We start from the raw sequence: 43,595 nt of genomic DNA, 5'->3' as shown, positions 1-43,595 counted from the left end.
TCGCAGGTGCTGGCGCAGCGGTGCAGGATCGTGCTGGCGTGTGCGGATGGTGTGCCGGGCACGCGGATCGCCGAGGATCTGCGGGTGCATCCGGCGACGGTGACGAAGTGGCGCAGGCGGTTTCTGCGGGATCGGCTGGACGGCCTGGTCGATGAACAACGGCCGGGCCGGCCGCCGTCGATCACGGTCGATCAGGTCGAAGAGGTGATCGTGGCGACGCTGGAGGAGGTCCCGCGGGGCGCCACGCACTGGTCTCGGACGTCGATGGCGGAGCGCACCGGGTTGAGTAAGTCGACCGTCGGGCGGATCTGGCGCGATTTCGGTCTCAAGCCTCATCGTGCCGAGACGTTCAAGTTCTCCACTGATCCGTTGTTCGTGGAGAAGGTCGTGGATGTTGTTGGCCTGTATCACAATCCGCCCGAGCGGGCGGTGGTGCTGTGCGTGGACGAGAAGTCTCAGATGCAGGCGCTGGACCGCTCGCAGCCGGTGCTGCCGATGATGCCGGGTATGCCCGAGCGGCGCACGCACGACTACGTCCGCAACGGCATCACCAGCCTGTTCGCCGCGTTCAATGTCGCTGACGGCACGGTGATCGGCGAGTTGCACCGCCAGCACCGTGCCGCGGAGTTCCGCAAGTTCCTGATCACGATCGACAAGACCGTGCCCGCCGGGCTGGACGTGCATCTGGTCTGCGACAACTACGGCACGCACAAGACCGCGGCGATCAAGGCCTGGCTGGCGAAGCATCCGCGGTTCCACATGCACTTCACCCCGACCGGATCCTCGTGGATCAACCAGGTCGAACGCTGGTTCGGGTTCCTGGCCGAGCAGAAGATCAAACGCGGCGCCCACAAGAGCGTGCAAGCACTCGAGAAGGACGTCCGGGCTGGATCGCGGACTGGAACACCCATTCCCGGCCGTTCCTCTGGACCAAGACCGCCGAAGAGATCCTCGAGTCACTCGCACGCTTTTGCAGGCGAATTTCCGGCGCAGCACACTAGTCGCGTGGCGCAGAACGTTGCCGAGCGAATTCGCGACCGGACAACTTCAGTTCCATCAGGTAGGCGTCCTCAGCGCAGTGCTGTGCCCGGTACAGCTCAGCTGCCTCCTGCCACGCCGCGCGTGCCTCGTCGGACCTGCCGAGTGCCATGAGCGGGTCGCCGAGCTTGGCGAGGCTGTTGGCTGTCTCGAGGATGCCGCTCGTCGACCGCAGCAGGGTGGCGGCCCGGCGCAGTTTGTCGGCGGCTCCCAGGTGGTCACCTGACCGGTGCGCGATCCAGCCGAGGCTGTCCAACGTGTTGGCCTCGCCGTAGAGGTCCCCCAACTCCTCGAACATGGTGATCGCGGCCTCGCAGTGCTCACGAGCGGTGTCGAGGTCGCCGGTCAGTGCGGCGAACCAGCCGACGTTGTTTGCAGCGCCTGCTGTCCACGCCGGCACGCCCACCAGCCGGAACAGCTCGAGCGACTTGACCGAGTGCGCCAGCGCCCGCTCATCGTCTCCGCGCAGCGCGGCGGCCCGTGCGGAGACACGATGGACGTGCGCCTGCTGCAACGAATCCTGCAGCTCTTCGGCCAGTTCGAGCGCGTGGCTCAGGTACCGGTCGGTGTCCTCGCGCAGACCTAGGTCCGCGCACACGTTGCCGAGCGTCCAGACGAACACCACCGGGAGCGCGGGATCGGCCAGTTGCTCGACGGACTCCGTCGCGGCCAGCAGCACGGCGTGGCGGTCCCAGATCGGTGACCGCCGGGCCAGGAGGGTCTGCAGTGACCACGTCAGGCCCCACCCGAGGAGGTGCCAGCCCCGCGTGGTCGCGATGTGGTGCGCGGCCAGCAGGTTCGCGTGTTCGGTGCGGAACCACGTGATCGCCTCCTCCACACTGGACAGTCGTGACGACTCTGCCGGGAAGAGGTCCAACGCGTGCGACGGATCGATGAGGCGATCGGCCTCGATCGCGGTCCGCGTGTAGTGGTCGACGACTCGGCGCAACGCCTCCAGGCGTGTTTCCTCGTCAATCTCGTGCACAGCTGCGTGGCCACGGATGAGGTCGTGCATGCGGTAGCGGCCCCGCGCGTCCTGAGTGAGCAGCGACAGTGTTTCCAGACGGTTCAGCACGGCACGTGCCGCCGCCGCGGTGAGCCCGAACAGGTCCGCCGCCGCAGCCAGTCCGATGTCCGATCCCGGCGCGACGCCGAGCAACACGAAGGCTTGCACCTGTTCGGGCGTCAGACAGCGCAGTGACCACGACAGCACAGCGGTCAGGCACGCCTCGGACTCGTCGCCGTCCAGCGCGACCGGACCGAGCTCACACAGGTCCTCGGTGAAGCGGGCCAACGGCATCTCGGGATGAGCCAGCGCATCCCCGGCGACGATGCTGAGCGCCAGTGGAAAGCCGTCGCACCGAACGATGAGCTCGTCGACCGCCGCCGGATCGGCCGCGATCCGAGCCGAGCCGAGCCGGTCGGTGAGCAACGCGCGGGATTCTCGAGGCGGCAGCCTGTCCAGTGCGATGTGCCGGGCGCCGTGCCCGGCGATCAGGCCAGGTAGCCGTCTGCGGCTGGTCACGACGACCGTGCAACTCTCACCGCCCGGCAGCAACGGCACGACCTGAGCGGTGTCGGCGGCGTTGTCCAGCACCAGCAGCATCTGCCGGTCCACCACCAGGCTGCGGAACAGCGCGGTCTGTGCGTGCAGGTCCGCCGGGCACCGGTCCACGCCCAGCGCGTGGAGGAACCCGCGCAATGCGATCTTGGGTGGCATGGGCGCCGCCTCAGGGGCGAACCCGCGCAGGTCGACGAACAACTGCCCGTCCGGGAAGCATGCCGCGTTGCGATGCGCCCAATGCAACGCCAGCCACGTCTTGCCGATGCCACCAGGCCCTGCGATCGCGAAGATCCGGGGCTGATCGCCGAGCCGCTCCAGGGCATCGTGCCTGCCGACGAACGACGCCGGTACCCCTGGCAGTTGCCGAGGCACCACAACGGGCTCAGGAACCACCTGCCCCGCCCCGGCGAGCACCTCCCTGTGCACCTCCTGCAACACCGCACCCGGTTCGGTGCCGTGCTCCTCGACCAGCCGATCCCGGATCACGAGGTAGTACGCCAACGCGTCCGCCGCCCGCCCGGCCGCGGCCAGCGCGCGCATGTACTGGCCCGCAATGCGTTCGTCCAGCGGGTGCGCCTCGGCGCGGTCGGACAACACGGCGAGCAGCCCGTCCGTTTGCCCGGTGCGCAGCCGTGCGTCGACCAGGTCTTGTTCCGCGGCAAGGCGTTCCAGGTGCAGCCGATCGCGTTCCGCCTGCGCCCACTCCCCCGGCAGCCCGGTCAGCGCATCGCCACGCCACAACGCGAGCGCCTCGGTCAGCAGCTCCGTTCGTTCGGCATCCGTGCTTTGCCTGGCACGGACACACAGTTCGCGGAACCGGCGCAGGTCCGTGTCCGCCTCTGCCAGCACATACCCGCCCGGCCTGCGCACGATCTGCTCGGCCGCGAGCATCTTCCTGAGCCGGGAAACGTAGCTGTACAACGTTTTCTGTGCCCGCGCCGGTACCTCCGACGCCCAGATCCGGTTCATCAGCCGGTCGTCCGGCACCACCCGGCCCGCGTCCACCGCCAGCGCCGCGAGCACGCATCGCTGCCGCCCGTGCCCCAGTTCCGCCTGCCGCCCATCGATCTGAACGGTCACCTCGCCGAGCAGGTTGACCACCGTCATGCGTCCCTCCCCCAGGAGCCAAGGATCTTACTGACCTGGGGATTGCAGAACCGCTCAACATCCGCACATCCCGGTGACGCCACTCTGACGGAGCAATCAACCGCTTGGGGAGGCAGTTTTGATGGCTAGCAAAGCAGTCAGAGCACTGCTCGTCGCGTTCGCGGCGCTGGTGCTGACGGCGGGGGCGGTCATGCCCGCGATGGCTCAGGAGTCACCTGAGCTCATCATCAAGAACACGGGCGAGGTTTCGGCACAAGCCCGCCACTTCAACGAGGTCGAGACCCCGCAGACGCTTTACCAGTGCCCTGCGCTTTTCTGCAACAAGGGTGAGGTGCTGCCAGGCCAGGCACTCGGCGAGATCTGCATCATGGACGCTGAGGGATATGGTTGGGCGCTCGTGTACAACCGGGCCAACGGGCACACCGGCTTCGTCAACAGGCTCCGGCTGAAGCACCCGGACCCGCAGATCCAGTGCAAGGACGTCGGTCAGTACGGGTACGTCGTACAGGACGCAACCCTGTACCAGTGCCCTGCGACCCACTGCAACAAGGGCGTCGCGGAAGCCTACGACCATCTCCGCGTGGAGTGCTACATCGATGTCAACGACGGTTGGTACTGGATCTGGGTGTACAACGCCTCCAACCACCACGAGGGACTTCTCCGCGAGCCGACGAACCACGGTCTGGAGAGGTGCTGAACTGACGTTCTAGTCGGTGATCCGGGCGCGGATGTCTTTCCAGCGCCTGGATCACTGCGGCGCGTTCCAGCACACTTCCAACCTCCTTCCAATGATCGTGGACTGCACTGCGGGGAGTCATCGCGTGCTCGGGCAACTCGCCGCCGATCGCGGCATGCCGTTCGTCTGTGCCCAGCCGATGCTGAGTTCCTGGGCGCGACGCGCGGAGGACTTGACGGTGGACAAGACCGACGAGAAGGACGCGGTGCTCATCGCCCGGCTGACCGCGCAGCTGCGCTGCTCCGTGCCCGAACCCGTGGACGAGACCTGGGGACGGCTGCGGCATCTCGGCGCCCGCCGCGAGCAGCTGATCGTGGCAGTGACCGGCCACGTGCAGCAGATCCGGTCGCTGCTGGCTCGAACGGGAGACGGCGCGTCTGACGGCAACCCCGCCGCCAGCGCCGTAACCGTCCCGGGTGCACCTCGGTGAACCCCACTTCCCTCGTCCTCGCTGTGGGTCCGCCGCATCTGGGTGGGTGCGGGGGCCTCGCTTACGTCAGCCAATCCGGACGAACAGGTTGCCTGTCCTGGCCATGACCTCTCCCGAGCTGTACGCGCCCACCGTCACCGTGAACCGGTCCTGGGTGGCCCCGCCGTTCCCCTCGTCAACGATCTTGCCGCGCACGACCGCCGGCTGACCATTCAGCACACCAGCCGCCTGGTAGATCGCCGTGTTGCCGACCACCACGAGCCACTGCGGCTTGTCACTCGTGAACCGGCTCGTCCCCACGTCCATGCGGACGTAGCCGACCGGGGTCGTGTCCCGGTAAACGATCGACGTCGTCAGCCGCACCGTCGCGCCTGCCGTGTCAGTGCCGCGTTCGGTGCCGGACACCGCGCCGTCCGGGTTGAACAGCACTAGCTCGCCGGTCACGCCAGGGCCGGTGAGGTAGTCGCCGCTGACAGCGACCGCCAGAGACCACACATCAACCGGGGCGCCCAGCGGGACGACCGCGTTGCCGCCCGCGTCGAATGTCGTCGAGTAGGTCTGCGGTGCGGCCGTCAGGGTCGGGGTCAGGGTGATGCTCGCGCCCGCCCTGGTGAGGTCGGCGGGGTAGCCGTCCTGCTCATCCAGGGCCTTGAGCACGAGCGTGCCCGAGGCGGGCTGGACCATCGGGCTGGTCACTCTCACCGTGAGGTTCTCCGGCTCGACGGTGACAGACCCGAAGGTGCCAGTCGCCGCGTGCAGGCCGTCCTCGGCGACCGCGACCCGCACCTCGTAGCTTCCGGGCGCGACCGTGGCGAGCCACTGGGCGCTGGCGATGCCGTCAGCCCCGGTGGTCGCGGTGAAGACCTGGTCGGACACCGTGAACGTGACGGTCTTGCCGCTCAGCGGGGCACCGGTCGACCGATCCGTCACCACCGCGGAGAGCGTGGCCGGGTCGGAGTGGTCAACCGAGAAGTCACCCACGTAGGAGACGCTGGCCCGCCGCTTCACGACGTCGACCAGGAAGTCGTAGTCGGTGCGGATGGAGCCGTCCGAGGTGCTCTGCCCCCGCACGAACATGCGGTGGTGGTGCACGCCCGTGTTCTGCGGAACCGTGATCCGCAGGGTGACCGTGGCCCGCTGCCCTGCGGTGAGCGTCATCCGCTGCGTGGTCGCCGTCCAGCCGGTGGGCAACAGCGCGCTGAAGTCGAAGGTGTCGGTGGCCTCGCCGGTGTTCATCACCGCGATGGGCAGGTCGAACGAGTCGCCGAGGGCCACGCTGGGCCGCGGGGCGTTGCCCTGGGCGGTGGCCGGGTCGACCAGGATGCCCGGGCCCACCACGTCGAAGTACACCTGCTGCCACTCCGAGTTCCCCGGGTCGTTGAAGAACGGGCGCCCGATGGCCCGGACCGCGACCTTCGCCGGGCTGTTGTCCGCCCACGGGTAGGCCATCTCCCGCCCAGAGGTCCTCGAGTCAGTCGGGTCCCACGCGTCGGTGTCGGTGCCGCCGGAACAGACCGCGGTGTCGGGGTCGGGGCCGTCCTCGTCGGTGCGGCCATCGCCGTCGCTGTCGCCGCCGCCGGGCGGGTCCTCGTTGGTCTGCCCGTCGTTGTCGTTGTCGAGCTGGCCGTCTGGACCGTCCTCGTCGGTGCGGCCATCGCTGTCGCTGTCGCCGCCGCCCGGCGGATCCTCGTTGGCCATGCCGTCGACGTCCTCGTCGACGCAGCCCGGCGCGCGCGTGCCGTCCGGCCGCATCAGCTCGACGCCGCGGATGTGCTCGAAGCCGCTGCGCACATTGCGCTCATCGATGCGCCAGATGACCACACCGGTGTCCGGCACGCTCTGGTTGTAGGTGTTCGCGCGCGGGGTCCGCGCCTCCACGAGGAAGTAGTCCTCGGTGCCGCGGCCCGGGTCGTAGAGCAGGTAGCTCTGGCGGATCCGGCTGTCGTTGGAGATGACGACGTACCCGTCCCGGGTGACGATCTGCGGCTTCTCGGTCCCGATGTGCATCTTGTGCCACGGGTTCGGCTCGAACCAGACCTCCCCGCTGGTGCAGGTCGGCCCGGCGATGTCCCAGGAGCCGACGCCGTAGCCGTAGTGGTCGAACAGGTCGTAGGTCTGGTGCGCCAGCTCGTGGGCGAAGGTGATCACGTTGGTCGCGGTGCCGCCGTCGCCGGTGCGGAACCCGATCGTCTTGCCGTCGAGCTTGTTGCCCGCCGCCACCTCGCGCGCCTGCCCGCAGTTGTCGGTCCCGGGACGGGAGGTGAAGATGGTGGCCACGGACAGCTCGGTGTCCTCGACGGTGCCGTCCTTGTCCCGGTCATAGCGGGCGAAGTCGATGAACTGGTCGGCGAGGTCCATCATCTTGCGCCGCCGCTGCGCCGGGTCCAGCGCCAGCGCGTCGGCGGACTTGCCGAGGTCGACGGTGATGACGCCGTTGTCGGCGATGCCGGAGGACTCGACGACCGGCACCAGCACAGTGAAACCGTGGGTGAGGTAGTAGTCGGCGACCGTGCCGAACTCGAAGATCGAGAAGAACTTGTCCTCGATCACGGTCTCAGTCACGTTCGTCAGGTCAGTGAACGTGCCGTAGACGACGAGCAACGGGGTCAGCCCCTCCGTCCTCGGCTTGAACAGCGGCGCGTGCGGCGTCGACGTGTGGCTGAAGTCGGGCAGGGGGAACGGATACGGCGAAGGCGCCGCCTGCGCGGGCGCCGCGACGGCCGTCGTCAACCCCGCCGCCAACGCCACCGCCGCCGTCGTCGCCCACAAACGACGTCCGTGCTCACCCATGGGAACCACCCGCTCACCGCCTGGGCACCCGGCAGCGGACCCACCGGATGTGACGCCCATCTCAGTATTCGCGCCCATGACGAGCACCGTTACGCGATCGCGGGAGGTTCAGCGACCTCGACATCACGTGCGAGCAGGTTGTGCAGGCTCTTGTCGTGTTGCATCCGAACGGCGCTCCCGAGGTGAAGCTCAACGAGCAAGCGGAGCTTGTCATCTGTTGGAGAGAATCTCGGGCCTTGTTGTCGAATCCGGCGTCGCGCGATCGACGTGCAGGTGGGAGCGGCGGGTCCAGCGGCCGAGGTACCCCACCGGCGACATCGCCACCGACTGGCCAGAGAGAGGAACTCGAAGATGGGTAGGACACCACTGCGGCTGTACATGTCCATGTCGGTCGACGGGTACATCGCCGGACCGGACGACCGGCCGGGCCAGGAACTCGGCCGCAACGGAGGGCGGCTGTTCAACTGGCTCGACGACCGGATGTCCGAGGGCATCAACGGGCAGGTGTACGCCGAGGCCCTGGCAACCGGTGCCGTGATATCCGGACGTCGCACGTTCGAGCTAGCCGGTCGATGGCAAGGTGACCACCACGACGGAGTGCCGATCCACGTGCTCACACACCACATCGACCCGGACGACAAGCCCCCGGGTAGCGCGAAGTACTACACCGACGTCAACGCGTGTGCCACCGAGGCCCGAGAAGCAGCGGGAGATCGAGCCGTGATGGTCCACGGCGCGAGTGCGGCGCAGGCGTTGCTGGCAGCCGGCCAGCTCGACGAACTCGAACTGCACGTTGTTCCCGTGCTGATGGGCGACGGACGGCGACTGTTCGCGCCGACCGGACACGACCACATCGAACTGGAGCTCGTGCGCCGACTCGAAGGCCGCGACGCCACACATCTGCGTTACCGCGTAGTCCATCGAGACGGGGAACAGCCGTGACCACCGCTTGCTGACCGCAGAGACCAAGCCACTCGGCGATGCCGTCCCAGGCGCACTTGGCCGTGTGGAGCACCCGGTCATCGGCTACTTGTCTACTGGTGGCACGATCGGTGCCCGGCCAGGCCCGGTCGAGGTGTTCGGCGGGTCGCTCTCTCATCGGCTGCCCACCGCGCGGTTCGGTGTGGCTCTCACATGGCATGCCTCTCGCCGAGCACTGCGGCCGAGATGATCTTCGAGGAGGCGCGGGTTCGTCGCCCGCGTTTCAGGACGTGTGCCACTGGCCGCGCGGTTTGAAGATCGGGTCGCGGAGGCCGCCGAAGATCTCCAACCCATCCAGCACGGCGACCATCTCTTCCAGCACGAAGCTGTACTCGTCCTTGCGGAACTCCCAACCACCGGCCCGCCACACGACACGACGTCCACACCGTCACCAGCACAAACACACAGAAACCCAAACGCAGCAACAAGAAGAAGTCCAGCGACCCACGACTCCGCCGAACAGGTTGAAACTCAAGCTAGTCCGGCCACTCCCAGCGAATCCCCGCGCAGCCGGGGCCAAAGTCGAGAACCACCCCGTGTGCGGCGTGGCCGTCGTCCAAGTCGATTGCTCTGCTGCGCGCCACGCCGTCCAGCACGGAGTAGTACGTGCACTGCTTCGGCAGCGCGCGCGGGTCGAACTGGATCTCCATCAGGTTCTCCCGCACCGGGGTGCGGAAGCGCCGCTCGAAGAACGACGACGGCGCCGACGTCGGTGGGACGCGCACCTCGTGCTCGACGAGGATGGTCTCCCGTCGCTTCAGCGGCCTGCGGAAAATGAGTTCGGCGGCGACGAGACCCGCATCCGGGTCGATGGCGGTCGCACCGAGCGTGCAGTTGCGCAACGGGACAATTTCGGCGTGCGCTGGTAGGGGATGTCGACCTCGTGGATCACCACCAACCGGTCCGGGCCGTCCTCTTCGGCGCGCAGCACCTGCCTGCTCCACCGCCCCAGTTGGGCGCGATCGGAGCCCATTTGGATCCGGTCGTGCCCGCTGAGCCTGGTCAGGCGCGCGTCGCAGCTGATGTCCAGCCCGTCGATCAGCTGGTCCACCGTCTCGGCGTTCGCGAAGAACGCGCTGCCTGAGACGGTCAGCCCCGGCAGTGCGCCGCGGCCGCGTGGCCGCGGCGGGTCGAGGAGGCCGGCGAGCGCGTCCAGGGGCATCCCGACGATGTCCTCGAGGTTGCGCAGCGCGGCCAGGGATGCCGCCCGCTCGGGCTGGGTGCGTCCGGACTGCCAGTAGCTGAGCGTCGCGGTGCTCACGGGCGTGCCCATCCGTGCCAGCCGCTCCCGTAACCGCTCCAGGCTGATCCCTCGGCGTTCGATGGCGGCGCGCAACGCCTCGGGGAATGTGGCCTGCCGGTTCCTCACGGCCGCACGGTAACCCTCCTACCCTTGATAGTGGAAGGATCAACTTACGCGCGAGTAGGTGGCGGCCCGCTGGCGCGGACCGCCACCTCGGCGGCTGGGTCAGCCAGTGGTGAGGGCGGTGTCGTCGATGACGAACGAGGTCGCCAGGCTGGCGTCCTCGGTGCCGGTGAACTTGATGGTCACGTTCTTGCCGATGTAGCCCTTCAGGTCGAACGAACGCTGCGTGTAGCCGGTGTTCTCATTGATGTTGGAGTAGGTCGCCAGCGTCGCCAGCACGGATCCGTTCGAGTCGAGCACCTGCACCTTGAGCGTGTCGTAGGCGACGGCCTCGGTCTCCGCCGAGTCGATCCGCAGGTAGAACGACAGCGTCGCGGTCGTCGCGGTCGACGGGATGGAGACCGCCTGCGACAGAGTGTCGGTGTGGGTCTGGCCGTAGCCGTTGAGCCACGCCTTCCACGAGCCGCTGCGCGCGGGGTAGGTGGTGTCCGAGGTGATGACGCCGGAAGTGGCCGACCAGCTGGTGTTACCCGACTCGAAGCCCGGGTTGGCGAACAGCTGACCGCTCGGGGCCGGTGTGGAACCGAGCGCGGAGATGGTCTTCTCCGCGTCGACCAGGCCCGCGCCGCAACCGCCGGTGCAGCTGCCCGGGATCGCCCGCACGTTCTGCTCCAGGGTGGTCTCGACGTCGGCGGGCGACATCGACTTCTCACCGAGCATCAGCGCGGCGAGGCCGGCGACGTGCGGGGTGGCCATGCTGGTGCCCTGGTAGTACTGGTAGGTCTCGCTGCCAGGGGTGGTGGTCCCGGTGTTGAGGGTGGACAGCACGCCGTCCGTGCGCGTGCTGGTCTCCCCGCCAGGGGCGGCCACGTCGACGGCGCTGCCATAGTTGGAGTAGTTGGCGCGGTTGCCCTGCCGGTCCAATGCCGCGACGGTCACCACGTTGCCGCAGTTCGCCGGCTGGACGTTCGAGGCGCTCTGGTTCTCGTTGCCCGCGGCGACGACGACGGTCGCGCCGCGGCCCACCGCGCTGTTGATCGCGTTCTGGTAGGTGCTGCTGCAAGCGCCGCCGCCGCCCAGGCTCATGTTGATCACCTTGGCCGGGTTGGCGTTGGCGGGCACTCCGCTGACCGAACCGCCGGCCGCCCACACCACCGCGTCGGAGATGTCGGACAGCGAGCCGCCGCAGCGGCCGAGAACGCGGGCGTGCACGAGCTTGGCCTTGGGGGCCACACCCGAGACACCCTTGCTGTTGTTGGTGACCGCACCGATCGTGCCCGCCACGTGCGTGCCGTGCCAGCTGGAGTTCCGGTCCGACGGCGGCACCGGGTTGCCGTTCTGGTCGGTGCCGCAGTCGCCGGTCTTCATCCAGTCGCCCTCGTCCTGAGGATTGGAATCGCGGCCGCCGCCGTCCCGGGAGACCCACGAGTCGCTGATGAAGTCGTACCCGGCCAGGGTGTTGCCGTCGAGGTCGGAGTGCGCGGTCCGGCCGGTGTCGACCACCGCGACCGTCACACCGGCGCCGTCAGCGGTGTCCCACGCCTTGGGCAGGCGCATTCCCGCCGTGGCCTCCCAGTAGTGCCACTGATCGTTGTAGCTGGTGTCGTTCCACGACGCGCTGGACATCAGGCGCACATCCGGCTCGGCGTAGTCGACGTCGGTGCGAGCGGCGAGCGAACGCAGGAATCCACGCGCCTCCTCTCCCGACAGCTTCCGGTCCGTGCGTACCACGTGCCCACCGACGGCCAGCTCGCGCACCTCGGCCACCGAGACACCGTGCCGCCCACCGGCGGCACGCAGCTCGCGATCCCGCACGGCGCGCGACTTGCCCGCCTCGGATCTCGGCTTGAAGGCCACGATGTACTGGTCGTACTGCTCGCCGTCGGCGACGTTCTCGGTGAACGCGCGGCCGGACTCACCTCGCGGCGGGTCGGCCTGCGCCGTCCCCGCGCCCGCTGCGGTGAGGCACGCAACGGCGGAGACGAGCACCAGGTATCCGATCTTCTTTCTGCTCACGACCACGTTCTCCTTGCTATGCAGGGAAGGATCAGCAGATGGTGCGCCCCCATTCAGGTGCAGGGAAGAATTAATCATTAAGTGTCAGGTGACATGAATCAAGTTCACGAAATCGGCGTGCGGGTAGCAGGGTCACGGAACTGTCTGAGCCGATCGTGAGGCCGGTTGAGCCTGCGCGCCGGGCGAGGCGTGACCCTGTGACTGCGCGCTCGGCGGACCGGTCGCGAGCTACTGGCGCATCGCCTCGTCGCTGCCGAACGAGCACGGCCATGGGCTCCTGAGCGATCGCCACGGGTGGCGCGAGCAGACCCGCGGTGAGCGCGAGCGCGGTGACGGCCGCGCCCATTCCGAAGGGTGAGCCGAGGGCAAGGCGAAGGCCGATTTCCCGCCCTAGAGGAATCGAATTCGCAGGCCGCACGTCGCCGCCACCTGTTCAACTGAAAAGAGGGCCACCCGTTCCGGGCGACCCTCATTCCGTCAGTGGACATCGGCGGTCACGCTGGTACCACTCGTGCGACGCACTTGGCGGGGAGGAGCCTGCCGCGGGCGGAATTGGTTTCGTCCTTCAGCGCCTGTTTGTCGGACACGAATGTTCCGCCTCCACTACGACGTGGCCACGAGCCGCTTCACAGGGCCTGCCAAGGCCGCGGGCAAGGGCTGGACATGTTCTCCGAGATCACCTCGCCGGTCGCGGACGTCCTGTACGGCCACGGCGCGTACGGCAAGGACCCGTGGGGCGAGGGCACCGTTCCGGTGCTGCGCTGGTACCTGCACCACGACAACGTCGACTTGTGGGCGCCCGGTGCTGCTGACGGCACAAGCAAGTCCGTTGGCAGAATTAGCGCGTTCGGCATGCCGGGGTCTTCAGGGGCAGCAGCGCCTCCGAAGACCCCCGCTGGCAAGGGAGTCCAGCATCGATGGCTGTCTACGAGGTCTCGATACCTGTCTACTTCGCGCGGTTCTACCTCGTGAGCTACCCGCAACAGCTCGAGGAGGACCCCCGGCTGAAGTGGGGGCCAGACGGAGACCTGGCCGTCTCAGCCAGGGATGGTCTCGGGCTCAACAGTGTCACCAGTGAGCACCACGCACACGTCAGGCTCGAACTGTTCGACAGCGCCGCCGACGTTCCGCAGGAGCTACTCAGCCGGCAGCCGCGGTACTCGTTCACCAGCTCCTCGAACACGATCGCTCTCGTCGACACCGAAAACCACCCAGCCCTCGAAGTGCCCGCGCCCGCCGCCGGGACGATCAGCTGCGCGGTGGCGTGCGAAGGGCGCGAGGACACCTACAACGCACGCCACCACGAACAACGCGAGAACATCCGCGACATCGAACGATGGCGCATCGCCCTCTGGCCAGAACAGACGCCGTGACCACATCGACAGGCCGGGGCTAAGCACCTGCGCAGCGTCCGCCCGGCAACTGCCCGACCACGGATCGTTGGCCTCCACCACCCGGCACGTGGGTGACGAAACCAACGACACACCCACCACTGGACAGCGGCACGGCGTAGAACACGCTGTCCGGAGGCGCCGGATCTGCCGCACGAGCGAGACGAGCAACTTCGAGCTCGATCCCTGCCTCGCTCAAGCTCTTCCGAAGCAACGGCACATCAGACTCGGCCACCGGACGGCCCGTGTTCGCACCGGAGCACGGAGCCCCCTCCGGCGTGATACACCTGCCCAGCCTCATCAGGACACGGTCGAGATCGTCCGCGATACGGCTCGCCGCAACGCGATCATCGTCTGTCGCCGGCGTGCTGATAGTGGTCTGCGACGGGCTGACCGGCCTGCCCGACGCGATCACCACCGTCTGGCCGCAGACGATCGCTGAGGTTCCCCCGAAAACTCGGAGGGTTGGTTACCTGGCTCCGGTTGGGGATGCCGGGATGATAGATGGCGTGAGTTGATCGGCGTGCCAGGCGGCCTCGTACTCGTCGGGGCTGAGCCAGCCGAGCTCTTTCTGGATGCGCTGGGTGTTGTACCAGCCGTCGATGTAGCTGAAGATCGCGTTCTCGGCCTCGTCGCGGGTGCGCCACGAGTTCCGGTACACGAGCTCGATCTTCAGCGTGGAGAAGAAGTTCTCCATCAGCGCGTTGTCGTAGGAGTCGCCGACCGAGCCCATCGACGGCAGGATTCCGTTGTCCGCCAGGCGTTGCGCGAAGCGGATCGAGATGTAGGTCGAGCCTCTGTCGCTGTGGTGGATCAGCTGCCCGTCACGGACCTCGCGGGACCAGATGCCGTATTCCAGCGCACCGAGCACGAGGCTGGTGTCGCAGCGGTCGCTGGTCTTCCAGCCCACGATCCGGTTGGAGAACGCGTCACGGACTGCGGCGAGCCAGAACACGCCCTAGCCGGTGGGGATGCAGGTGGCGTCGGCGACCCACAGCCGGTCCGGGGCAGGGGCGGTGAAGTCCCTGTTGACCAGATCCGGTGCCGGCGCCGCTCGTGGGTCACGCCGGGTCGAGAGTGTTCGCCACTTCTTGCGCAGGAACGCGCCCTGCAGTTCGTGGCTGCGCATCAGCCGCTCGACCCGTTTGCGGCGAGGTGTATCGCGTCACTGCCGTGCGGTAACGGATGGCGCGCGACGATGCGGCCACTCGCCAGATCGAGGTCAGCGGCTTGGCCGTAATGCGGGCCAAGCAGCCGGACGATACCGTCATCGACGGGGTCGCGGCGCACGCACCGGCCACCCGGATTCGTGTGCGTACCGAGCCATCCTCTTTAGACACCAACAGCAATGATTTTCCTCGACGCTGGCCGACTCCCAGCAGATTCTGGCCGAGATCGAGGAGTTCGGTCTGGTACTTACCGATTCCCTTGCGGGCAATGCCGGTAACACGCAGCCGTTGGTCGAGTTCTAGCCGGCACAGGCCGAAGGTCGCCAGAGCCCACGGCTGCGCCGGCCCGGACGCCACGGGGAATACCGCTGCACGAAGATCTCCCGGCATCCCGGTACCGAGCTCGGCCACACCACTGACCAGGTCCAGCACACACCACGGCGACCGGGAACCCCCAGACGGCAAACTCAACAGGAGCCGATTAGTCCCCGGAATCGCCACCAGCGATGTGCCATAACCCCACTTCGCTCCCGGCCTGATGGGAAGCGGATACCTCCTGACCGCAAACCGCACCTCGGCACACTATCGCCTGCTCTGCGACCCCAGGCGCGGAGCACGCCTAAACCGCAAGGCGGTCCGCAGCCAGAATCGACACACGACCGCGCTGGTCGCAACGTCCTCTTCTGCCGCATGGAGCGCGGTGGTCGACATGTGCCATCAGGACATGGAAACGCCGCAGCGCCGGACGAACTGACACGCCCGACACGACCCGCGCACCTGAACTCACACCGCTAGTACCAGGCGCGAACGCCCATCCGTCCCGTGCTGCCGAGGTCGATGTGGATGCTCCGCTGCGGCGACACGGCGATCAACGGTTGCTGAACTGCGCCCGGAGCGGTCGCCAATTCGACGTGCTTGGCGACCTGCGACGGCTCCAGCGACGTGTTCGTGTTCCGCCACACGAACGCGCTGCCGGCAGTCTCCCCCGGCTGCACGGTGATCGGCTGCGGCGGGTCGTTGAAACCGTCGAGGATCGTGATGCCGGTGCCTTCGAGGATCGCGACGACATCCAGCCGCCGCCGATCCACGTCGAACAGGCTCACCTGCGGATACGCGTTGAGCTGCAACGCTTCCGCACCGCAGTTGGCGACTTCGACGGACATCACGCGCAACCCCGACGCCGCCTCAGTGGAGTTCGAGGTGAACCTCACTCCCGCGGCGCAGCCGGGGTCCTCCGACGCCTGCACGGCCGGACCGCTCGCGACCAGACCGACCAGAACGGCTGTTGCTGCAAGGACCTTGCCCCATGTCTCATGCATCCGAGGATGCCACCGGCAGGGGTGGCTGGGTGAAACCTTCACAAGACCTCCACGAGGACGACCGAGTCCGTTGTGGAGTGATCAATCAGGTCAGCCGGTGTCCGTGCTGGCAGGAACTGTCCGAGTCGGGGCGCGGCTGGTCACCGTTTGCCACTGGCGTGGAACAGGAACGGATTCGTTCCCTCGGCCCAGCCGAGGAACCGCCTGCCTTTGCCGCGTCGCATCGTTCCCGCCGGTGTGAAACGATCTCCCTCGAGCACTTGCAGGAGCCCCTCTGCCGCGGGCACGAGCCGAATGTCGCGAACCTCAGTGCTGAACCGCACCGCTAGCGACATCTGCACGGTGGGTTCACAGAAGCTGAGCAGGAACAAGGCCTGTCGCCACGCGTACGCGGTGTTCTTCACCTGGATCAGCGCCGCATGCAGGTGGTCCGCGCGCTGGGCCTGCCTGCGCACGATCCAGCTGAGCGTGCGCCCCGCCAGTCCCGGCGCGCGTTCGCGCAGCTCGTCGGTCAGGTCCAGGGCATCGACCAGCACGGCGAGGTTGTGCGTGGTCAGGATCTGGCTCTGTTCCAGGAGCATGCCGTTGGCCGCGACGGAGCCACCGGACGTGCCCGCCCGCTGCCGGCACAACTCCGTGAAGTCCGCGGCGGTCTTCTTGCCCCAGCGCAGGAGCGTGCGCTGCGGCGCGGACCAGTTCGCGGGCAGGTCGTAGTAGTTCGCGTAGAGCGTGCCGGACAGCAGACGGCTGGCCACCGCGGCGGCGGCGCGCCACTTGGTGGTGAACGTGCCCATGAAGATGTCCGCGGCCACCTCCTCCACGAGCGGCAGGTGCAGTTCCGCTTGCTTCGCCAGCGTCCTGATCTCGGTCACCAGCGGGTTCGGCAGCAATGCGTGCGGGAACGCGGTGAGCGCCAGCATCGTGATCTGTCGCAGGGCGCGATGTGCGGCTGCGGCATTGTCCGGCTGGGGTGACCTGCAGGGCGCAAGGGCCTGGACCCATGGGAGCTCGGTGAACTGCACCTGGTGCTCGAGGTTGAGCAGGAGCAGACCGCGGCGGCGCCGGAACGCCGTGTAGATCTGCTCGTGCAGCCCCGCCACGACCGGGTCGTCGATCGCCGCGCTGAGCAGCCGCGAGGTGAGCTGCGGCAGCACGACCGCCAGCGTCTCCCCCGAGGTGATCACACCGAGGCGCACCAACTCGTCCGCAGGGGCCTCGAGCGCCCGCGCCGCCTTGCGCACCAGACTGTCCGGCATCGTTGTGCCACAAGGAATCTCGGCGGTCGTCTCCGCTTCGGACACTGCGGTCGTCGCGACGTCGAGCGACGGCAGGCCGCCGTCGGCCGGGAACCGGTCGAGCCTGGACGCGAGCACATCGGCCAGCGCGGCGTTCGTCGGCGCCGTGACGGCCGCCGTCTGTGCGGCGTGCCATGCGCTGCGTTGTGCCGCCGCCGGGGCGCCCCGGCTGCTCACCGTGTTCGCGATGGCACGGCGGATCCGGCCGACCTCCCGCGCGGTGAGCGCGTCGCTGCCGTGAGAGCAGGACTCCAGCGCGCGACGAAGTACCGCGAAGTTGCTCTTCGGGTTGGTCTGCCTTCCCGAGGGCGCGACGGTGCGGCACATGTCGGCGAAGTCCGCGAGCCACCGCGCCCTGGCCTCCGCCCAGTCCACGGGCCACGTCCGGCACGGCCAGCCGCCGTGCACGGATCCGTCCTCCCCGAGTCGCGGTGGCTCACCGTCGACGGTGCGGCACCACAACGCCACTAGCCGGTCGTACAGCGGATCCCATACCGTCAGCGTGGCGCGCATCTTCGCGATCTGCTCGGGCACCCGCACGGCACGCAGGGACGCGACGGCATCCCGCACCGACGCCACCCGGACGGCGGAGTCCGACGGCCGGGCAATCGGTTCGAAGCGCGGCGTCAACCGCAGCCGGTGCATCAGCGGCCGCAACTCGGCGACCAGGTCGAGAGCCTGCTCCGGGAAGCCCTTGTCCAGAAGCAACGCCACAACGGGCAGCGCCGCGTCCTCTGGCAGCTCGACCCGGAATCGCCCGGCGCGGACAGCGTCCAGGAGCTCGGCCTGACCGTCGTCGCCGAGGTACCACAGGTTGAGCCGTTCCCGCTTGTTGCTGCCCGGCACCTCGTCCGGGAGGGAAGCGACGCGGGCGGTCTCGTCCTCGGACAGCGGCACCTCGGCCAGGTACCTGCCGGTCGCGAAGCCACCATGCGCGACCTCGAGCGTCACCCACGCCGGGGTGTCCGCGACCGGGGTGCGGGAACCGACCGTGAGCACGCCGCCGGCCATCCCGCTGACGATGTCCTCCCAACGGCGCGACTTCCGCAGCGCCCGCTCGCGGTCCGCCTCGGTGCCCGCGGAGACCGCCGCGGCCAACGCCCGCGCCAACTGACCGGTCGCATACTCCGGCGAAGCAATGCGGATCTGATCGGACACAGCGGACTCCACGGCTGATCGGACATGGAGGCGGGAATCGAACCCGCGCCCTCCCCGTCCCGAGCGGGGTGATCTACCACTGATCTACTCCATGAGGCGCACGCATCGTATCGACCAGGCGCACCAGCCGCGTCCGATTTGCCACACGTCCGCTCATGCCGCGAGTCGGGCGATGCGATGCCCGGTCCTCAAGACCGATTGTCGGGTCAGCTTGCGTTCAAGAAGCTCGGGGCGCACAACTGAGACCTCTCACTCCAGCAACACCCGGAGGTCGTCATGGCTTGGTCAGAACAAATCGGTATGCAGTCCTGCCGAGTCCGCTACCGCACCGGCGACGGCCACACCGCCTCGATCTCCCGCTTCACATCGCAGCGCGCAGCCGACAACTACGCCGCCGACATCGATTGCGACCAACGCCGCAACACCTTGCTCGACCCACCCGCGGCCGCACCACCGTCGCCGAATGGGTCACGACCTGGTTCGCCGCGCTCGACCTCGACCCGCGCACGATTGACAACTACCGCAGCGTCCTGCGCTGTCACATCCTGCTCCGCTGGGGCGCCACACCACTGGGCGCCATCACTGCCCTCGGCGTGAACAAATGGATCAGCGACCTACGGCAGCTCGGCTACGCCAACACCACCGTCGCCACCATCGTCAAAGTCCTCTCGATGATCCTCACCGACGCCGCCGACGAACACCTCATCCCCACCAACCCCATCCGCCGCTACCGCCGCCGAGGGCGACGCAGCCACCGCATCGAACGCGAACGCGTCTGGGCAACACCCACCGAAGTACTCCGCATCGCCGAACAAGCCGCCGCACTCGGCGGCGAGACCGCCAGCCTGCTCATCATCACCGCCGCCTGGACCGGCTGCCGCTGGGGCGAACTCACCGGACTGCGACGAGACAACATCGACCTCGACCGCGGCGTCCTGATCATCGACCCACGCACCGGTGCATTGCACGAGAGTGCCCACACGCGCTGGCTCGGCTCACCGAAGACGGCCTCGTCTGCCCGCACGATCACCCTGCCACCGTCTCCGGACCGCTTGCCGCATAACCAAGTCCACTGCCCCTCACACCGTTAGTCAAAGGGGCACCACGAACACCGAGATCCACGAACCCGGACGCGACCAAGCCGGAGAATCCTGCTCCAGAACTGCTCCATAGGGTCACCGCAACACGATCAACAGACGATCACTTAAGATCTATGCAGAACAGCAAGAAACCCGCCTGACCAGCGACAATCGCCAGATCAGACGGGTTCTACCTACAAGTGGAGCTGAGGGGACTCGAACCCCTGACCCTCACACTGCCAGCGTGAGCCGGGGCAAGCCTTCACCTGCGGCGATTAAGAAACCGCACGTCATCACGGTTCCGTTCAGCGTCGTTGAATGCAGCCTAACGCCGTTCGGCGCGCATGGACTCTCCGGATTTCTCCAGACCGATCCAGTGTGAGAGTCACCTTGAACGGCCTTGACTCAACGTCGAATCACCCAATCCTGGAGTCAGCTGATGCCCAAACAACATCCCCTCCGTCCCGCTGAGCCTCGTATCTCACGAAACGCCCTTGATATCGCCCGCGACGCGTTCGCGGCGCTGAGCACCGGGCCTGACGCGATCTGCGTTGACGGCGAGCTGTTCCCAGGGCTTCCTGATCGCCGACTGCGGCTGGAGGAAGTCCGCAACATGCTGCTGGACCGGCAATGCCCGCAAGCCACCAGGGATGCCGTGTGGACGCATCTGGTTCTGCGAGCTCGCTCGGACGAGGTGGCGTGGAGGACCGCCGCGGTCGGCATGGCCCTGCCCGCGTTGATCTCCGCGTCATCCAAGCTGACCTCGACCTTCGGCTGCGGTACCGCGGACGTGCACAGCGAGATCGTGACCGGGTTCCTCGCCGCCCTGGCGACGGTCGACCTACGACGGCCAAGGATCATGCTTCGCCTCAAGTGGGCGGCCTACCGAGTTGGCCATGCGGCTCTCGTGGAGGCCCGAAACCGGCCAACCCCGGCGGGCTTGGAAGCTTCCGCCGTGCCTGTGGCGGCTGTACCTGGCCATCCCGACCTCGTGCTCGCGCGAGCAGCTGCCGATGGAGTGCTGAGTCAGACCGACGCTGATCTGATCGGTGCGACCCGCCTGGAGGACGTGTCTGTCACCGACTGGGCAGAGCAGCACAACATGAGTCAGTGGGCTACTTACAAAGCACGACAGCGAGCGGAGGAACGTCTGCGGCGCTACCTCGCAGGCGCGTGGTCGCCGCAACGCCCATGTACCGCTGCATGCACACCTGGCTGGGGCCGCCGGCAGGCACAACGGCGGCCCCAGAACCCAGCTCGTCGGAGCGTTCACGCCGCCGAATCGGGTATGCGATCGTTCAGGAAGCCGAGCAGCTTCCGTTCTGCCCGCGCCAACGCTTCCTGACACCCGTACCTGCTCAGACCGCACCGACCTGCGACCACGTGCCGGTTCTCGCCGTCGAGGTGTACCGCAGACAGCAATCCCGCCTGTTCCTCGGTCAGCGCGCTGCCGAGCACCGCGTCCGCGAGAATCAGATCTGGATGCCCATTGACCTTCCTTCGGATCCCGATCGCGTCGTCGACAGCGGCGTTCTGCCGGCGAAGCCGGCTCTCCCGGTTGCAGGCCTCGTGGCCCTTGCGGAAGGCGCCGTAGTAGAGCTGTGAGTACACCTTCGACTGGTCGTCCTCAGCCAAATCCAGTGACTGGAGGAATCCTTCCAGGATCTCCGAATCAAGGTCAGCCTTGTCACCGGGGTACCGCGGATTGAGTTTGCCGGCGATGTGCTTCAGACCGGGAACCATCATCCCGGCGGCCGCCATGATCCATGGTTCCGGTTCCTTGTGGGCGCGCTGAACGAGCTCCTTCCACACCGCGTCCTTGGTCAACCAGGTGGTCTGCCGCTTGAGCAACAACACACGGATCTCGTCCAGCGGCTCAAGCCGCGCCGGAAGTCCGCAACCCAGCCGCACACCGTCAAGAGCAAGGGCATTGGGGAAGGTCGTCAGCTCGGCGAAACGCCGCTCGACGACATCGAGGCAGGACAGAGCACGATCTTGCATTTGCGGTGATCCCTTTCCGTACTGGGTTGTTCCCCGACACCCCCTAATCGCCCTGTTCGGAGTCAAAATGATGAGGAATCACCCGATTTGGTGATGCATCGCCAGCGTGTCGCTTCCAGGTTTCAGACCATCGTGTGCCAGGGAGGCACACCAGCGAGGCTCCGTCACCGTGTCGCGTCCTGGAGCGCCGAGAAGGACACACGTTCCTGTTCGAGACGGACGGCGGTACCGAGCACGTCCTCGACAAGATCGGTGTACAGCGCGGCCTCGTTTGGCTGGAGTGACCCGAGGTGTGCGTTGACCGGGGCGCTTTCGCTCACCCACTGGTCTTCGTGGGCCAGCAGTGTCGCCCGGTCCATCAACATCGAGCGAACGTGCCCGAACTTGGCCCGCAGCCGATCCAGGATGGCGAACCCGTGGGTGTCGATGTCACCCCAGTACACCAGTTGCCGCTCGGACAGCCAGGTCAGCGGCTCGAGTTGGGACAGCGCGTACCCGCCTCCGAAGACCACGACGGAGTCCGCCACCGGCGGGAACGCCAGGTAGGTGACTTCGTTCTCCACCACGAACACCGTGGAAACGGGGAGGGGTCTCCTGGCGAGTTCGTCGACGCGGACGCCCAGTTCGCTGAACCCCTCGTGGCTGTCGAGCCAACGGAACCGCACGTAGCCGGGTTTCCGACGGAAGCGATATCGGCTGGCGAACTCCGAGTGTGGATAGGTGGAGTCGATCCGATGTGCAGGAAGCTGGTGGTCCAGGAGGAGGCCGAGAATCTTGCGGTGGCCTTCGATGAATTTGGTATCGACACCAGGAACGTCGACCTGGCGCACGTACATGTCGCGGGTCGCGTGGTTGTCGATCCAGAGCACGGTGGCGATCAGCTTGTCCCAGACACGGTCAAAACTCAGTGCCTCAAGAGGTTTCGCGATCATCCATCCGGCCGGTCCTGGCGCCAGTTCCTGTGTCGCGTGCAGCAGTTCGCTGAAACGCCGCACGTCCGATGTGCGGCGCAGCAGCGACCAGAGCTGGTCGTAGGAGTCGATCCAGACCCGGCCCGGCACTTCGTTCGTGCCAATGAGCCTCCCGCCCACGGTCCTCGTCTCGACTCGCTGCAGGCGCTGATCGACCTGGCGCCACTGGGAGACCCACTCCTGGACTTCGCCGAACCGGGTGGACAGGTCGTTGGCGGTGGGGCTGCGCAACGGGATTTCGAGCGGAACCCATTCCTCTCCGGCAGCGAACATCCTCAGGAAGTCGCCGTTGTCCCAACGGCGTTTCAACCTGTTCACCACATCTGTGGGTGTCGACCAGGTACGCGGCGCCGCCATCATTCGCCTCGCACGGGAGTGTCCTGCATTGCATGCGCGAGTTGGCGCTGCTTGTACTCCTCGATTGTGAGGCTCTGCAGGCGCGAGTAGCTCCCGGACTTGTTGTCCACGAAACCCACTGCGGACACGTGCGGCTCGATCACGTGGATCTTCTGCAGCGGCGTGACGATCAGCAGCTGAAGTCCCAACTGTGCGAACAGGTTGAGCGCGAACCGGGTCGACTCGTCGGAGCCGCGGCCGAACGCCTCGTCGATCACGACGAAGCGGAAGGTCTTCGACTTCCCTCTGCCGTGGTCGAGTTTGAACTGGTACGCGAGCGATGCCGCCAGGATCGTGTAGGCGAGCTTCTCCTTCTGCCCTCCTGACTTCCCGCCCGAGTCAGTGTAGTTCTCGTGCTCGGAGTCGTCGGAGTGCCAGCGTTCGGAGGCCGAGAACATGAACCAGTTGCGGACGTCTGTGACACGTTTTGTCCACGCCCGGTCCGCCTCGGTCTGGCCCTCACGTCCCTTGAACCGCTCAATGATCTTCTTGACCTGCAGGAACTTCTGCTCCGAGTACTGGTCCGACTCGTCGCCGCCGAGCGTGCCGGTTGTGCAGTCCCGCAGTTCGGTGCGGAAGTCGCGGATCTCGACGTTGATCGTGGGCTGCAGGTCCAGCCGGATGTACCGGCCGGGGTTGTAGTCGATGCCGACCAGCGAGGAGTTGATCGTCTCGACGCGTCGCTTGATCAGGTCGACCTGTTTGTTCAGCTGGGAGTTGAACCCGGCGATGTCGCGGATGGTGTTGGTGTTCAAGTAGGTCTTGAAGTCTGTCTCGAACCTGGGCAGGTCGTCATTGACGAGGCGGTCGTGGAACGCCCGGTACTCGCCGGTCGAGTGCATCGAGTCGTCGGCTTCTTCCGTCTCCCGCGGGTACTTCTTGCGGAAGGCGCTCATCTTGGCGATCGCCTTGTTGCCCGCCTTGGTCTGCTCACCTGTCCAGTACTCCACCAGTTTGGTGAGCTTTCTGTTCACCTCGTCCTGACAGCGGTCGCAGTCCGCCGACGACCGAGGTTCCGCAGACTCCAGGTGCCGTGCGATGGCGTCGAAGATCTCCTGAGCCCACGGGTACGCGGGATTTGCGAGCATCTGCTCGACCGCGCGGAGCCCCGTCTCGGCTTCTTCCCGATCTCGGGAGAGACTGCCGATCCTGGTCGTCAGCGACTCCTGGTCCTTCTCCGCGGACTTGATGTCCGACGCGACGTGTTCAAGCTCCGTCGTCACCCGCTGCAGCTCGTCGGATGACTGCTCGAGGCGATGCTTCTCGGCAGTGAGCGCCGTGATGCCGTTGACCACTGTTTGCCAGTCGATCTCGGCGTACGAGCCGAACTCGGTGAGCTTCGCCAGCGTGCCCTGCCGTCCGGTGGTCCTGCGGAAGTCCTCACTCAGGCCTAGTTTCCTACCCAGAAGAGCGTTTCGCTCGTTCTGCACCTTGCCCGCCTGGTCGAGCAGGGCATCGATCTTCTGCTCGTTGCTCCAGCCGAGCACGTAGGTACGCCGGTCGTCGATGCGCCGGGTGTCGTTCTTCTCGTGCCAGCCCCGCGCCCCCTTGATCTGGCCTTCACGCGTGATCGCCTTGGCGGCACGGCGGAACTCGTCCATGGTGTCGACGCACTCGCAGTCGGCCCGATGCCTCAGTTCCCGTTCCAGCCATGCTGTGAAAGGAGATTCCTTGATCTCCAGCTTGGCGGCGAGAGTGCGGTGATCGGCGCCCGTGTCGGTCTCGCGGCCGAGGCGATCGGGCACGCGGTAATAGACCAGCCGCGTGCCCAGGTTGTGGCCGTTGATCCAGTTCGACGCAGCGGTGTAGTGCTCGCTGGACACGAGCAGGGACAGGCCGAAACCGTGCAGCAGCCGCTCCGCGGCCCCCTCCCACTCCGCGCAGTCGGCGCGGACCTGGATGAGCTCACCGGCGAAGGGCAGTTCCTCCTCGTCGACTCCCAGTTCGTCGCAGAGCTGGCCGCGCAGGTCCAGGCTGCGCTTCGGGATGTTGCTGCGCCGGTTCCGCAGACTGACCAGTTCTTCGTTGAGTTCCTTTGCCTCGATCTCCATGGTGTTGAGTCGCACGCCGAGCTCAGTGAGCCCGTTCTGCAGCTCGGCCTGGTCCTGGTCGAGAGCGCTCCCCGCGCCGATGATGTCGTTTTGCCGGCCGGAGAACTGCTCTGCGGTCTCGACCGGCAGGAGGCCCGCATCGGCGAGCAGCTGGTGGAAGCGGCCGGATCGCTCCTGACGGCGATCCCGCTCTGCGGAGTCGGTCCTGAGTTGTTTCTCGATCTCCGCCAGTCTGCCGCCCCCGAACCCCGCCCGCGCCACCTTCAGCTCGATCTCCTTGTCGCGCAACGAGTCGAGCCGGCCCTTGACCGCGGCGAGCTCGCCCTTGCGGCCGCCGAGGTCCGACGTCAGCGTGGCGATCCGGTCGCGAAGCAGGTAGGACTTGCGGTCCGCGAAGTAGAACGGCAGCGCTTCGCGCTGCTCCTTGAGCGACTTGATCTCGGTCGCGAGCTGGTCGTACACGTCGCACTCGGCGAGCAGCGGGCGAAGCTCAGCGAGCTGCTCGCGCGCCTTGCGCACCGCGTCATGTGCCTTCGTCAGGTCCTCGAAGTGATCGACCAGCCGCTTGGTCCAGTCGGCCGCGTCGAAGGGCTCCAACATGTGGCTGCGGACGAAGTCGTTGAGATTGCCCACAGACTTCATCGACACGGTCTGGTGGAACAGCTCCATCGCCTGCTCGGACGGGATGTCCAGTCGTCGCCGAAAGTCCTTGCTGTACTGGGGGAAGTGATCGTGCGTGCTGGCGCCGCCGCGACGCAGCCGCCGCTTGAGCGACGCGATGTCGCCGCCGAAGTCCGTGAAGTCCCCAGCGATCGTCAGATCCCGATCCGCGGTCACGAAGAAGCGATTCGGCTGCCCCTCGCTGGCGCTGGCGAACCAGAACACCTGCGCGAGCGTGACCGTGGAGTCGTAGCCGACGTTGGTGAACACACCCAGGATGACCGAGAACGCGCGGCGGTCACGCAGACCCACCGGCCTGGACGCGCCGGTCGCTTCACTGCGTTCCGACTTGTGGTAACCGAGAACGTACGACCGCAGGCTGCGCTCCCTGGCCTCCGCACCCGCCGCCTTGTTGTACGAGATGCGGTGCGCCGGCAGCAACAGGGTCGTGATCGCGTCCACGACCGTCGACTTCCCCGAACCGATGTCGCCTGTCAGCAAGGCGTTCTCGCCGCGCACACCGAGGGCCCACATGCGCTGGTCGAACGTGCCCCAGTTGTAGACCTCGAGCCGGTCGAGCCGGTAACCGGCTAGCTCCGTGACCTCCTCGCTCACCGGTCCTCCCCTCCGAGCTGGCGCGCGTACTCGGCGAGGCGCTGGTCGAACTCCGAGAGCCACTGCCCGTCGACGAACGCCTTCAAGATCCGCCGTACTTCGAACGTCGCGTCCTGCCCCTTGATCCTGCGCAGGAACCCCAGATCGACAACCTTGTTGAGCTGGGCGTCGATCTGGTCGACCAGCCTCGCCTCGTTGCTGCTCTCCGGCATGAACAGCCGCACCATCTCCACGATCTGATCACGGGTGAGGATCAGCCTCGTGTCGCTGTTGCCCGCATCGAACTCGGCGAGCTTCTTGCGCAACAGGGCCAGCAGCAGGCTGACCGCGAACGACAGCGCTCGCCGTGGGATCAGCCGGGGAACAGCGCCGTCCTCATCGTCCACATCGGGTTTCGACCGCAGAAACGCATACCCCTCAGCCTCGTCGATGACCACCGTGAGCCCCATGACGCCGACGTAGTCGCGCACCTGTGCCTGCAGCGGGAGAAGGTGCTGCCACGCCTTCTCATGCGTATCGCGGTAGACCACCCCCTTGACCAGCTGCGTCACGGCCAGCGACAGATCGAGTTCGTCCTTGGCAGCGGATGTCATGCCCCCTCCATCTCGCCGGTCACCATCTGCGTGAACGTGACGCGAGGAATGGTGGCCATTCGTTCGGCACCGTCGAGATCGCGCCAGTGCACCCGTTCCCGCACCTGCTCGTCGAACACCACTCGGAACGACGGATCGCTCAACGACAGGTACGTCACCAGCTCGGCCAACCCCTGCTCCAGCGGCTGCCTGTCAAGAACCTCGGCGAGACCGATCTGGTCCCGCGTGCGCAACACCCGGCGAACCCCCTCGCTCAGTCGTTCCGGGTCTACGTAGACCTGCTCGAACAGCAGCGAGGAGTCGATGTCCTCGTCCGAGGCGACGATGTCGGCACTGTTCAACGCGACCTTTTCCGGCGGTGTGTACAGCGGGCGTTCCATCGGCAGCGCCACTACCGGAGCAGTCCCCTCGACCTCGATAACGAGATCCACGTTGACTTGTTCCCGCACCTTGAGTGCGTTCGACTCGATGCTGCGCAGAATGTCCATGACCCGGCGGTTCTCCAACCACACCTGATCGTCGAGAAACCGGCGCAGCTGCTCGGACAGCAGCCGGACCGTCGCCTGCGTGCGTTCCGCCGCGTCCATCCAGTCGTAGTGGATGTGCCGCATCCTCGGGTCGGCTTCCCCGATGGCATCGAGTGCCTGCACGCGTTCGAGCAGCTCGCTCAGCTCTGTCTGCTTCTCGTGGGAAAGCAGGAAGTCGTAGAACGCCTGGAAACTCTTGCCTTGATCGGAGTCGGCGATGCTGTTGCGACTCCCCAGCACCTCGTCGAGCAGGGCGCCCTTGGCACCGTCCCAGGACGCGATCCGTTCCCGCAGATCACGATCCAGGGCCCGGAAGTTGGCCTCGACCTCGCGGAAGTCGGCGAGCAGCTCCCGCGCGATCGCCGCGAACTGCTGGTAGCGATCCTTCTGGGCCGGCGAGTCGAGCACCGCGAAGTCCCCGCGCTCGACCTGTGCGATTTCGACATCGATCTCGTGGCGGCGACGACGTAGTTCAGCCAGCCTGACCTCGGGGTCGGTCTCCGCACCGAACACCATTTGCCGGAGCAGCTCGAACACAGTGTTCAGGCGCGATTCGGTGCCGACGAACGACCGGGTGTGGAGGGTTTCGACCCACGCCAAGGCCTTCTCGACAGCTGATGTCGCGTCGTAGTGCGCCTCATCGGCAGCAACTGGGTAGTACTTGCGCAACCATCCCTTGTCCGGGGCAGACCAGTCGTCCAGATACGCGCCAGCCGACTTCGGGAACCGGTGGTCGAGCCGCTCGTTCAGTGCGTGGAGCTCATCCTCCAGCCTGCCGGCCAGCTCTCCGCGCGAGATGGACCGAACGTTGTCCTCGACGAACACCTTGCCCAGAAAGCTGAGGATGAACGGCGCGTTGTCCGCGAGCAGAAGTTTCCAGGCAGGGCTGTTCTTGCGCAGCGATTCGAGATCCTCGAACTCCACGACACCTGCCTTCCGCCTGCAACGGCGTCCGCCTTCTCGAGGGTAGGGGAAAGCACCGACAGAACCGGGACAACCCATCGATGACGCATGTCGACCTCAAGCACAAGATCGTTACGCTCCGTAGTACAACGGTGTGACTAGCCTGACCATTTGACTACGACCGCGAGGGGAGAGTTCGTGAAGAGACCGAGCGGCCGATGGCGGATCGTGAAGATGACGAACTGGGACCAGGACGCCGTCGACCTCACCGAGCCAGGGTTCATCAAATTCGCCAGGAACAGCACCGGCGAGTTCGGCTTCGTCGCCATCCGTGGCTGGATGGACTGCCGGTGGACCGAGCGCGACGGCCGCCCCTTCGTCGAGTTCAGCTGGGAAGGCCACGACGAGGGCGACCAGGTCAGCGGACGCGGCTGGGCCGCACTGGCGGAGAACGGCTCCCTGACCGGACACCTGTTCATTCACCTGGGCGACGACTCGGGCTTCCACGCCGCACCATTCGAGGATCGACGTTGAGCGAATACCAGTACTACGAGTTCATTGCCATCGACCAGCCCCTCGACGCACAAGCGCAGGCCGAGGTGCGCTCGCTTTCCACCCGCGCGCGAATCACCGCGACAAGCTTTGTCAACGAGTACCACTGGGGCGACTTCCGCGGCGATCCAAGCCGACTGATGGAGCGCCACTACGACGCGCATCTCCACCTGGCCAACTGGGGCACCCGGCGGATCATGCTCCGCCTGCCCTGCGGCCTGCTCGACCTGGAAGTCGCCGAGCAGTACTGCGTCAGCGACCAGGTCACGGCCTGGACCGCCGGCCAGCACCTCGTCCTCAGCATGACCAGCGAGGACGAGTCCGGCGACTGGGACTACGACCCCGAGGTGTCCCTGTCGTCCATCGTCGGCATCCGCGACGAGCTCGCTGGCGGCGATCACCGGGCGCTCTACCTGGCCTGGTTGGCCGGCTACGGCACCTGGGAGGACGACGAAGATGCTTTCGACCAGGACGAGAACGAGGAACTCGAACCGCTGGTGCCTCCTGGCCTGCGGACGCTCACCGCGTCACAACACGCGCTGGCTGGTTTCCTCCGCCTCGACGACGACCTGCTCGCGGTGGCAGCCGAGGCAAGCCCATCGCTCCCCGATCGTGCCGAAGATCCCGAGCAGCTCGCGAACTGGCTGGCGGATCTGCCCACCGGCGAGAAGGACCGGCTACTGCTGTACGTCGCCCAAGGACGTGCCGCAACCGCGCGAACCGAAATACTGCGCCGATTCCGCAGCGTCATCGCCCCGGCTGTCGCCGCACCCGGCCGCCGGACCGTGGCCGATCTCCTGGACAGCGCCTGGCGCAGGCGTGCCGACCGGCAGCGCAAGGAAGCCGCACAACACGCCGAGGAGGAAGCCCGCCGAGAACACGCACGGAACCTTGTTCGCCAGAAGCGACTGGACGACCTGTCCCACGACGAAGAAGCCGCCTGGGCAAAGGTCGAGGTGCTGATCGCCACCCGAAAGCCCGCCGAGTACGACGCCGCCGTAGCGTTACTCAGCGATCTCCAGGCCTTGGCCGAACGCGACGACCGGTTCGACACCTTCACCCTGCGCAGCATGGCATTGCGCCACGCCCATGCACGCAAACCCAGCCTCATCGACCGCCTCGACCGGGCCAGGATCTGATCGGTCGTGGATGACGATCTCTGGTCAGCAGAGGCAGCGGGCCTCGCAGAGGAACTCGAGAGCCTGCGCGCTCTCACCGCACAACTGCAGTCGGAGAACGCGCGCTTGTTGCGGTTGCTGGAGCTGACGCAGAAACAGGCGGCGCCACCCGGCCCCGCTCAGACCGGTTTCTTCGAAGCACCTCCCGGCCCTGTCTACCGACAGTCAGCACCGGAGACGAAGGTGGACTTCTTCGCCGCCCTGTTCGCCGCCCGGACCGACATCTATGCCACCCGGTGGGAGAACACGCGTACCGGCAAGGCTGGATGGCTGCCGGCGGTGCGTGGCGGCTGGCGCAAAGGAGTTCGACACGAGGACCGCGACTACCTTCCGCTCGACAAAGGGGTTATGCGCGACCATCTGACCGGTGCCGCGCATGTCGGGCTGTATCCGCTGCTGGACAGTGATCTGTGCTGGTGGCTGGCGGCCGACTTCGACGGGCAAGCGGCGATGCTGGACGCCCTGGCGTATCTGAAGGCCGCCCGGACATGGTCAGTGCCAGCAGCACTGGAAGTGTCACGTTCCGGCGTCGGAGCACATGCGTGGGTGTTCTTCGCCGCTCCCATACCCGCCGAGACCGCCCGCCGGCTCGGTACCGCCCTGCTGCGGGAGGCGATGGCGGTACGCGGCCGCATGGACTTGGCCAGCTACGACCGATTGTTCCCTTCACAAGACGTACTACCGGCAGGCGGCGTAGGAAACCTGATCGCCGCGCCCCTGCACGGCAAGGCCCGCCAGGACGGAGCAACGGTGTTCCTCGACCTGGCCACGATGGAACCTCACGAAGACCAATGGGCGTTCCTTTCATCGCTCGGACGGATGAGCCCAGCCGAGGTCAGCCGGGTCGCTCGCCGCGCCGGTCAAGTCACCGTCGGCGCGAGCATCGACCAGCTCAATGCGCCCGTCTCGACGAGGATCCTGGTCGCCGCGTCCCCGATCGTGCACGCCCGGCTCAGCTCTGCGATCCGTGTGGAGTCGGACGAGCTGACCCCTGCGTTGCACGCGACGCTGAAACACGCGGCGTCGATGACGAACCCGCTGTTCTATGAGCGTCAGCGCCTGCGAATGTCCACATGGGATACCCCGCGGTTCCTGCGCAGCTACGACGAAACGCTGGATGGCGGACTTATCGTGCCGCGGGGCCTGGCGGACACGGTGGCATCGCTGGTCGAGCAGGCAGGCAGCCGTCTGGAGGTGACCGACGAACGGCCAGCCGGAGAGACGCAGGAGTTCACGTTCACCGCCACGCTGACCTCCGCACAGCAAAAGGCCGTGAACGCCCTCCACGAACATGATCTCGGTGTGCTGGTCGCGCCACCTGGAGCCGGCAAGACCGTCATCGCATGCGCACTGATCGCAACCCATGCAACGTCCACGCTCGTGCTCGTCGACCGCAAAGCCCTCGCCGACCAATGGCGTACGCGCATCGGCGACCTGCTGGGTGTCAAGGCCGGCCAACTCGGCGGCGGTCGCAGAAAGACCCGCGGCGTCGTCGACGTCGCGATGCTGCAGACGCTGGCCAGGAAAACCGACCTCGAGCAGCTCACCAGCGGCTACGGACTGGTGGTCGTGGACGAGTGCCACCACGTCCCCGCAGCGGCGTTCGAACACGCCATCAAACAAATCCCGGTACGCCGCTGGCTCGGGCTGACCGCCACCCCATACCGCCGCGACAAGCTCGACGACCTGATCGCACTGCAACTCGGCCCAGTCCGCCACACCATCGCACAAGCCACTCCCACCACCAACGACAACGCGCCCCAACTCGAGTTCGACAACGCTGCACAGCCGCCGACGCCCGTGCTTCACGTGCACGACACCGCGTTCCGCTACCTCGGTGACGCCGACCCCACGAAACCTGGCGGAATGGCAGCCATCTACCGCGAACTCGTCGCCGACCAAGCCCGGACAATCCAGGTTGTCGACGACGTGACCGCGGCACTGAAACGCGGCAGACACTGTCTGGTACTCACCCAGTGGACCACCCACGTCGAGAACCTGGCCAACGAGTTCCGCGAGCAGTCTCTCAACCCGGTCGTACTGCACGGCGGCATGAGCACCAAGACCCGCAGGGACGCCCTCGCCCGGCTGCAAACGTCCGCAGACGGACCGCCACTTCTCGTCGTCGCCACAGGACCATTCGTCGGTGAGGGATTCGACTGCCCCGTCCTGGACACGCTGTTTCTGGCCGCGCCCATCGCGTTCAAAGGCCGCCTGGTCCAGTACGTGGGACGCGTTCTGCGCGCGCACCCAGGCAAAACCACTGCAGAAGTCCACGACTACCACGACATCAACACCGGCGTCCTGGCTTCCTCACTGTCTAAACGCGCACCCGGTTACATCAGCCTCGGCTTCCCTGACCCCCGCCGATCGAAATCAGCCTACTAACGTGCAACCAGCCGAGTTGCGATCATGAACACCACGGCGCATCACATCTCTGTCCACAACCGACAGCCACTCCCCAAGGAGGAGATCATGGCCTGGACAGAGAAGATCGGCCCGCGCTCATGGCGAGTCCGCTACCTGCGCGGCGATGGCGGATACGGCTCCATCTCCGGGTTCGAGACCAAGACCGCCGCCGACGCCTACGCCACCCAGATCGAAGCCGACCAGCGACGCGGCACCTGGCTCGACCCCAAAGCGGGATTCATCACCACCGCCGAGTGGGCCGACCTGTGGGCCGACACACTCGACGTCGAGATCCGCACCGAGGAGAACTACCTCGGCCGGATCCGCAACTACATCCAGCCACGGTGGGGCACCATCCGCCTCGGCGCCATCACTCCACTCGCGGTCACCTTGTGGGCCAAGCAACTGCGTCGCCGCTACGCCACTTCCACAGTCGGCGGCATCCTGACCGTGTTCTCCATGATGCTCGACGACGCCGTTGACGAACGCCTCATCCCAGCCAACCCCGTACGGCGCCGATCCCGCCGCGGCCGTCGCCGCGACAACGAACCCATGCCAGCCGAACGGATCTGGGCCACACCGGAACAGGTCGTCTGGATCGCAGACCAGGCAGCCCTGCTCAGCAACAGCCACGACTACTGGCTGCTGACCATCGCCACCGGCTGGACCGGCGCCCGCTGGGGCGAGATGACCGGACTACGCCGCGCCAACACCCACCTCGACGACGGCTGCATCGTCATCGACCCGGACACAGGATGCCTGCACGAATCCGTACACCGCATGTGGCTCGGATCGCCCAAGACACCGGCGTCCGCACGCACCATCACCCTGCCACCGTTCCTGATCACCTTGCTGCGCCAGTACTTGGAGTCCCACGACCACGAGTTCGTGTTCACGACACCACGCAACTGTTGGCTTCGACGCAGCGATTTCGGCCGCCGGGTCTTCCGCCCCGCGATCGATGGCAACCTGCACCGCGCGAACGCCGCCGTCCGCACCTACCCGGTCAAGCCAGGCTTGACGTTCCACGGCCTGCGCCACAGCCACAAGACCTGGATGATCGCCGACGGCATCCCAGAGATCGCCCAGGCACGCCGGCTCGGCCACCGGCTGGACAACCGCATCGTCGAGGCCTACAGCCACGTCGCTCCGGAGGTCGAGCGACGCCTCATGCGATCCCTGGAACGCCGCTGGCACAAGGCACGCGCAACCACCAACCCGGCTCTGCCACCCGCTGACGCAGCATGACCACCACCGCGCTGCAGTGGTGGGAAACGCAGCTGAATCGGGCAAAATGATCTCCGCGCGATCGGCCACCCCAGCGGACATCCGCATCGAGATCATCATCGGCCCAGGTCGCCGATCACCGGCCGACTCGGCGGCAAGATCAGGTCTCCAGATTTCTCCAGCAGGACCAACTGAACCGGCGCGGAAACGATCATCAAGCGATCACTGGTGATCAATCACAGAAACGAAAGAACCCCTCTGAGCTGCGTGAACATCGCAACTCAGAGGGGTTCTCCGGAGAATGGAGCTGAGGGGACTCGAACCCCTGACCCTCACACTGCCAGGGGGCAAAACGCTCCGACCTGCGACAATGCGGAACCTGCTGGTCATCGTGTTCCGTTCGGTGCCGTTGAACGCAGTCCAGGACCGTTCGAACGACATCAACTCTCCAGTTTTCTCCGGCTTCCCTGAGTGTGAGAGTCCCGCTACATCCGGCCAAGGCAAACGTCGTGCCACACCGATCGTTCGACCACGGCCTCAGGGATCTCGTGCCTACCCCGGTAGCACCGAACTGGGCGCGCCGAAGCACCGAACACGAGGTGGCTCAGTACGGCGGCACCCTTACCTTGCGTGTCGTGACGCGGGGGCCGAAATTGTCGGTGGCCCGTGAGACGCTGCCATATTGTGAAGCAGGCTGACCTCCATGTAGGGAACGAGTACGCCTACCCGACGTACAAGCCGTACGACGCCGCACCTACCGCCGCCCGTGTCCGCGTGGTCTCCGTCGACGGACGCGGCCAGGTGACAGTGCGGGTGGTAGATCCAGGCGCGAAGCCTCCTAAAAACGCGTGGGGAGCCCGCCTGGTCAAGCGCAACGCGCAGCAGCAGGTCGCCACGCGCGACATCGCATGCCCGTGGGAAGAATGGCCCGAGCGCGCCGCATCCATCGGCGCCGAACTGGAAGCACGCGTCGCGACGCAGCGATCGTGGTACGACGACCTCGAACAGAGCCGTGCCGACCGCGTGATCGTTGATGCCGGGCGTGTCCTGCCCGAGGAGTACGACGACGAGCACACGAGAGCGGACACGGAGGCTGAACAGCGTGGCGCGCTCAGCACGGCCTACATCAAGGCACGCGGACTCGGCGAATACGCGACTCTCGATGAACTGAGGCCGCTGCTGGTGGATCTACCGGTCCCGGTTCTGCGGGACATCCTCGCTTCCGACACACACCGACGGTCTGGAACACCTGGCACCGTCGCGTCGGTCTTCACGCGGTCGGCGGAGCTCCTCGAAGTCGCTCGTGTCGCGTCGATGGATCGGCACCGCAACGCGGGCGCTGAGATCCCTCAGCCTCGCAGCTTGCTCGGGGAACACGAGGTGGCGTTCGTCAACGCGATCCTCGAGGGCATCGCGGCCTCTGGTGGTGAGCTTCTGCTGCCTCCGGTGCCGGCCTTGCCGGATTGGGTTGACGAGGATGAGCGCTCCATCGCGTCGTTGTTCGGCTGGCTCAGGGTGGCAATGGGAGACACCAACGGCGAGATGCTGCACTCACCGGGGTGCACGGTGGTTCGCTCGCGTCCCGTACTTCTCACGGAGCACGTGCCGTGGTGGCTGGTGATGCTCGAGAGCCCCCGGAAGCTGTGCAGTAAATGCGATGGCCCCGCGGTGCGCGACCTTGTTCCGATGGCCGGCTTTGTCGCCGCCGTAGACGTGTGGCATGCCCGCGGAGGCGACCGGATCGAACAATGGCAGCAGGCTACCTTCCAACGTCTGATCGCGGCGACCATGGCCGCCCGCGCTCAAGCGCTGGAACCAGACATCACTCTCGCCTGGCGGATCACCGCAGCGCTGGCGGAAGACCCACCTGGCCACGATGGCTGGGCAGCGTATGCCCTGATGGCAGTGACGGACTGGAACCGGCTCAACGAGGCGGTTGAGAGGCTGACACCCGTTCAGCTGGAGGCGGCACGTGTGCTCGCACGTGAGCGACTGACCACGCTCGAGACGGCGCTGCCATCGTCGCAGCGGTTGTTGCCATTGCCTCGGTCGGTCGACGTCCAGGTACTGCGCGAGCGGTACAGGGATCTCAAGCAACGTCTCAAAGACACAGTGCCGCAACTGGATCGGCTCTTGTTCACCCTTCCCGGCGCAGACAGCTAACTGCCCGACCTCACCGACCCACCATCGCATGGAGGCGACTGCGAGTCGATCAGTTGTAGCGTTCGCGCTCTTCCCAAGAGGCGTAGCGATCCAAATCCTCGCGTAGCTCCTTGTGGAAGTCAGCGCGCAGGTTCGCCAGTGTTGGCGCCGGGCCAGAGGCCGCAGACCTCAGCAGGGTCGATAGGGGCCAGGTGAGAACCTGTCCGCGCCAGCCGCAGTAGATCGCCACCGCGTCAAACCGGAAGGTGTCGAACCGGTCGAGCAGTACGTAACCGAGCAGTTGCCGCAGCCATGCGGCTACATCGTCGTCGGTGGGTTCGATGGCGAGCTTGACGTCGACCAACGTCCGACCGATCACCAAGTCGACCACGCCGTACCCGTTGGCCATCTCTGGTGCGACGATCACCTTGTCGCCCAACGCGAGCAGGCCTTGTCGGCCGCGGTCGAGGTAGACAGCCCAGCAGCGGTGGAACGCGTTGAGGATTTCGGCGTTGCCATATAAGTCCGCCTCTTGCAGCAGCGCGCTCGCGAACAGCGAACGGCGCTCGTCAACCGTGCGCTTGGTTCCCCAGCGGTGCATGGGCTGACTGAACGAGTCAAGGAGCAAACAGGCTGACAACGAAGCCAGCTGGCTCTCATCCACATCTATCGGGTGGTGAGTACGTGTCCAACGCTGCAGCACGGGGTCTGTGGTTCCGTTCGTATGCAGCTTGCCGATCGGCGCGTGCTCGAACCCCGCCGCCGCGAGCAACGCGGCACAGCGGTCGATCGGGAGATAGGACAGTTCCTGTAGCCGCGGAGGTGCATCAGCCAGATCGAGTCCGATGCGAAGTTCTAGCGCCCACCCGATACTGTCGCGTCCGCCTGCCGGCGTGGAAGCGCCGTCTCGGCTCGCGGAGGCCAGTTCCGTGGTCCATGCCTCGACCACAGGGTCGCGGTGGGGCAGATGCTCATCCAAAAACCGTGACAGCGGCGTTCCTCGCCTTTTGGCCTGCTCCTGAATGCCCACGACGACACTCCCCCTCATGATCACTCCAGCCGGTGTTCACAGTGCCGGTAAAGGCGCGGAGTGTCCATGCAGCCTTCGGTCAGGCGAGTGTCGGGATCTGAATGCTGATGGTCGCTTGACCGTTGTAGTCGTGCAGATGAACTGTGAGCTGGATGGCCTCGAACAGTCGCCGAAGCAAGGGCGCCGGCGCCCGCACAAGGCAGTCACGAAGCCCCGCCAGACGCTCGATCACCACCGAGACATCCTGCTCTCGCAAGGACTCCTGACCGGCGACAGACTCAAACGACGCGATCTCGGCGGCCGTAGCCGTTTTCTGGGACTCCAGGTCGTTGTAACTGGTACGGAGCGCGGCCGTGAAGGGATCATCGGGCGCGCAGTTGCGGGCTTGATGAAGCAGGTTGTGCTGTTGCCGCTCCAGTGTTGCCATACGACGTCGCCACCATTCCTGTTGCGTCACAACGCCGCACGACGTGTTCTGATCACTCTCGCCGCCGGCAGCTTGCAGCATCGTCGCGAGCTCCGGAACGAACACCTGCTCGGCAAGCAACGAAGCGGCCGCCCGCAGGATCGCCTCCTCCCGGATGTACACCGCTTCGTTCCCTGGCGGATGTAGGCCCTTTCGTCCGCGGTTGTTGTCGCGGGGCCAGCAGGTGTAGTAGACGAGTCCACGTTTCTGGTTGCCGTGCATCCTCCTTCCGCAATTGCAGAAGACCATGCCCTTGAGGGCGTACGCACGTTTGGTCTGTGGCTGGGCCTGCAGGGTGGCTTCGGACCGTGTGCCGCGGTTGGACTGTCTGGATGCAGTGATCTCGTCGAACATCCACTTTGGAATGAGAGGCTCGTGCGCGGGTTCGTGCGACCACACCCAGTGGCTCGGAGGGTTGACCTTCCCGCGCTTGGAGCGCGTCGCGCGTCGGTTGAATACCTGGTATCCGGCGTACTTTGGGTTGCACAAGACTCCGCTGACGCTGGATTTGCTCCACAAACCGCGGGCACGTGCCTTGCCCGGAGGCTCGGGCGGTGGGTAGGAAGCCAGGTCTGCGTTGAGCCGCTCGGCGATGACTCCATAGCCGAGACCCTCGTAGTACCGCCACGATGCGATCTGCGTGACTGTCGCCGCTCGCACGCCGTCCGGCTCGAGCCTCGTCTTGGTGAGCCCCTTCTCCGCCTTTGCGGGGTTGGGATGGCGGTACGTCTTACCCTTGTAGCCGTACGGCGGTTTGCCGATGTTCCAGCCTTCGCGGACGTGCGTACACAGCCCGCCCCAGGACAGCTCCAGGGTGTTGAGTACTTCGTATTCGGCCACCGCCTGGTTGATCCGACGTTGCAGAACCTGTTGGGCCCGGCTGCCGTCGAGCTTGATCGGCTCGTTCCAGGCGAACAAGGGCACACCGCCCTTGTCCAATGCACGTTCAACCGACAGGCCCTCGTACATGCGCCGTGCCACTCGTGAGGTGGACTCACAGATCACCACATCAAAACGTCGGCTGGAGTGCTGCGCCTCGTCAAGGAGATCAGCCATGCCTCCATCACGAGCGATCGGGATATCGAACCGGTCGTAGCCGGTGCCGTGTCCTCGTTGGTCGAGCTCCATACGGCCGGACTCGACGTCGTAGAAGTGACAGACGATCACCCACGCGTCGGGAACAGCCCCACGGCAGCGTTCGAGCTGCCGTATGAGCGATTGCCGCGGATCTTGCCGTTCGTGGGTGGATGTTCTACCCAGCCAGGCGACTCGAACTTCGCCGTACAGCAAGGAAACCGGCATCCCGAACGGCGACACCGCGAGGTCCGACAAGCCAGTGGTCCGTACGGCAGCGCCGTACGGTGTGGCCGCAGAGTCGAACGACGTTGTCATGCCCGCCGCTCCGTAACCGCGTCGGTGTGTACCTCTTGCGCTGACCAGCGGAGCAGCTCGCGCACTACTGCCGTGAGTTCCAGACGCCGGCGCTCACCGTCTATCCCGCCGATCCGGCTTACCTGGCTGGCAAAGAGGTAGCGGCCGCCATTGCGAGTGCCCTCCCACTGGTATGACCAACTCGGCCCAGGATTCTCGACGCCAACGCAGCCCTCATGATGAGGGCCAGGCGCGGTGTCGTAGATCAATTCCAGCTGTGTGCCTAAGTGCTCATCCATGTGCATCCGTACGTTCCTGCTCGCAACTTCACCGGATGCCAACAGATCTGACTAGATCTCTGACGCACAGCGAAACCTGACAAGGTGACACTCAACGATGTCGTAAACAGCGGCTGTCATTGAGGAACGCCGACCCGCCGGCCAGCTCACAGATGACCATCGCCCGGTCAGGGTGAACACGGCAGCCAGGCGCGAAACTACCTCAGGAGCCTGCTTTCCCCGGCACTCCCAAGGCTGTGCCACTCGATCGGGGGATGCATTGCCGTCAGGACCGACGGACGATCCACCCATCAGTCAAGAACCCCGACGACACTGCCAGCCGATCGAGTCGCGTCTGACCAGCGCGGTTGGTGAAACGATCTCGGCTCAAGAGTCGACTCTGCAGGTGAACCGTTACTCTGGCCATGAGGTCGAGACGAGGAGAAGAGGAGCCGTGGCAGCGTCAGGCGAACACATCAAGGCTTTGGTGCGTAGCCACGCTGCTGGAGACGACGAAGCCTTCTACGCCGTGGCGTTGCAGGTCGCCGCCAAGGCAGCGCGACAAGGACACAACGTGCTGGCCGGCGACCTGAAGCAGCTGATCGAGACAGGCCGGCGTCAGCCCGTGGTGGACAAGGTCACCGCGATCGCTCGCCCTCGCGGAGATCTCGCCGATCTACTGACCGCTGACTTCCCGGATGTGACGCTCCGTGACCTGATCGGTCCGTCGACGTTGAAGGACGCGGTTGCTCGGGTGCTGCATGAGCAGCGGCAGCGGCAAGCTCTACTCAAGCATGGGTACACACCTATACATCGGTTGTTGCTGGAGGGACCGCCTGGGACCGGCAAGACGATGACCGCGGGCGTTCTTGCACATGAGCTGTCGTTGCCGCTGTTGACCGTTCGGCTGGACAGTTTGCTGAGCAAATTCATGGGTGAGACGGCCAGCAAGCTCCGAACCGTGTTCGATGCAGCGGCGACGCAACGCGCTGTGTACCTGTTCGACGAGTTCGACGCACTCGGTGGCCATCGAGGTGGGAACGATGTGGGAGAAGCCCGCCGGATCGTCAACGCTTTCCTGATCTTCCTCGAGCAGGTCAGCACAGAGAGCATCGTGGTCGCTGCCACGAACCACCGATCGATCCTCGACCACGCCCTATTCCGACGGTTCGACGTGGTGATCAAGTACAGCCTGCCGGACGCTGAACACGCTGTCGAGGTCATGAAGGCCCGCCTCGGCCCGCTTGGCCGCGGGATTCGCTGGGCGCAGGTCGGTTCGCATACAACCGAGCTGAGCCACGCTGAGCTGGTCAAGGCGGCGGAATCAGCCGCAAAGCAGGCCATCTTGCGCGACGCAGAGCGCGTCACAGCGATGGATGTGATTGCCGCTCTCGACGCGCGCCGGGCGGGAAGTAGTGAGTGAACCCACCTCAGCATCGCTGACGCACCTCGCCGTTCTTAATCGCGCCGAAGACCGAGACTTTCATCGCCGTGGCGGTGGTGACCCGCGGATTCGCGACGTAGAGCGTCGGACTCATGGCGGCAAACTGCGTGGTGACCTGCAAAGCTCGTTCACCCAAGCAGAGGCGGACCGCTCGGACGTTGAGGACGAACTCACGCTCGAAGAGCTGAAGGCACTGGGCGTGATCTTGGTGCTGGATGCTGGAGATCAAGCGTTCCCGCTGAAGCTCGACTCGCTCGAACGTATGTCGCCCCAACGCAAAACACCTAAACGACCGCAGTGGCTGCTGCTGTCCGTCACGCCATCTGCCGCAGGCCAACCAGAAAGCGCCGTCGTCTGGGTCAGCGACGAGTATCGCGTAAAATTCCTGCAGCTCTTCGAAGACTTCCTCAATCGCCAGTCACCGACAGGAAACCCTCGCAATCGGGAACTCGTCGCCAACATCGGTCGTATCCGGCGAGCGGTGCTCCGGGATTTGTGGCAGTCGGCCGGCGAACCTCCCGCTCAGGGGTTGGCATGGTGGGAGTTGTGGCTCACTCCTTCTGATTCCGGTCTAGAACTGCTGCGTGCATACGCCGACACAACAGGTCTGCGTGTTTCGTCGCGACGTGTGGAGTTCGCTGATCGAACCGTTGTATGGATTGAGGCACGGTGGGACGATCTACAGGTTCTACCGTTCACCGCGATTCCACTCGCTGAGGTCCGACGTCCCGAGTTCGTCGACACGATCGAGGACCTTTCGCTTGACGATCAGAACGAATTGACCACAGATCTCGTCGACCGCACCACCGTCGCCGCAGTCGAGGCCGCTGCCGTCGTCTGTCATTTGGACAGCGGCGTACGCCGATCTCATGTCCTGCTCTCGGCCTCTCTTGCCCCGGCGGACGTGCACTCCGTCGTCGACAGCGCCGGCACTGACCGTTTGGGCCATGGGACTTTGATGGCTGGGCTCGCCCTCTACGGACCGCTCGACGACGTTCTCGTCAGCACCAAGCCTGTTGTGCTCACACACCGGCTGGAGTCCGTCAAGATTCTTCCCGAGGCCCCAGCCGTGAACGATCCTCTCGCCTACGGTCTGGTCACCGCCCAAGCCGCCGCTGCCGCCGAGGCGTCCGCAGCAGACCGCCGACGAGTGTTCTGCATGCCGATCACTTCGCCGCCAGAGGCCCGCTTCGGGGAGCCTTCCCTGTGGTCAGCATCGATCGACGCTCTCGCCGTTGGCACCGATATTGGACAGTCAGACGGCGGAATCAGCCTTCTCGGCCAACCTGATCCCGCGGCAGCTCGCTTGTTCCTGATCTCAGCCGGCAACGTCAACGGATGGGAGTCGGGCATCGACTACCGCGATGTCTGTGACGCTGCTGGCATCCAGGATCCCGCACAGGCATGGAACGCCTTGGTCGTTGGCGCCCACACCGATCTCACCTCAATCCCGTCCGATCCGAACTTCACGCATTGGACACCGCTCGCAGCTACTGGAGATCTCTCTCCGCATAGCAGGACGTCGCTGCTGTTCGGAACCCGTCCGTGGCCGCTCAAGCCCGACATCTGCATGGAGGGTGGCAACGTCCTCACGGACGGCGTGGACTTCCACGACAAGCACCCTTTGCTCACCGTGAGGACCACATCACACAGGGACGACCTCGCTCTGACGTCGGCCAACGCCACCAGTGCGGCAACCGCCCAGGCGTCCCGACTCGCCGCTAAAGCAATGGCGGCGTACCCCACTTACTGGCCGGAAACCATCCGCGGTCTACTCGTCCACGCCGCCGAGTGGACCCCGGCGATGAAAGCCGAGATCGACAACAACACCGGCAAGACCGCACGGCAAGCCATGCTGCGTCGCTACGGCTGGGGCGTGCCTACCGAGGAAGCGGTCCTAACCTCCAGCCGCAATGCGGTCACCCTCGTCACCCAGGACGAGTTCGTTCCTTTCGATGGCCCGACGCATCGTGCCCGCAGCTTCCGGCTGCACCGTCTTCCGTGGCCGACCGAAACGCTTCGCGACCTCGCCGATACACAGATCCAGCTTCGAATCACGTTGTCCTACTTCATCGAACCCGCCGCGTCCCGGAGGGGATGGCGACGCCGTTACGCCTACGCCTCTCACGGTCTGCGCTTCGAACTTAGATCACCGCTTGAGCAGCGTGTGGACGACTTCCTCGCCCGCGTGAACCACGACGCACATGACGAGGAGACCGGTTCACGACCGCCTAGCGGATCAGATCGCTGGCTCGTGGGCAACAATCAACGCAATCTCGGCTCACTGCACCACGACATGTGGGATGGAGCTGGTGCCGAGCTGGCCGACTGTGACCTCATCGCCGTGTATCCGGTCGGCGGATGGTGGAAGAACAACAAGCGGGCAGACCGCGCCAACCTTCCCCTCCGCTACAGCCTCATCGTCTCTCTGCGTACCCCAGACCAAGAAATCGATCTATATACCCCCATCGCTACCGCACTGAGGGTGCCGATCGCCGTCGAGATCGACGAACGCTAACCCTGGTCCTTAGGCCGACTCCGCCAAATCGTGAAGGTGTAAAGAGCCAAACATCGGACAAGGCAGAAGACACTCACGATCGCTCTTCAGCGACACGAGTGATGGCAGAGCTCATGCGGCTAGGTGTCGAGTACGAACCGCACTGGGTGCAGGTCGCAGAGACCAACCTAGAGCTCGCCCGCAACGCCGGTGTGCAGACCGAGGGGCACGTATTCGGCGGCGATGCCCGGCACCTGTCGTCGGTGCTGCCGCAGCGCTATCTCGGACAAGCCGCACTCGTCGTGACGTCGCCCCCGTACGGGCCGTCCACCCACGGCCAGGTCGTTACCGGAGCCGGCGGCGTGCACAAGTACCACCACCTCTACGGCAACACTCTCGACCGCGGCAACCTCGCCAACATCGGCCACCACCGCCTGCTCGCCGGGTTCACCCGCATCCTCACCGGCTGTGCCACCTACCTTCGCCCAGGCGGCCACATCGCCATCACCATCCGGCCCTGGCGCGAACACGCCGAACTGATCGACCTGCCCTCCCAGATCCTCGCCTGCGGCGAACACGCCGGACTCATCCCGGTCGAACGCTGTGTCGCCCTGCTCGCCCGCGTCGCCGACCACGACCTCGTCCCCCGCGGCAGCTTCTTCCAACGCGACTTCATCGCCAAACAACGTCGCGCCGGCCTGCCGCTGCATCTCATCAGCCACGAGGACGTGCTGGTGTTCCGGACGCCGCTGAACTCCTTGAGTTCACGAAAACTGAAGCAACTTCAGCGGGAACCCAAGTGGTCATCGGCCTCATTGTCGGGGTTGGACACTGGGGTTCGCAAC

General features: G+C 65.9%; 29 protein-coding genes, 2 tRNA genes and 2 pseudogenes. 14 read left to right on the top strand and 19 right to left on the bottom strand.

Annotated features, from left to right (window positions below; genetic code table 11):
- A pseudogene (locus BLR21_RS39570) lies at window positions 1–1,001 on the top strand (IS630 family transposase); the annotation flags it as partial.
- Here the strand turns inward: BLR21_RS39570 and BLR21_RS39565 are convergent.
- On the bottom strand, window positions 998–3,709 hold the full coding sequence (locus BLR21_RS39565) for an AfsR/SARP family transcriptional regulator (protein ID WP_090015048.1): 2,712 nt from the start codon (window positions 3,707–3,709) through the stop codon (window positions 998–1,000). The pseudogene BLR21_RS39570 and the gene BLR21_RS39565 sit on opposite strands and share 4 nt — an antisense overlap.
- A gap of 121 nt (window positions 3,710–3,830) precedes the next feature.
- Here BLR21_RS39565 and BLR21_RS39560 point away from each other — a divergent pair, with 121 nt between their 5' ends.
- Together BLR21_RS39560 and BLR21_RS39555 are read left to right on the top strand one after the other, a co-directional pair.
- Window positions 3,831–4,406, top strand: a complete 576-nt coding sequence (locus tag BLR21_RS39560) for a hypothetical protein (RefSeq protein ID WP_090015046.1) — start codon at window positions 3,831–3,833, stop codon at window positions 4,404–4,406.
- 91 nt (window positions 4,407–4,497) lie between these two features.
- Window positions 4,498–4,875, top strand: a complete 378-nt coding sequence (locus BLR21_RS39555) for an IS110 family transposase (RefSeq protein ID WP_176930012.1) — start codon at window positions 4,498–4,500, stop codon at window positions 4,873–4,875.
- Window positions 4,876–4,941: 66 nt separating this feature from the next.
- Here the strand turns inward: BLR21_RS39555 and BLR21_RS42995 are convergent, their stop codons facing one another.
- Window positions 4,942–7,665 carry a COG1470 family protein gene (locus tag BLR21_RS42995; protein ID WP_090015043.1) on the bottom strand — a complete coding sequence of 908 codons (2,724 nt, stop codon included), beginning with the start codon at window positions 7,663–7,665 and terminating at the stop codon, window positions 4,942–4,944.
- 351 nt (window positions 7,666–8,016) lie between these two features.
- Here BLR21_RS42995 and BLR21_RS39545 point away from each other — a divergent pair, with 351 nt between their 5' ends.
- Window positions 8,017–8,607 carry a dihydrofolate reductase family protein gene (locus BLR21_RS39545; RefSeq protein ID WP_090015041.1) on the top strand — a complete coding sequence of 197 codons (591 nt, stop codon included), beginning with the start codon at window positions 8,017–8,019 and terminating at the stop codon, window positions 8,605–8,607.
- A gap of 262 nt (window positions 8,608–8,869) precedes the next feature.
- On the opposite strand, the gene BLR21_RS42990 is transcribed toward BLR21_RS39545, so the two are convergent.
- From BLR21_RS42990 to BLR21_RS39530, 4 genes are all read right to left on the bottom strand, one after another.
- Window positions 8,870–9,016 carry a hypothetical protein gene (locus BLR21_RS42990; protein WP_176930011.1) on the bottom strand — a complete coding sequence of 49 codons (147 nt, stop codon included), beginning with the start codon at window positions 9,014–9,016 and terminating at the stop codon, window positions 8,870–8,872.
- A 106-nt stretch (window positions 9,017–9,122) separates the two neighbouring features.
- The gene (locus BLR21_RS39540; protein ID WP_090015039.1) at window positions 9,123–9,371 is read right to left on the bottom strand and encodes a hypothetical protein; all 249 of its coding nucleotides are present in this window, start codon (window positions 9,369–9,371) and stop codon (window positions 9,123–9,125) included.
- 32 nt (window positions 9,372–9,403) lie between these two features.
- A complete protein-coding gene (locus BLR21_RS39535; RefSeq protein ID WP_143028098.1) occupies window positions 9,404–10,015 on the bottom strand; it encodes a helix-turn-helix domain-containing protein in 612 nt (203 codons plus the stop codon).
- 99 nt (window positions 10,016–10,114) lie between these two features.
- Complete coding sequence (locus tag BLR21_RS39530; RefSeq protein ID WP_218131111.1) at window positions 10,115–12,028, bottom strand: S8 family serine peptidase; 1,914 nt, start codon at window positions 12,026–12,028, stop codon at window positions 10,115–10,117.
- A 917-nt stretch (window positions 12,029–12,945) separates the two neighbouring features.
- On the opposite strand from BLR21_RS39530, the gene BLR21_RS39525 reads away from it, so the two are divergent.
- Window positions 12,946–13,401 carry a hypothetical protein gene (locus BLR21_RS39525; RefSeq protein ID WP_090015033.1) on the top strand — a complete coding sequence of 152 codons (456 nt, stop codon included), beginning with the start codon at window positions 12,946–12,948 and terminating at the stop codon, window positions 13,399–13,401.
- A gap of 487 nt (window positions 13,402–13,888) precedes the next feature.
- On the opposite strand, the gene BLR21_RS39520 is transcribed toward BLR21_RS39525, so the two are convergent.
- The 5 genes from BLR21_RS39520 to BLR21_RS39505 all read right to left on the bottom strand — a co-directional run bounded on the left by BLR21_RS39520 (window position 13,889) and on the right by BLR21_RS39505 (window position 18,454).
- Window positions 13,889–14,374: an IS3 family transposase gene (locus tag BLR21_RS39520; RefSeq protein WP_090015031.1), complete on the bottom strand. Its 486-nt coding sequence runs from the start codon at window positions 14,372–14,374 to the stop codon at window positions 13,889–13,891.
- 106 nt (window positions 14,375–14,480) lie between these two features.
- Window positions 14,481–15,020 (bottom strand): hypothetical protein, encoded by a 540-nt coding sequence (locus BLR21_RS42105; RefSeq protein WP_143028096.1) that lies wholly within the window; start codon window positions 15,018–15,020, stop codon window positions 14,481–14,483.
- A 359-nt stretch (window positions 15,021–15,379) separates the two neighbouring features.
- Window positions 15,380–15,907, bottom strand: coding sequence for a DUF4232 domain-containing protein (locus tag BLR21_RS39515; protein ID WP_090015029.1), 528 nt, complete (start codon window positions 15,905–15,907; stop codon window positions 15,380–15,382).
- Between the two features lie 140 nt (window positions 15,908–16,047).
- On the bottom strand, window positions 16,048–18,360 hold the full coding sequence (locus tag BLR21_RS39510; RefSeq protein ID WP_090015055.1) for a hypothetical protein: 2,313 nt from the start codon (window positions 18,358–18,360) through the stop codon (window positions 16,048–16,050).
- A gap of 22 nt (window positions 18,361–18,382) precedes the next feature.
- Window positions 18,383–18,454 (bottom strand) — tRNA-Pro (locus BLR21_RS39505).
- Window positions 18,455–18,764: 310 nt separating this feature from the next.
- On the opposite strand from BLR21_RS39505, the gene BLR21_RS39500 reads away from it, so the two are divergent.
- Window positions 18,765–19,451, top strand: coding sequence for a tyrosine-type recombinase/integrase (locus tag BLR21_RS39500; RefSeq protein ID WP_090015027.1), 687 nt, complete (start codon window positions 18,765–18,767; stop codon window positions 19,449–19,451).
- A 189-nt stretch (window positions 19,452–19,640) separates the two neighbouring features.
- Here BLR21_RS39500 and BLR21_RS42985 read toward each other — a convergent pair.
- From BLR21_RS42985 to BLR21_RS39475, 6 genes are all read right to left on the bottom strand, one after another.
- Window positions 19,641–19,742: transfer RNA gene (locus BLR21_RS42985), tRNA-Ser, on the bottom strand.
- A 966-nt stretch (window positions 19,743–20,708) separates the two neighbouring features.
- Window positions 20,709–21,506, bottom strand: coding sequence for a hypothetical protein (locus BLR21_RS39495; RefSeq protein WP_143028095.1), 798 nt, complete (start codon window positions 21,504–21,506; stop codon window positions 20,709–20,711).
- Between the two features lie 98 nt (window positions 21,507–21,604).
- Complete coding sequence (locus BLR21_RS39490; RefSeq protein ID WP_256335232.1) at window positions 21,605–22,768, bottom strand: DUF3322 domain-containing protein; 1,164 nt, start codon at window positions 22,766–22,768, stop codon at window positions 21,605–21,607.
- The gene (locus tag BLR21_RS39485) at window positions 22,768–26,133 is read right to left on the bottom strand and encodes an ATP-binding protein (RefSeq protein WP_218131110.1); all 3,366 of its coding nucleotides are present in this window, start codon (window positions 26,131–26,133) and stop codon (window positions 22,768–22,770) included. Before BLR21_RS39485 ends, BLR21_RS39490 begins: the two co-directional genes overlap by 1 nt.
- Window positions 26,130–26,726 (bottom strand): DUF4194 domain-containing protein, encoded by a 597-nt coding sequence (locus tag BLR21_RS39480; protein ID WP_090015021.1) that lies wholly within the window; start codon window positions 26,724–26,726, stop codon window positions 26,130–26,132. Before BLR21_RS39480 ends, BLR21_RS39485 begins: the two co-directional genes overlap by 4 nt.
- A complete protein-coding gene (locus BLR21_RS39475; protein WP_090015019.1) occupies window positions 26,723–28,177 on the bottom strand; it encodes a DUF3375 domain-containing protein in 1,455 nt (484 codons plus the stop codon). The genes BLR21_RS39480 and BLR21_RS39475 overlap by 4 nt, the downstream gene beginning before the upstream one ends.
- Window positions 28,178–28,354: 177 nt before the next feature.
- On the opposite strand from BLR21_RS39475, the gene BLR21_RS39470 reads away from it, so the two are divergent.
- The 5 genes from BLR21_RS39470 (at window position 28,355) to BLR21_RS39450 (ending at window position 35,685) form a co-directional block, all read left to right on the top strand.
- Window positions 28,355–28,690, top strand: coding sequence for a hypothetical protein (locus BLR21_RS39470; protein WP_090015017.1), 336 nt, complete (start codon window positions 28,355–28,357; stop codon window positions 28,688–28,690).
- Complete coding sequence (locus BLR21_RS39465) at window positions 28,687–29,847, top strand: hypothetical protein (RefSeq protein WP_090015015.1); 1,161 nt, start codon at window positions 28,687–28,689, stop codon at window positions 29,845–29,847. Before BLR21_RS39470 ends, BLR21_RS39465 begins: the two co-directional genes overlap by 4 nt.
- Before the next feature lie 6 nt (window positions 29,848–29,853).
- The gene (locus BLR21_RS39460) at window positions 29,854–32,274 is read left to right on the top strand and encodes a DEAD/DEAH box helicase (protein ID WP_218131109.1); all 2,421 of its coding nucleotides are present in this window, start codon (window positions 29,854–29,856) and stop codon (window positions 32,272–32,274) included.
- Between the two features lie 87 nt (window positions 32,275–32,361).
- A complete protein-coding gene (locus tag BLR21_RS39455) occupies window positions 32,362–33,543 on the top strand; it encodes a tyrosine-type recombinase/integrase (protein ID WP_090015012.1) in 1,182 nt (393 codons plus the stop codon).
- Window positions 33,544–34,206: 663 nt separating this feature from the next.
- Window positions 34,207–35,685 (top strand): hypothetical protein, encoded by a 1,479-nt coding sequence (locus BLR21_RS39450; protein WP_090015010.1) that lies wholly within the window; start codon window positions 34,207–34,209, stop codon window positions 35,683–35,685.
- Between the two features lie 49 nt (window positions 35,686–35,734).
- Here BLR21_RS39450 and BLR21_RS39445 read toward each other — a convergent pair whose 3' ends face one another.
- A complete protein-coding gene (locus BLR21_RS39445; RefSeq protein WP_143028094.1) occupies window positions 35,735–36,694 on the bottom strand; it encodes a hypothetical protein in 960 nt (319 codons plus the stop codon).
- A gap of 79 nt (window positions 36,695–36,773) precedes the next feature.
- A complete protein-coding gene (locus BLR21_RS39440; RefSeq protein ID WP_090015006.1) occupies window positions 36,774–38,552 on the bottom strand; it encodes a recombinase family protein in 1,779 nt (592 codons plus the stop codon).
- Between the two features lie 711 nt (window positions 38,553–39,263).
- On the opposite strand from BLR21_RS39440, the gene BLR21_RS39435 reads away from it, so the two are divergent.
- The 3 genes and pseudogenes from BLR21_RS39435 to BLR21_RS39425 all read left to right on the top strand — a co-directional run.
- Window positions 39,264–40,232: an AAA family ATPase gene (locus BLR21_RS39435; protein ID WP_090015004.1), complete on the top strand. Its 969-nt coding sequence runs from the start codon at window positions 39,264–39,266 to the stop codon at window positions 40,230–40,232.
- The gene (locus tag BLR21_RS39430; RefSeq protein WP_218131108.1) at window positions 40,225–42,771 is read left to right on the top strand and encodes a S8 family peptidase; all 2,547 of its coding nucleotides are present in this window, start codon (window positions 40,225–40,227) and stop codon (window positions 42,769–42,771) included. Before BLR21_RS39435 ends, BLR21_RS39430 begins: the two co-directional genes overlap by 8 nt.
- Window positions 42,772–42,890: 119 nt before the next feature.
- Window positions 42,891–43,595, top strand: a pseudogene (locus BLR21_RS39425) (TRM11 family methyltransferase); the annotation flags it as partial.

This window comes from Lentzea albidocapillata subsp. violacea (genome assembly GCF_900100275.1).
GTDB classification, from domain to species: domain Bacteria; phylum Actinomycetota; class Actinomycetes; order Mycobacteriales; family Pseudonocardiaceae; genus Lentzea; species Lentzea violacea.
The sequence above is the reverse complement of the archived record's forward strand: the minus strand, read 5'-3'. Positions and strand labels throughout refer to the sequence as shown.

What these genes read in the sequence shown, in the direction of transcription:
- BLR21_RS39480 (WP_090015021.1), bottom strand. Translation starts at nt 26,726, where the DNA reads ATGACATCCGCTGCCAAGGACGAACTCGATCTGTCGCTGGCCGTGACG.
- BLR21_RS39560 (WP_090015046.1), top strand. Translation starts at nt 3,831, where the DNA reads ATGGCTAGCAAAGCAGTCAGAGCACTGCTCGTCGCGTTCGCGGCGCTG.
- BLR21_RS39490 (WP_256335232.1), bottom strand. Translation starts at nt 22,768, where the DNA reads ATGGCGGCGCCGCGTACCTGGTCGACACCCACAGATGTGGTGAACAGG.
- BLR21_RS39565 (WP_090015048.1), bottom strand. Translation starts at nt 3,709, where the DNA reads ATGACGGTGGTCAACCTGCTCGGCGAGGTGACCGTTCAGATCGATGGG.
- BLR21_RS39525 (WP_090015033.1), top strand. Translation starts at nt 12,946, where the DNA reads ATGGCTGTCTACGAGGTCTCGATACCTGTCTACTTCGCGCGGTTCTAC.
- BLR21_RS39555 (WP_176930012.1), top strand. Translation starts at nt 4,498, where the DNA reads ATGATCGTGGACTGCACTGCGGGGAGTCATCGCGTGCTCGGGCAACTC.
- BLR21_RS39440 (WP_090015006.1), bottom strand. Translation starts at nt 38,552, where the DNA reads ATGACAACGTCGTTCGACTCTGCGGCCACACCGTACGGCGCTGCCGTA.
- BLR21_RS39455 (WP_090015012.1), top strand. Translation starts at nt 32,362, where the DNA reads ATGGCCTGGACAGAGAAGATCGGCCCGCGCTCATGGCGAGTCCGCTAC.
- BLR21_RS39515 (WP_090015029.1), bottom strand. Translation starts at nt 15,907, where the DNA reads ATGCATGAGACATGGGGCAAGGTCCTTGCAGCAACAGCCGTTCTGGTC.
- BLR21_RS39545 (WP_090015041.1), top strand. Translation starts at nt 8,017, where the DNA reads ATGGGTAGGACACCACTGCGGCTGTACATGTCCATGTCGGTCGACGGG.
- BLR21_RS42995 (WP_090015043.1), bottom strand. Translation starts at nt 7,665, where the DNA reads ATGGGTGAGCACGGACGTCGTTTGTGGGCGACGACGGCGGCGGTGGCG.